The 55,661-nt window shown below is 60.0% G+C and carries 57 protein-coding genes and 3 tRNA genes (1 of these 60 running past the window's edge); 24 read left to right on the top strand and 36 right to left on the bottom strand.

Going from position 1 to position 55,661, the window contains the following annotated elements:
• Positions 1-684: 684 nt before the first annotated feature.
• Positions 685-1,380, top strand: coding sequence for a hypothetical protein (locus tag AC1DDS_RS19050; RefSeq protein ID WP_477480307.1), 696 nt, complete (start codon positions 685-687; stop codon positions 1,378-1,380).
• Positions 1,381-1,595: 215 nt separating this feature from the next.
• On the opposite strand, the gene AC1DDS_RS19045 is transcribed toward AC1DDS_RS19050, so the two are convergent.
• On the bottom strand, positions 1,596-2,351 hold the full coding sequence (locus AC1DDS_RS19045; protein ID WP_477480306.1) for a nucleotidyl transferase AbiEii/AbiGii toxin family protein: 756 nt from the start codon (positions 2,349-2,351) through the stop codon (positions 1,596-1,598).
• Positions 2,352-2,603: 252 nt separating this feature from the next.
• Positions 2,604-2,870, bottom strand: coding sequence for a hypothetical protein (locus AC1DDS_RS19040; protein ID WP_477480305.1), 267 nt, complete (start codon positions 2,868-2,870; stop codon positions 2,604-2,606).
• 154 nt (positions 2,871-3,024) lie between these two features.
• Between AC1DDS_RS19040 and AC1DDS_RS19035 the strand changes: the two genes are divergently transcribed.
• Together AC1DDS_RS19035 and AC1DDS_RS19030 are read left to right on the top strand one after the other, a co-directional pair.
• Complete coding sequence (locus AC1DDS_RS19035; protein ID WP_477480409.1) at positions 3,025-3,213, top strand: hypothetical protein; 189 nt, start codon at positions 3,025-3,027, stop codon at positions 3,211-3,213.
• Positions 3,214-3,546: 333 nt separating this feature from the next.
• A complete protein-coding gene (locus AC1DDS_RS19030; protein ID WP_477480304.1) occupies positions 3,547-4,320 on the top strand; it encodes a hypothetical protein in 774 nt (257 codons plus the stop codon).
• A gap of 45 nt (positions 4,321-4,365) precedes the next feature.
• Here the strand turns inward: AC1DDS_RS19030 and AC1DDS_RS19025 are convergent, their stop codons facing one another.
• The 9 genes from AC1DDS_RS19025 to AC1DDS_RS18985 form a co-directional block, all read right to left on the bottom strand.
• Positions 4,366-4,578, bottom strand: a complete 213-nt coding sequence (locus tag AC1DDS_RS19025) for a hypothetical protein (RefSeq protein WP_477480303.1) — start codon at positions 4,576-4,578, stop codon at positions 4,366-4,368.
• 798 nt (positions 4,579-5,376) lie between these two features.
• A complete protein-coding gene (locus AC1DDS_RS19020) occupies positions 5,377-6,270 on the bottom strand; it encodes a nucleotidyltransferase domain-containing protein (RefSeq protein ID WP_477480302.1) in 894 nt (297 codons plus the stop codon).
• Between the two features lie 11 nt (positions 6,271-6,281).
• Complete coding sequence (locus AC1DDS_RS19015; RefSeq protein WP_477480301.1) at positions 6,282-7,223, bottom strand: patatin-like phospholipase family protein; 942 nt, start codon at positions 7,221-7,223, stop codon at positions 6,282-6,284.
• A 25-nt stretch (positions 7,224-7,248) separates the two neighbouring features.
• Positions 7,249-8,187 carry a pPIWI-associating nuclease domain-containing protein gene (locus AC1DDS_RS19010; protein ID WP_477480300.1) on the bottom strand — a complete coding sequence of 313 codons (939 nt, stop codon included), beginning with the start codon at positions 8,185-8,187 and terminating at the stop codon, positions 7,249-7,251.
• Between the two features lie 314 nt (positions 8,188-8,501).
• Positions 8,502-8,651: a hypothetical protein gene (locus tag AC1DDS_RS19005; protein ID WP_477480299.1), complete on the bottom strand. Its 150-nt coding sequence runs from the start codon at positions 8,649-8,651 to the stop codon at positions 8,502-8,504.
• Between the two features lie 637 nt (positions 8,652-9,288).
• Positions 9,289-9,525, bottom strand: a complete 237-nt coding sequence (locus AC1DDS_RS19000; RefSeq protein ID WP_477480298.1) for a DUF1488 family protein — start codon at positions 9,523-9,525, stop codon at positions 9,289-9,291.
• Between the two features lie 123 nt (positions 9,526-9,648).
• Positions 9,649-9,930, bottom strand: coding sequence for a hypothetical protein (locus AC1DDS_RS18995; protein WP_477480297.1), 282 nt, complete (start codon positions 9,928-9,930; stop codon positions 9,649-9,651).
• 127 nt (positions 9,931-10,057) lie between these two features.
• Entirely contained in the window at positions 10,058-10,510 is a 453-nt protein-coding gene (locus tag AC1DDS_RS18990) for a hypothetical protein (protein WP_477480296.1), read from the bottom strand.
• 407 nt (positions 10,511-10,917) lie between these two features.
• Positions 10,918-11,055: a hypothetical protein gene (locus AC1DDS_RS18985; RefSeq protein ID WP_310424114.1), complete on the bottom strand. Its 138-nt coding sequence runs from the start codon at positions 11,053-11,055 to the stop codon at positions 10,918-10,920.
• Between the two features lie 857 nt (positions 11,056-11,912).
• Here AC1DDS_RS18985 and AC1DDS_RS18980 point away from each other — a divergent pair.
• Both AC1DDS_RS18980 and AC1DDS_RS18975 read left to right on the top strand, forming a co-directional pair.
• Entirely contained in the window at positions 11,913-12,188 is a 276-nt protein-coding gene (locus AC1DDS_RS18980; RefSeq protein WP_310424128.1) for a hypothetical protein, read from the top strand.
• 486 nt (positions 12,189-12,674) lie between these two features.
• A complete protein-coding gene (locus tag AC1DDS_RS18975) occupies positions 12,675-12,944 on the top strand; it encodes a hypothetical protein (protein WP_477480295.1) in 270 nt (89 codons plus the stop codon).
• 313 nt (positions 12,945-13,257) lie between these two features.
• Here the strand turns inward: AC1DDS_RS18975 and AC1DDS_RS18970 are convergent, their stop codons facing one another.
• Positions 13,258-13,779, bottom strand: coding sequence for a DUF6428 family protein (locus AC1DDS_RS18970; RefSeq protein ID WP_477480294.1), 522 nt, complete (start codon positions 13,777-13,779; stop codon positions 13,258-13,260).
• A gap of 43 nt (positions 13,780-13,822) precedes the next feature.
• On the opposite strand from AC1DDS_RS18970, the gene AC1DDS_RS18965 reads away from it, so the two are divergent.
• Entirely contained in the window at positions 13,823-14,164 is a 342-nt protein-coding gene (locus AC1DDS_RS18965; protein WP_477480293.1) for an ArsR/SmtB family transcription factor, read from the top strand.
• An 18-nt stretch (positions 14,165-14,182) separates the two neighbouring features.
• Entirely contained in the window at positions 14,183-15,385 is a 1,203-nt protein-coding gene (gene arsK, locus AC1DDS_RS18960; RefSeq protein WP_477480292.1) for an arsenite efflux MFS transporter ArsK, read from the top strand.
• 175 nt (positions 15,386-15,560) lie between these two features.
• Here arsK and AC1DDS_RS18955 read toward each other — a convergent pair whose 3' ends face one another.
• Positions 15,561-15,989, bottom strand: coding sequence for an ArsR/SmtB family transcription factor (locus AC1DDS_RS18955; protein ID WP_477480291.1), 429 nt, complete (start codon positions 15,987-15,989; stop codon positions 15,561-15,563).
• Between the two features lie 223 nt (positions 15,990-16,212).
• Here AC1DDS_RS18955 and AC1DDS_RS18950 point away from each other — a divergent pair, with 223 nt between their 5' ends.
• Positions 16,213-16,737, top strand: coding sequence for an arsenate reductase (azurin) small subunit (locus AC1DDS_RS18950; protein WP_477480290.1), 525 nt, complete (start codon positions 16,213-16,215; stop codon positions 16,735-16,737).
• 12 nt (positions 16,738-16,749) lie between these two features.
• Positions 16,750-19,374: an arsenate reductase (azurin) large subunit gene (locus AC1DDS_RS18945; protein WP_477480289.1), complete on the top strand. Its 2,625-nt coding sequence runs from the start codon at positions 16,750-16,752 to the stop codon at positions 19,372-19,374.
• A 263-nt stretch (positions 19,375-19,637) separates the two neighbouring features.
• Here the strand turns inward: AC1DDS_RS18945 and arsH are convergent, their stop codons facing one another.
• The 9 genes from arsH to AC1DDS_RS18900 form a co-directional block, all read right to left on the bottom strand.
• Positions 19,638-20,366 carry an arsenical resistance protein ArsH gene (arsH, locus tag AC1DDS_RS18940; RefSeq protein ID WP_477480406.1) on the bottom strand — a complete coding sequence of 243 codons (729 nt, stop codon included), beginning with the start codon at positions 20,364-20,366 and terminating at the stop codon, positions 19,638-19,640.
• Positions 20,341-20,763 carry an arsenate reductase (glutaredoxin) gene (gene arsC / locus AC1DDS_RS18935; RefSeq protein ID WP_477480288.1) on the bottom strand — a complete coding sequence of 141 codons (423 nt, stop codon included), beginning with the start codon at positions 20,761-20,763 and terminating at the stop codon, positions 20,341-20,343. Before arsC ends, arsH begins: the two co-directional genes overlap by 26 nt.
• 2 nt (positions 20,764-20,765) lie before the next feature.
• Positions 20,766-21,824, bottom strand: coding sequence for an ACR3 family arsenite efflux transporter (gene arsB, locus AC1DDS_RS18930; RefSeq protein ID WP_477480287.1), 1,059 nt, complete (start codon positions 21,822-21,824; stop codon positions 20,766-20,768).
• Complete coding sequence (locus AC1DDS_RS18925; protein WP_477480286.1) at positions 21,824-22,351, bottom strand: arsenate reductase ArsC; 528 nt, start codon at positions 22,349-22,351, stop codon at positions 21,824-21,826. Before AC1DDS_RS18925 ends, arsB begins: the two co-directional genes overlap by 1 nt.
• Before the next feature lie 15 nt (positions 22,352-22,366).
• Complete coding sequence (gene arsN2, locus AC1DDS_RS18920; RefSeq protein ID WP_477480285.1) at positions 22,367-22,807, bottom strand: arsenic resistance N-acetyltransferase ArsN2; 441 nt, start codon at positions 22,805-22,807, stop codon at positions 22,367-22,369.
• Positions 22,804-23,157 carry an ArsR/SmtB family transcription factor gene (locus tag AC1DDS_RS18915; RefSeq protein ID WP_477480284.1) on the bottom strand — a complete coding sequence of 118 codons (354 nt, stop codon included), beginning with the start codon at positions 23,155-23,157 and terminating at the stop codon, positions 22,804-22,806. The genes arsN2 and AC1DDS_RS18915 overlap by 4 nt, the downstream gene beginning before the upstream one ends.
• Before the next feature lie 499 nt (positions 23,158-23,656).
• Positions 23,657-24,592: a HEPN domain-containing protein gene (locus AC1DDS_RS18910; RefSeq protein WP_477480283.1), complete on the bottom strand. Its 936-nt coding sequence runs from the start codon at positions 24,590-24,592 to the stop codon at positions 23,657-23,659.
• Between the two features lie 635 nt (positions 24,593-25,227).
• Positions 25,228-26,805 carry a type IV secretory system conjugative DNA transfer family protein gene (locus AC1DDS_RS18905; protein ID WP_477480282.1) on the bottom strand — a complete coding sequence of 526 codons (1,578 nt, stop codon included), beginning with the start codon at positions 26,803-26,805 and terminating at the stop codon, positions 25,228-25,230.
• Positions 26,802-27,095, bottom strand: a complete 294-nt coding sequence (locus AC1DDS_RS18900) for a mobilization protein (protein WP_477480281.1) — start codon at positions 27,093-27,095, stop codon at positions 26,802-26,804. The genes AC1DDS_RS18905 and AC1DDS_RS18900 overlap by 4 nt, the downstream gene beginning before the upstream one ends.
• 225 nt (positions 27,096-27,320) lie before the next feature.
• On the opposite strand from AC1DDS_RS18900, the gene traA reads away from it, so the two are divergent.
• A complete protein-coding gene (traA, locus tag AC1DDS_RS18895) occupies positions 27,321-30,584 on the top strand; it encodes a Ti-type conjugative transfer relaxase TraA (RefSeq protein ID WP_477480280.1) in 3,264 nt (1,087 codons plus the stop codon).
• A 787-nt stretch (positions 30,585-31,371) separates the two neighbouring features.
• Here traA and AC1DDS_RS18890 read toward each other — a convergent pair.
• Complete coding sequence (locus AC1DDS_RS18890; RefSeq protein WP_477480279.1) at positions 31,372-31,800, bottom strand: DUF2569 domain-containing protein; 429 nt, start codon at positions 31,798-31,800, stop codon at positions 31,372-31,374.
• Between the two features lie 619 nt (positions 31,801-32,419).
• On the opposite strand from AC1DDS_RS18890, the gene AC1DDS_RS18885 reads away from it, so the two are divergent.
• The gene (locus AC1DDS_RS18885; protein WP_477480278.1) at positions 32,420-32,656 is read left to right on the top strand and encodes a hypothetical protein; all 237 of its coding nucleotides are present in this window, start codon (positions 32,420-32,422) and stop codon (positions 32,654-32,656) included.
• Positions 32,656-33,744, top strand: a complete 1,089-nt coding sequence (locus tag AC1DDS_RS18880; RefSeq protein WP_477480277.1) for a tyrosine-type recombinase/integrase — start codon at positions 32,656-32,658, stop codon at positions 33,742-33,744. The genes AC1DDS_RS18885 and AC1DDS_RS18880 overlap by 1 nt, the downstream gene beginning before the upstream one ends.
• Positions 33,745-33,813: 69 nt before the next feature.
• Here the strand turns inward: AC1DDS_RS18880 and AC1DDS_RS18875 are convergent.
• The 10 genes from AC1DDS_RS18875 to AC1DDS_RS18830 all read right to left on the bottom strand — a co-directional run bounded on the left by AC1DDS_RS18875 (position 33,814) and on the right by AC1DDS_RS18830 (position 40,183).
• A tRNA-Phe gene (locus AC1DDS_RS18875) sits at positions 33,814-33,889 on the bottom strand.
• A gap of 173 nt (positions 33,890-34,062) precedes the next feature.
• Positions 34,063-34,263 carry a DNA gyrase inhibitor YacG gene (gene yacG / locus AC1DDS_RS18870; protein ID WP_477480276.1) on the bottom strand — a complete coding sequence of 67 codons (201 nt, stop codon included), beginning with the start codon at positions 34,261-34,263 and terminating at the stop codon, positions 34,063-34,065.
• Positions 34,264-34,273: 10 nt separating this feature from the next.
• Positions 34,274-34,894 carry a Maf-like protein gene (locus AC1DDS_RS18865; RefSeq protein WP_477480275.1) on the bottom strand — a complete coding sequence of 207 codons (621 nt, stop codon included), beginning with the start codon at positions 34,892-34,894 and terminating at the stop codon, positions 34,274-34,276.
• Between the two features lie 52 nt (positions 34,895-34,946).
• Positions 34,947-35,165: a translation initiation factor IF-1 gene (gene infA / locus AC1DDS_RS18860; protein ID WP_004435948.1), complete on the bottom strand. Its 219-nt coding sequence runs from the start codon at positions 35,163-35,165 to the stop codon at positions 34,947-34,949.
• 139 nt (positions 35,166-35,304) lie between these two features.
• A complete protein-coding gene (locus AC1DDS_RS18855; RefSeq protein ID WP_310411176.1) occupies positions 35,305-35,778 on the bottom strand; it encodes an arsenate-mycothiol transferase ArsC in 474 nt (157 codons plus the stop codon).
• Between the two features lie 5 nt (positions 35,779-35,783).
• On the bottom strand, positions 35,784-36,251 hold the full coding sequence (locus tag AC1DDS_RS18850; RefSeq protein ID WP_310411173.1) for a UPF0262 family protein: 468 nt from the start codon (positions 36,249-36,251) through the stop codon (positions 35,784-35,786).
• Between the two features lie 17 nt (positions 36,252-36,268).
• Positions 36,269-37,567 carry a histidinol dehydrogenase gene (gene hisD, locus AC1DDS_RS18845; protein ID WP_477480274.1) on the bottom strand — a complete coding sequence of 433 codons (1,299 nt, stop codon included), beginning with the start codon at positions 37,565-37,567 and terminating at the stop codon, positions 36,269-36,271.
• A 103-nt stretch (positions 37,568-37,670) separates the two neighbouring features.
• The gene (locus tag AC1DDS_RS18840; protein ID WP_477480273.1) at positions 37,671-38,108 is read right to left on the bottom strand and encodes a DUF2948 family protein; all 438 of its coding nucleotides are present in this window, start codon (positions 38,106-38,108) and stop codon (positions 37,671-37,673) included.
• Between the two features lie 207 nt (positions 38,109-38,315).
• The gene (gene murA / locus AC1DDS_RS18835; RefSeq protein ID WP_477480272.1) at positions 38,316-39,608 is read right to left on the bottom strand and encodes a UDP-N-acetylglucosamine 1-carboxyvinyltransferase; all 1,293 of its coding nucleotides are present in this window, start codon (positions 39,606-39,608) and stop codon (positions 38,316-38,318) included.
• 338 nt (positions 39,609-39,946) lie between these two features.
• Positions 39,947-40,183, bottom strand: a complete 237-nt coding sequence (locus AC1DDS_RS18830; RefSeq protein ID WP_477480271.1) for a hypothetical protein — start codon at positions 40,181-40,183, stop codon at positions 39,947-39,949.
• Positions 40,184-40,339: 156 nt separating this feature from the next.
• Between AC1DDS_RS18830 and AC1DDS_RS18825 the strand changes: the two genes are divergently transcribed.
• From AC1DDS_RS18825 to AC1DDS_RS18810, 4 genes are all read left to right on the top strand, one after another.
• Positions 40,340-40,414: transfer RNA gene (locus AC1DDS_RS18825), tRNA-Thr, on the top strand.
• Positions 40,415-40,490: 76 nt separating this feature from the next.
• On the top strand, positions 40,491-40,853 hold the full coding sequence (locus tag AC1DDS_RS18820) for a DUF6538 domain-containing protein (protein WP_477480270.1): 363 nt from the start codon (positions 40,491-40,493) through the stop codon (positions 40,851-40,853).
• A gap of 608 nt (positions 40,854-41,461) precedes the next feature.
• On the top strand, positions 41,462-41,863 hold the full coding sequence (locus tag AC1DDS_RS18815; RefSeq protein WP_477480269.1) for a hypothetical protein: 402 nt from the start codon (positions 41,462-41,464) through the stop codon (positions 41,861-41,863).
• Positions 41,864-42,218: 355 nt separating this feature from the next.
• A tRNA-Ala gene (locus tag AC1DDS_RS18810) sits at positions 42,219-42,294 on the top strand.
• 133 nt (positions 42,295-42,427) lie between these two features.
• Here the strand turns inward: AC1DDS_RS18810 and AC1DDS_RS18805 are convergent.
• From AC1DDS_RS18805 to AC1DDS_RS18795, 3 genes are all read right to left on the bottom strand, one after another.
• On the bottom strand, positions 42,428-43,525 hold the full coding sequence (locus tag AC1DDS_RS18805; protein ID WP_477480268.1) for an acyltransferase family protein: 1,098 nt from the start codon (positions 43,523-43,525) through the stop codon (positions 42,428-42,430).
• A 539-nt stretch (positions 43,526-44,064) separates the two neighbouring features.
• Positions 44,065-46,359, bottom strand: a complete 2,295-nt coding sequence (locus AC1DDS_RS18800) for a methyl-accepting chemotaxis protein (RefSeq protein ID WP_477480267.1) — start codon at positions 46,357-46,359, stop codon at positions 44,065-44,067.
• A gap of 204 nt (positions 46,360-46,563) precedes the next feature.
• Positions 46,564-46,818, bottom strand: a complete 255-nt coding sequence (locus AC1DDS_RS18795; protein ID WP_477480266.1) for a GlsB/YeaQ/YmgE family stress response membrane protein — start codon at positions 46,816-46,818, stop codon at positions 46,564-46,566.
• Between the two features lie 241 nt (positions 46,819-47,059).
• Between AC1DDS_RS18795 and pncB the strand changes: the two genes are divergently transcribed.
• The 8 genes from pncB to cheB all read left to right on the top strand — a co-directional run.
• Positions 47,060-48,364 (top strand): nicotinate phosphoribosyltransferase, encoded by a 1,305-nt coding sequence (gene pncB, locus AC1DDS_RS18790; protein ID WP_477480265.1) that lies wholly within the window; start codon positions 47,060-47,062, stop codon positions 48,362-48,364.
• A gap of 708 nt (positions 48,365-49,072) precedes the next feature.
• Entirely contained in the window at positions 49,073-50,656 is a 1,584-nt protein-coding gene (locus AC1DDS_RS18785; protein ID WP_477480264.1) for a globin-coupled sensor protein, read from the top strand.
• Between the two features lie 116 nt (positions 50,657-50,772).
• The gene (locus AC1DDS_RS18780; protein WP_477480263.1) at positions 50,773-51,072 is read left to right on the top strand and encodes an STAS domain-containing protein; all 300 of its coding nucleotides are present in this window, start codon (positions 50,773-50,775) and stop codon (positions 51,070-51,072) included.
• Positions 51,069-51,434, top strand: a complete 366-nt coding sequence (gene cheY1 / locus AC1DDS_RS18775) for a chemotaxis response regulator CheY1 (RefSeq protein ID WP_310411144.1) — start codon at positions 51,069-51,071, stop codon at positions 51,432-51,434. The genes AC1DDS_RS18780 and cheY1 overlap by 4 nt, the downstream gene beginning before the upstream one ends.
• Before the next feature lie 16 nt (positions 51,435-51,450).
• Entirely contained in the window at positions 51,451-53,745 is a 2,295-nt protein-coding gene (locus AC1DDS_RS18770; protein ID WP_477480262.1) for a chemotaxis protein CheA, read from the top strand.
• A gap of 4 nt (positions 53,746-53,749) precedes the next feature.
• Entirely contained in the window at positions 53,750-54,214 is a 465-nt protein-coding gene (locus AC1DDS_RS18765) for a chemotaxis protein CheW (protein ID WP_477480261.1), read from the top strand.
• Positions 54,211-55,113 carry a protein-glutamate O-methyltransferase CheR gene (gene cheR, locus AC1DDS_RS18760; protein ID WP_477480260.1) on the top strand — a complete coding sequence of 301 codons (903 nt, stop codon included), beginning with the start codon at positions 54,211-54,213 and terminating at the stop codon, positions 55,111-55,113. The genes AC1DDS_RS18765 and cheR overlap by 4 nt, the downstream gene beginning before the upstream one ends.
• Positions 55,110-55,661 carry the 5' portion of a protein-glutamate O-methylesterase CheB gene (gene cheB, locus AC1DDS_RS18755; protein WP_477480259.1) on the top strand. 501 nt of this gene lie beyond the right edge of the window, so 552 of the gene's 1,053 nt are visible here — the first part of the coding sequence; its start codon is at positions 55,110-55,112; its stop codon lies beyond the right edge, outside the window. The genes cheR and cheB overlap by 4 nt, the downstream gene beginning before the upstream one ends.

The following is a 55,661-nucleotide window of genomic DNA, read 5'->3' as shown; positions in this document are numbered from 1 at the left end:
CTGCAGCAAGTTGGATCGCGAAGCGTGGTCATCTGGGCAGTAAGAAAGGGAACCAGTATCTCATCGTGCCACGCTTCCGTCCGCAGTCCTTGAATCTCGCTCGAAGCAGATGTTGGGTTATCCGACCACCTTTTATAAGAGTCGCAGAAATCGATCCAACGCTCCTTCTGCTAAGAGTAACGTCTAGCGCTCCCAGCGTGTCTCTGTAGCGAGATACTCCCATATGACAGTCTTCACCGTCACGGCGTCGGACCAGTCCATCGAATAGCGTTAGCGACCGGGCTCGACCGTAATCCAGCCGCCAACCATCGCGCCGGCAGACGATAACCTGTGGCAGATAGTCCATTTCATCCCCCGCGCCGCTGTCATAGTCGGCGCCCCGTTCTCGAAGTGTCTTCGTCAGGAGCGACTTGGTCGGAACATGGTCGCGATTGCTTTCGATGTTGGCAATCACGGCGCCACAGTGGATGCACCAGGCCTTCAGCCGATCGTCAGTGAAATCCTCAATTTCTCGCACCCGCCGAAGCCTTCGCTAGTGTTGCCTGTCTTCGCAGTGGGCGATCATTTAAACGAAGATAAGGAATCTACGCGACAGTGGCTGAATTGCGTAAAATCGCAAGCGAGATGTATCAGTTGTTAAATTCCTTTCTGTATGTGGTTTCGGCGCAGAAGGAATTCTAAGCCATGTCCAAATTAAAAGATGCAGTGGTTGAACTTTGTGCGTTCAAGGATGTGCTTGATCAGCATATATCAATCCGCAATGCGGTCGCGTTAAATGACGTGCAGTTGGAGGTAGTTCCAGTCGTCACGGGCCGCATCCTCAGACTTCCCAGAGTAGCTATCGAGCCTAGGTATTTCTTGCAAATGGCGCTGCCTTTCAGCAATCCGAGTTTCTCACCACGAGCGATCCAGCCGGACAAACTGAGCCCAAGGTGCGTAATTTCTGGAACATATGGGCGGTACGGCCTGCACGATCCGGGACTGGTGATGGACAACTCCGATGAGCTCGTAGTCGCAAATCGTTTTGAAGATCCTCAAGCTCCCAAAATGATAAAAATCGGCAGCATGCCATTGTTTGTCGCTTATGAGGGCAAAAATAGAATCGAGCTGTTCAAGAAGTTCCGGCCCAGCATGCGTGCGTTTGTCTCCTCGTCAGCTTTCCCAACGCCAGAGAAGCTGAAACTCGTGAAATTTTCCATGACGGCACACTGGGGCGTCGAATTTAATGGCGAGGTTCGTGTGCTGCCCTATCCTGAGCCTATAGTCCGCCTTCTTCGAGCTTATGGAGTTGCCGCTGAGAAAGTGATACTCGATCTCAAGGTAGGCGGAAGGGTCCGCCGTATGAGAAATGACATCCTTGCGAGGAAGATGAACGGCTAGCATGTAGGCTGGCTGCTCGCCGCTTGCCTGAGACGACAGAAGTGCGCTAAGCAGATCTGTCATCGACGACCCATTCATCTTTTGATTTTCGGCTGAAGCCTGCGAGAGGCTTTTGCCCGTTCTTTTCAATAAACTTGGTTCTAGTTCGTGGACGGAAGGTTCGAATTTCAACATGGCGTCCGAGCACGATCAAAACTGATGCCCCCGCGCAATGCTCAGGTGCAGCGGACAGAGGCGACCATGTTGGAATTGAGAAAATGCTCGAGTTCCACGATGCTTGCCATGACAGCATCGAACGCGGGCGGTGTTCCGAAAATCATGGCGGACATTCGGGAATAGTCGGCTTCGAGCTTCTTCCTCATATCGGCGGTCGGCACTAGTCGGAAGGTGCCGGGGACAGCTCGGTCGTAACGACGATCGGGCGCACGGAACATCAATTCCTTGTGCCTCCGGCAGGCTTCGGCGAGTTCAAGCATAGAGAAGTAGGGCATGATTTCCCGTGGTTCGGCGGGAACGGGGTCTGGTCGCGCACCCCCTTCAATGCGGACCGCCGCTTCGACGTAGCCGCCGCTGCCGTCGAACACGCTTTGGTAGCGGAGAATGAGGATATCGAGCGCCTCCTTCTTTCGGTAGGCGTCGTAGCCGAAATCGAGCGTGAAATGCCCGCTTTGTTCGACTTTCTGTTCGACGGCGGCAATCTCCTTGCTCAGCAAGTCCCTGAGAGGGCCGGCAATATATTGCCGTGACGCCTCATCTACCTGCTCGGCAAGTGCCTTCTGCTGCTGATTCACCGAAGGAAGAGCAGCGATGTCAGCCTCAAGGGGCACCTTCAGGTCGGCCTTGTAGACGCCAATGTCGATATCTTCGGAGAAGCGTTGAATCAGCCCGTAGGCCTTGCTGAGGCTGGTGCCACCCTTGAAATATAGCCAAACGGGATCCTCCGGTCGCCGATTGAACAGGAAGTCGAGCACTCCCGGTAGGGCGCAGAGCCGGTCATGGGTCGGACGGGGGAAAATCGGAAGGTTTGGCGCGGAGCGTTGAAAGCCAATTTTTTAACGGCCGACAACACAGCGCGGTATAGAACAGGCGAACCAGCTTGGCCGTGCCCTCAAGGTCGATATGACGGACTGGTTTGAAACGACTGCCGACAGCTATTTGAGCCGCCCTTGCTGTTTCAGCTGCATCCAAGAAAGTCGAGGCCGTCCTGATCGCGGAGCGGCGGATCAGGGGTTCGGGCTGGCTTCCGGCCCATCCGGATCGCAGCCAATCTGAACGCGGAAGCCGAGGCCGACGCGCAGTCCTCCCCGATGGCAGCGGAATAGATCGCTGCCGCCGCCAGCCGGTCGCGCTTCTCCCGCGTGGCCGGTTCCTCCCTTCCAGACGAGAAAAATCCGATGTTCGACCAAACCCCAGACCCGACCTTGGCCGCCGAAGCCTGCTGCAAGCTCATCAGCGCGTACCTTGCCGGTGGGTTCGTCCTTCTCTTCCAAAACAGCCTTCCGGCCACCTTCCTGCCTTCATGCTGTTGTTTCGGCGTGCAAATTTGACCCCGGTGGCGGGGTAATCGGCGTCCAATTTTGCCCCCCCTCAGATTTCATCTGACCATCCGACCTTTTGCGGCGGATGGAGCGGGAGTTGAAGCGAGTGGATACTATTGCGCGTGTTCGACGGGCCTTCCATGTGCAGGGCTGGTCGGTGAAGAAGATCGTCCGGGAACTGCATGTGTCGCGCAACAACAACCACATCAATCGTCGCGGGATCGAACAGACCGTTCTGGAAGCGCAGGGGCCGGAATTCTGCCACAGCCGGATGATGTTCGCCCGGGGGGCATAGGCCGCGGAGCAACGGACTGGCAGCTTTCAGGACTTTGAACTAGGAGGTCCAACGACCGATTTGCGGGCGCAAAGCTGCCAGACCTTCAACGATGAGCAAATGTCTGCTTAAGGGCCGATTCCGGACAGACCGGTTTGTAAAATGGCCAAGCGATAGCTGCCGTTCTTGCCCCCGAGCTGAGCCGGCCGTAGATCCCTCCACGTCACGCCAACCGATTTTGTCCCGTCTAGAATGGGTAGAGAAGAGGCCGTGACGCGGCGATGGCCTTCGATCTTTTCGATCTGCGAGGATATCGCGTCTATGGCAGGCTCGCGGCAATACAGGAGAATCGATATGACGGAGACTAGCGAGGCGTTCGATCCCAGCTATGTTCTTTCGGCCATGCGCGCACCGGGGACGACATTGGCCTTCGTGGATGACACCGATTTTCATGGCGACAGCGTGAGCGGTCTGGCACCCGACCTACGCGTGCTAGCGGCAGTCAAGCTTGATTCAGGCCGATATGCCGAGATAGAGGCGGCCCTCGATGATCGGCTGCGCGATCTTGGCCAAGTTGAATTTCACGGCGCGGAGGTCTTCAATCCGCAGAAGACGTCACGTTGGCGTGATGTCAGTGTCCCCGACAGGATCGCGATGTTCGACTTCATGAGCTTATTAATCGGGCGGTCAGGTGCCTCCATGCTCTACGGATACATTTCCGATGGTCAGTACGAACAGATGCGACGAGACTGGCATCAGCAAGGAAACGCTGACTTCGGCCTCAATCGCAATGCCGCTCTCAAGCGCGTAATGTTGAGGTCACTTCAGGAAGAACTGTACGTCGAAAGTCAGCCAGCTATGATCATGATCGATCAGGACCGGGTGAGGAGCGGCGTCGAACGCGATGCAAGTGAGGACGCTCGATGGCTGGTGGGCGGCGGGGTTCTGACTGCTCCGTCCAGCCAGGTGGCAGGGCTGCAGCTCGCCGACGCCTTGTCATTTGGCATTGGCAGGCGTTTTCGCCGGGCCGAGCAGTTTGAAAATGATACAGCCACCGCGCTGGATCGTGCAGCGATCGGACCGATAGCTGCTTTGGGTGGGCGCTCGCGCATGGTGCTGAGCGACTGACCACCGGGACGTAGTTGGCCTTTGCGAAGCGAGGTCAATCCTCCTCTACAGTGAGTTCCCCCCAGCGGCCTGCATCGACATCGACGTGCGGCCCATCGCGGCGAAGGCAGGATCGCCCTTGGTGTGGATGGCAAGAACTGCGGACGGTGGCAGGGCTTGATTGGCATAAAGATCAAATGCGCCTTTTGCCGGGATCGCTCCAACGGATTGGCCAATCCTTTCGCCCAAGGCAATCTTCACATGGAAGCCATGAATCAAAACCACTTTCCACTGTCAACCTTTGTCCACGAGCGCTAAAAGAACTGGCTAAAAAGATCAATTTTCTGGGCCGGCCAAAGCTGGGTGGTTATTTCATGCGTTATGTGTCGAGATTCCCATGGAGCAACTGAAACGCGCCGAAAGGTACCTCGCGAGGATTCGAGCAGTTTACGCCGGCACCTTCGCCCAGTCTCATGATCGAGGCGTCTACGAAGACGATCTGCTTTCGTTCTTCATGCATTGCTATCACATACGAGACTGGATCATTCGGCTAAACAGAGTTGGTTTAACGGCAAGGGACGTCGATAACTTTATAAACGCCAATCGATGTCTTCAACTCTGTGCTGATTTGTGTAATGGAACAAAGCATTGCAAACTCGATCGAGCAGCCAGAAGCGGAAGTCAACCTCACGTCTCTGGCAAGACATACGAGGCGTCAACCTGGCTTACCGGTTCCGGGGGTGGTGAGGTACTCCGGGCGAAGTACTCGATCGTCACTTCCAATGGTTCTGTAGATGCTCTTCAGCTTGCTGAAGACTGCATGGAATGCTGGTCCAAATTTGTCGTTGAATTAGAAACGAAATTCAATCAGCAATCTGGAGGTGATCGTGCGAGTGACGCCTGAATGGTCTGCTCCCCGCGAAAAAGCCGCTTCGGCTAAGTGGTATCACGTCTTCTGCTACTCGCTCAAAGAGGACACGGAAGCGTTTATGGGGCAGTTCGGCGGGAAGTAGTTCGATCCTCGGGAGCGGGGAAAAGGGCCGAACTGTATTAGATGGCACAAGGGCGGGAAACTTCCTAAAACTCATTCCAGAACTTTTTGAACGCTTCCATGAATGTGTTGTGGTTGTCAGGCGACCAACACACGGAATGCCCATGGCGGAGCAGCCAATGGATACCGTTTGCGCAGGTTAACTGCGACTTATCCTGCATGTTATAGATGTGATTGAAGCAGTTGATGACAGTCTGTTGATAGCTGGTTCCGAAAAGGTTATACGGCACATTCCAAAGCATCCCCTCTAGGAAGTATGACGGAGCAACACCCTCCTGCAGTCTGCCGTCTGCGATCATGCGGTTACGGATGTTCTTGAAGATGCGAACGGTCGGCTTGAAATAGCTGTTTGTATGCTGGTGCTTCGTCGTGCAATTGGCGGAATGCTGTTTGGGATAGTTGACGATCTTCGTGCCGTCCTTGGTCCAGAACACGATACCTTCACGATAAATCGGTTGGCCGTAGGTCGGATAGCTCGTGTAGTGGCGATGTTCGGCACAAGCGAGGACATCAGCATCCCGGCGGTTTGCATTGCCAGGTACGTAGATGGCCTTTCCGCTTCCATCAACTCCATTTCCATAATTCTTTGTAAGCCAGTCTGTCACCTCCTCCTTGAAGTTGGTGAGGGAGTACTCCGCCTTCGTCCAGCCCTTATCGAAGTTGGCCTTATCATTCATTGAAAGCTCGCTGGTATCGAAATAGTAGACCGAACTCAGGCGAATGACGATGTCCACGTCACTATCAGCCCATACATTCGTATCGTTGCCATACGAGCCCTGGAGGAATGTGTCGAAATTCTTTGGGTAGTAGGGAGACCCGGAATCGTTCAGGATGCCACTGATACTCTTGTAGGTGGCCGCTGACTGCTGGACGCTGCCCTGCGCCGACCACGTTTCCAATTGTGCTTCACCAACGGCCATTATCGCATCCGTTATAGGAGGAAATCTTTCAGGGTGGCTTCGACTTTCGCGAACGATTCTCGTCCGCGCTGTCGTAAAATATTGAGCTTCTGCAAATTGTGTTCGAATAGATCAGTAGCCATTTCCGGCTGCTCGAAGGTATCGCTGATCCGCACTGTAGGCACGTCCTTGAACAGGATCACGCGAAGCTGGTCCATGGATTGCGTATTGATTTCGAGCGTCTTCTGGAGAAGCTGGACGCTTTGAAGATACTTTGCCCAGTACATCATGCTGAACATTGATTTCTTCGGGCTGGGATAAACGCCGACGCCGATGCTGACCACCCTCAAATCCTTGTGCGCACGGTTCAGGGCGCGGGACGCGTCCGCAATGGCATAAAGGGTAGGGTTATTGGCGCAGTAGCCCCCATCAACAAGCTTCACCTCATCCCCAGCGGCGGTGGTTACGGTAGTCGGCTCAAAGAACGGAAATGCAGAGCAGGACGCCTGCACGGCATCCCCGATTTTTACGCCGAACCCAGGCTTGAACGTGCCCTTACGGCCATGAGCCTGCTCGATGCTCCCTTTGAAAATCATGGGCCGCTCAATCACCCATTTCGTAGTGACGACGCCAACGGCGGTTTTCACGTCATCGAACATGGCGTCCTTGAAGATTTCTGCTGCCAGTTCGGCCAGCTTGGCGGACTTCTGAGACGGTTTCTTCAGCCGCATGACATCTGGCACGAACTTCTTATACAGGTCGTGAATTTCGCCGATCGACATGCCGAGAGCGATCATTGAACCGATGATGGAGCCAGTACTTGTGCCGAAGATAAGGTCAAACCGCTCGTGGAGGCGGCAACCGATCATGCCTTCGATCTCTTCGAGGACGCCAAGGGTATAGAAGCCTTTTGCGCCGCCGCCATCAAGGCTGAGAATGCGATATGGCTTGGTCTGCTCTTCCCGTTCGGTCACGGCTTAGCTCCCTCGCTCTATGTGTTTAGAGGGCGATTGCCGCAAGGAACATGATACCACCCTCTACACGCTGGCGGATGCTCTGGAGCTTTGCAAAGCCATGCTTCCCGGCCGCGCCGTGGGTAGCCTCGTTGAACACGTGGAATAGCTGAAGGATGTCATCGATATCCTTTTCCACAAAGCCCAGCATCTCGGGAGAGTCCGCGCCCTTGCGTTTCAAGAGATAACGGATTTTCGCACGGCGGCTCGGTGTTCCGTTGGGAGTCTTGTCGTAATTGCGGTCCGCTGCGATCACGTCGGCATTATCCGCCCACTTCTCGAGAATTTCGGTGAAAATCTCCCTGACGCTGGTGCAAAAGTGACGAGCGGCGTCTGTATTCATGGGGTTAAGGGCGTAGAGCGCGCCCTTCCAGCGGTCGCAGAGGTCTTCAGAAAAACCAGAAAGGTATTCGAGGATGCCGCTATCATCCATCTGCTCTGGAGTCAGCGGCGCTTCCGATGTGAGTGCTTCGGCCACGTTGGCGCTGTTGCTGGCTTCCTTCTCGGTCAACTCCAGAAGGTCAGAAACACCCGGCGAATATTGTGCTGACTGTTCGACGCGCTCGAAGCTGTCATAGATATCGTAGGCGGAGTTCCGCACCTCAACATAGCGGGCGGTTGTCGACGCCTGGCTCTTCAGCGAGGCGATTTGCCGAGCGAGAGCCTGCCGGTTCTGACGGATCTTTGCATTATGGGAATTGACCGCCTGGTTGTATTTCCTGACGGCTGCTTCGTTCTTCTGGTTTTGCTGCCGTACAGCGCGATTGTAGTCATTGACGACCTGCTGATTGCGCCGATTGACACGATCAATCTCTCGGTTCACTTCGCGGACATATTTTTCGGCAGCTTGGCGATTAACTCGATTAACGCGGTCGACCTCGGCATTGTAGCGTCGGACCCAAGCATTATACTGCTGCGGTGTCATTCGCCGCGTCATCGCCCCCCCCCAAAAAAAAAGAGACACATCCACTACCTAGAATTTAGTCATGGCAATGCTCCGTTACAATGGATGGTTGCTTAAGGTTCGACGATATCCAGAGCTATTTGCGGCCTGTTTGAAAGTGGCGAGCGCAGCGCTCATCCAATGCCTTCCCCCGTTTCTTGCGCGGTTTCAGCTCCTTTGGATGTATGCGGATAGATCTCTCAATCTGAGCTCTTTCTTGTAGAGTTCGGTCGACCGGCGGGTGAGGCGGATTTGCTCCGCCTCGATCTCCGCCAGTCGCTGCTCTTTGTAACCCATCAGGCGGCCTCCGGCTCGGGGCCAACCACCTTCAGGCGCTCGTTGATGCTGTCGGCTTTGCTGTTCGCCGCGTCGCACGCGGCGGCGGCCTGGTCAAAGTTGTAGTTGTCGGCGGCATCAAGGTCGTGGGTAGCTGCCAACGCGGGCAACTTGAGCGCCCTTCCTGAACGCAATCACGTTAAGACGGAGTTGGCGATCCATGCAGAATTTCTAAGAGAAAGGGGCCTCGTATGCGCGATGCTCTGAGCGTCGACAGATAACATGGCCCAGCGGAAAACTTTTCCGTGACGGCTGCCGGAGGGTGCTAAGGCAAACACCTCCGCGTGAGGAAAAGTTGGCTACTTGGCGATCGCCTGAGAGGCTCATCTTCGGCGGCTTCAGGCGTGACACCACGGACAAAGCTAAAGGGCAGCTTTCAGGCACGTCAGCCAATCAAGCGAACGGCCTGAATGGGGCGCTTTGCTGACCGGCAGTTCATACCAAGTACGGTCCATCGGCTTCGGGGCCGACTGGCGACCGTCCGTTAATGGGGTGTGCAACGAGAAAGGAGACCCACCGAATGGCCAGAGGCCGAAATTGGGCCCAAAGCGGACGACGCCCGACTGCCACATTTGGCCCAAGGTGTGCCGGCGCGGGTTAATAGTATGTGACACTGGCCAGAACAACAGTAAACATGGCGGTGGCCGTGACAGTGCACATGATGAGTAATAGTCCAGTCCAAAAATTCATGGTTTGTAGAAGTTTCATGACCCATGCCCCTCTCGGTCAGAATCTATCTGAAATCTTTCACATAGAGAGGTCCGGGCCACGCGCATATACTTTTGTCGCAACTTCGAGAATCGTACCGCGTGCCGCATCGAAAGCCACCAAACATTCAGAAGCTATGATCTCCGAAGAGCCTGACATGAGTGCGGCAGCCTCGATGAAGAACGACACCTTGAACATTCCGTCGTAACCCAGAAAGCGGACGGCGTTTCTCGCATCGTCGTAGCTGCGGCTGCGGTTTGGAAAGATAAGAGTCATGGATTGAGCCTTGCAGGCCGATTGGAGGCAGTCGGCCTGCCCGGCTGCCCGAGATTGATCGAGGTCGGGTTGGGACGTGACGGGAGATGGTCTCTCCATCTTTACAACATCAGACCCGTTCTCCTATTTCGTGGGCCAGCCCATCGCCAATTCGGCGTCGTTTCGAAGTGCACTCGCGATCTCCGCCGCGGACACCGGCAAAAACTGACGTGTGCCCGCTTCCACCGAAATTGCAGGGATTTCAAGATGGGTCGCCACACGCCTGTAGGCCGCAAAACTGAGCCCTTCGATGAGTTCTTCGTCAACGACGAGTCGATAGGTCCCAGCTTGCAAAAGGTCCACTAGGTTGCCGAGTACAAACGGGTGCGCGAAAGTAATCTCACTGTTTGTCGTTCTCTCTGTCATGGTATCTCGCCTTTTCTATGCGACGATGTTGGCTCACCCAGTACCGCCAAACCATTTTGGTGGTTTCCGGGTTCTGGGCGGAATGCCCAAACCATCGCGATTGATAACAGCACTAGCAAAGCAGCCATCAGTGATCGGCTAGACATTGCCGGTCATCTTTCATGGACAGTACAATTTCTGACGGCAACGGAGAGCGAGCACGGGTATGACCTATCGCACCGCCTTCGTTCTCCCAAGACTGTTCGTCCGCTTCTACGGATCGGGCATGCCCCCTGGTGAAGACCCGACCGAGTTCTCTCAGGTTGCGGGGCAGCCCTTGAATGGCATAGCGTGGAAATGGTGACTTGTAGGGAGCCGTGTTCACACTCGCCTTCCCGAAGTTGTACTCCAATTGCGCCGAGAGAGCATCCGGAGACGTCTCACCCGCCAGAAACAGCTTCATCACAAGGAGCGCGGCCGCGTTGAATTGTCTCTGATCATCCATCAGGAAATCGGCGTCATAACCCGCATTATCCAAGATAGATTGGATCATTTCCATTTCGGTAGGGGAGATGACGGTGTAGCTGGGATCGGAAGACATTTCGTCCTCCTCTCGTTGGGGCCAGGGTAACTAGCCCTCAAACGGTAGTGCCCGTGACATTGCTACCGACAGTTCCACGATGCGCTTTAGCAACACCTAAAGCAAGCGAGTGCAGGTTTCATTCGGGCCTGCTGTGGCAGCCCAACACCTGGGGCTGTGTCCAAGTTCACTCCTCCATGCTGTCGCATGGCTAATGGGCCTGCCGCTTGCGTTTTGGCAAAGTCCGATATCGCCGCTGTCGAGCCAAGATGCTCAGACACGAACCGGAGCCTTGCAGCGGCCAAGTCGGGGGTCCCGGCGAGGGAGTCACCTTCAACTCCCAGAGTTTCGGGCGCTAGGGGGGGCTGGTCCAACTGAGATACCGCCGGCATTTGCGCCGACGGCTCGCCCCTGGCTCAGGAATTGGGTCAAAACGCGAGCACGACCCACACGACGAACACCAGCGACCCAATCAGCGCGGTCTGCGCGATTGCCTCATTGGTGACAAGGGAAGCGAAGAACGAAAAGGCGTTTAAGTATGTAAGGCGGAGTGTTTCGGAGAACATTTCGTTCTCCTTTCTGGTCGGGGCCGGGGTTGCCAACCTCGAACAGCAGCGCCCTTATGATAAGCTGCTGGAGTTTAGACGGTGGGCGCTTTCCCGCCCGAAGGCAAACAGTTAATTCCGGAACGACAACTTGTTTTGAACACAAAGGCCGCTTATACGGACGCCATCGGTATCGCTGATGAGCGCTGGAACGCTTCTGCCGCTCGCGAATGCCGCAATCGCAGTCTGACTTTGACCACGGATGTACTGGCACTGGGTGGAATAGCGATTGGTGAGGAAGGTCGGTGCGTTTTCGCCCCGGCCTTTTTTATTGCGCGTGTGGCGTTGTTGGCGCGCAGCGCTGCTAGACTTCGTTTGAACGATGTTGAGGGATACCCGTCGCCTTCACGGAGATGGCTATGGCGGCCTCTACGATACGATATGCGGTTCGCTGCGAGGCCGATCAGTCATGGACGGTCTATGACGTTTTCACAGGCGATCCGGCGAGACCTACGAGCTGGAATTTGGTGGCCCTAACATTTGACGAGTCGGCCACGTACTGCGCCATCCTCAACGCCAAAGACCTGAACCGCAGGAATAAGCTCGGCATCTAGGTGACGGCCAGGATCACCAGGTCATGTTGTCCAGCACTACGTAGATCATAAAGCAAAAAACCCCGCTGAGGGTCAGGATTGACAACCACCACGTGATGTTGAGAGCGCTTTTCATCCCCCAACATGCGCGTGTATCGGTGGTAAGTCGAGCGAATTCGGTGGCGCGACGTTTTTGAGCGTTGCCGATGCGCTCTTGTTTCAGCCCGAACCAAAAGCGCCGCGTATTCCGCTGCCAAAGTCCCATCATACCGAAAGGAACCTTTCATGGCAGAGCAAACCGGTGAGCTCCAAGCGATCAACACAGCGTGGCAGATCGCGATTCAGGAAATACTGCGAATGGTGATCCGCGACATGTATCGCGGGGCGGGAGAACCCGCCTTTTTGGCCAACATCAAACGCATCGAAGAGGCCGCGGTGGACAGCATTTACAGCGATCTGCGTCTGCGCGGGACAGATGAATGGACGGAAGTGCTTGTCAAAGATAAGGCGAGTAATTTCGTTACCGCACTGCTGACATCCTTCACCTATGATCGCACTTGAATACGATTTTTACGAAGAAGTCTTGCCTGTTGTTCCATCCCATTCCGTCTTGCCCAGCGCTACGGCTACCGTCATTGAAGAGCGGGCTTGAACCGCATTTGCCTTACGGCAAGCGCGCCAAGGTCAAAGCCGTCATCCTATCGTCGGCCGCGAGTCGAACGCTTATCCCCTGATCGCATCGTCTCTTTAGGGGTTGCTTGCTGAAGTACGAAGTTGCGTTCGATGTGGTTTCTTCAGCAGCCAATTATCAGGGCGTTGCTGCTTCAGGGGCTTTACACCCTAGCCCCCAATGCGAAAGGAGAGCACGATGTCCTGCAATATCCAGCACGTTGATTTTCGGACGAGCGACATCCGTATTATGCGAGAAATGCTCGTGAAGGCAGGATACGTCACAGCCAGGCTGATGCCTTTGACAGGCCCCCTCCAGCATGCGTCAAAGTCCGTGGTTCGCCGCTTCATAACCGGAACCATGCAGGACTCGAATAAATGATCGGCGCGGTGGACGCTTTTCCGTATGCGCATCGCCCCGACCAGGACGGTACGTGGACTGTCTTCCACACTCGTTCCGGCGTCACCGCGGCACCGGGCTTTCTTCCGGTGATGGATGCCGAAGGGGTGGCCGCGATCCTCAACCGGAACACCGTCGGCCCGGCATCCCGTTTGCACCGGTACGCGAAAGCGCTAAACCGCCCATCCAGCTTCTTTGCCTCGCAGGGCCGGCTGGCCTGGATCGCGGCGGATCCACGTATTCGCTGAACGTCTCGGCAAAAATGAACGACATCGACCCAGCCGAAATCATAGTCTCCGCGGCCATAGTCACAAAATCAAAAAGAGCAACTTGCGCGGCACCTCGATAAAAGCGCAAGAACAGCGACCACCGACCCCTTGATCCGCGAAACGGCTCATCCTGACCCTGCGGCATGACGGCTTTTGGCGCTTTCCGGACTTAACCGCGCGAACAACAGGCTGACGGCTTTCAGGAACTTCATCGGGTGGTGCGAACGACCGAAACGGCGGCGCAAAGCGGATAACGCGGGACGCCTGCCTTTAGCGGGCATGTCATCATCCACTAAGCACAGCATTTCTCGTCGGCCGAAGAGTCACAACACTGATTTTCGTTGATCATTTGCTTGGCCAGCCAGCGGTCCCGAGGCTTGCAGCTCGCGGAGCGTGGCGTCAACGTCACGCGGAGAGTGCCGTCTTCCTCGACAGGATCGTTCGCACAGAACAACTGCATCGGGCGGACACCATCGCTCACCTCGAAGGTCAGCTTGGCGGAGCCGTCGAGACGGACGTGTTCGGAGACTTTGCGGACTATGGCCGAGAACTTCCCCGCCGTCATATGGGTCCGCTCGCCTTCCTCGATGTCCCACAGTTGCACGAAGATTTCCGACCACGCTTCCGTATTAGCCCCGCAATCGAGCGCGGAGAACTGGCCAGCCTTGACCTCAGTCACGTGATAGCCGGGCTTCACGGGCTTTCCTTCGTATATGAAGACCAACGGCAGTTCCGGTGCCTCGGCAGTTCTGTCGAGCAACTCCCCGAGTGAAATGTCGGTTCTGTTGAAATGGCTATTGTCGATCCTGTCCATTTGCGTCTATCCTGATTTTCAATTATTCAAGGATTATTGAAATATGGACGATCGTCAAGCCCTCTCTTCCTTCGCTGCGCTTGCTCAAGAGACCCGGCTCTCCATCGTGAGAACTTTGGTCGTGGCTGGTCCTGAAGGTCTGGCCGCCGGCGCGATTGCCGAACGCATGGGAGTCTCCCCGTCGAACGTCTCGTTCCACCTCAAGGAACTCGAGCGCTCGCGTCTCATCTCCCAGCGCCGTGAGTCGCGGTCGATCGTCTACAGCGCAAGCTACGACACGCTGGCCGACCTGGTGACGTTCCTGATGGAAGACTGCTGCGCGGGACATCCGGGCATTCGCGGCTCGGTCGAGCGTTCCACAGGTTGCTGCCTGAGCGAAGCATAAGTCACCGAGGAACCGTCATTGCATACGATCAAGGTTCCGGCGGGCATCGTCTCCGCTCTCGGTGTCACGCAGATCATCGGCTATGGCACTCTCTACTACTCCTTCAGCATCCTCGCGCCAGGCATGGCCAAGGACCTCGGCATCAGCCTGGAACAGGTCTTCGCGGTCTTTTCGGTCTCGCTGTTTATCGGCGGCCTGTCGGCTCCGTTCATCGGCAGACACATGGACAGGATCGGCGCGGCGGCGGTCATGACGATCGGCTCCGCTCTCGCCGCCGCCACGTTGGCGCTCTGTGCCTGGTCGCCGTCCGTGGCAATCTTCGCGCTCGCGATTGTCCTGCTCGAAATCTCCTCGGGTATGGTCCAGTATCAGGCCGCCTTCGCGACGTTGGTCGAAAGCGAGCCCCGCTCGGCCTCGCGTAGCATCACGTATTTGACCCTGATCGGCGGTTTTGCGTCCACCATCTTCTGGCCGATCGCCGCGGTATTGACCGGATACCTGTCGTGGCGGGAAATCTATCTGGTGTTTGCAGGCCTGAATCTTCTTGTCTGCTTGCCGCTGCACTGCTGGATCATGCGATCCGGAACGGCGGATTCCCAGATGGCGGGCGCGAGAACCCGCGAGCTTGTCGTCGGCGCGCTGGAGCCGCAGGCACGTCGTCGCGGCATGCTCATGGTCTCGTCCGCCTTCTCGCTTTCGGGCTTCACCCTGGCCGCGATCCTTGCGCACATGGTGCCGATGCTCGGCGCGATCGGGCTTGGCAGCGCGGCGGTGGTGATCGGGTCGCTGTTCGGTCCGGCGCAGGTGATGAGCCGCCTGATCAACATGGTCTTCGGCAAGAGCCTGTCGCCGCCCGCCCTTGCGATCGTTTCCGCGAGCCTCATGGTCCTCGGTGTCGTCATCCTCGGGGTATCGGGCAGCTGGTTGCCTGGCGCGGTGGCGTTCGCCGTCTTTGTCGGCCTCGGGTCCGGCATCAACAGCATCGCCCAAGGTAGCTTGCCGCTCTATCTATTCGGCTCCGCGGGTTACGGGGCGATTACGGGCAAGATGGCGGCCGCGAGGCTGGCGGTCGGTGCGGCCGCCCCGTTTGTGTTCGCCACGGCGATGGAAAATCTCGGCATCGCCATGGCTCTTTTCGTCAATGCTTTGCTTGGCACGCTCGGGATTGCTGCCTTCATCGCGGTGGCCGCGTCTACGCGGAGCCGCGCGAAGGGTGACTAGATCGACCTCAACGACACCCGCTTTTCAACTTCGGCCGCGTGTTCCTTTCGTTCGCTGTAGCGATCTCATAAGGGATCAGGATGCGCGGCGGGTGGGTCGAGAAAGGCGGCCGTAGCGTATCGATATCGGGCGGCGAGAACCCTCTGCCCGAGCTGCGGCGTCAGGAGTGAATGGACTAGCCGCAGCTGCCGGCCTTTTCGCCGGACGCACATCCGCATGAGGATCGCTGAATCACCGCCTGGAGATCGCACAGCTCGGGGTGGCCGTTGCAGCAGTCGTTGACCAGAAAACCGATGAGCAGGCGGACGCCATCGACGTTCGCGCGATAGATGATCGAACGGCCCGCCCGAGTTGCGGTGACGAGCCCCGCGCGAGCAAGGATGCCAAGATTCGTGGAGAGTGTGTTGTGCGGGCAGCCGATGGCTTCAGCGATAGCGCCGGCCGCAAGTCCCGTCGGCTCGGCCCTCAGCAGTGTTCGGAAAATCTCGATGCGCGTCGGCTGCCCAAGGGCGGAAAGCGCGACGAGGCCATGGGCGTTCGACATTGCGTCGCCGCTTCCTTCGGGTCCCGCGTGTCCGACAACAGCTAGCGTCGCGTTCTTCATGGAATCTCCTGCAAGCCCTCGACTCTTCAGTTGCCGCGCGGCGGTGACAAGTCAACATATTTCGATTATCTTTTATGTCGTCAATTCCAGACATAACGAATTATAGACAGAGTGTCTGATATCCGTGTGACACTTTGGTCAGCGACGGAAATTGGGATTGAGTCGCTGATTCACAAAGATGTCTCTCCGGCCCGTCAGACCAAGTCAGCGGGAGGAGAGATCGATGCACAGATGCAAAGCGATGGTCGATATCGGCCGCCGCCAATTCCTGCGCGGAAGCGCTCTGGTAGCCGCCAGCGCAACAGTTGCCGCTGCCGGAGCCGCGCCTCGGGCGCAGGCGGCGACGTCCCCTGCGAGGGTCGAGTATCCGTCGAACCGTCTTGCCAATGTCTCCGAGCTCAAGCTGAACGAGCCATTGGAGGTAACCTATCCGGACGCGGGCGCTCCGGGAGTCCTTCTCAAGTTCGGCACACGCGTTGAGGGCGGGGCCGGTCCCGACGGCGACATCGTCGGCTTTTCGACGATCTGTCCGCACAAGGGTTTCCCCCTTACCTATTCGGCCGACAGCAAGACCTTCAACTGTCCCGGACACTACTCCGTGTTCGATCCCGAGAAAGGAGGCCAGCAGGTCTGGGGCCAGGCCACGCAGAACCTGCCGCAGTACGCCCTCCGGATTGCCGACAATGGCGACATCTTCGCCGAGGGCGTGGACGAACTGATCTACGGCCGCCTGTCGAACGTGCTCTGAGGGAGGATGACGATGGCCTACAAACGCAACATCGACCGTCTGCCGATCATTCCCGCGGACGCAAAGCAACACAACGTCACCTGCCAGTTCTGCATCGTCGGTTGCGGCTATCACGCCTATACCTGGCCCGTGAACAAGCAGGGCGGCACGGAGCCGGACAGGAACATCTTCGGCGTCGACCTCTCGAAGCAGCAGCAGGCAGAAACCGTCGCCTGGTATGCGCCCGCGATGTACAACATCGTCAAGCAGAACGGCGAGGACGTCCACATCGTCATCAAGCCAGATCGCGAATGCAGCGTGAACTCCGGATTGGGCTCGGTCCGCGGCGCGCGCATGGCGGAGATGAGCTACTCGGAAGCCCGGAACACCCAGCAGCAGCGGCTCACCGATCCGCTCGTGTGGCGCTATGGCCAGATGCAGCCGACCAGCTGGGAGGATGCGCTCGATCTCGTCGCCCGCGTGACCGCAGCCGTCATCAAAGAAAAGGGCGAGGACGCGCTCTACGTCTCGGCCTACGACCACGGCGGCGCTGGCGGCGGCTACGAGAACACCTGGGGTACGGGCAAGCTCTATTTCGGGGCGATGAAGATCAAGAACATCCGCATCCACAATCGTCCAGCCTACAACTCCGAGGTCCACGCCACCCGAGACATGGGCGTCGGCGAACTCAACAACTGCTATGAGGATGCGGAGCTTGCCGACACGATCTTCTGCGTCGGTGCCAATCCGCTCGAAACCCAGACGAACTACTTCCTGAACCACTGGGTTCCGAACATGCGCGGCACCACGGCCGGCAAGAAGAGCGAGCAGTTGCCGGGCGAGGAACATCCTCCCGTGAGGATCGTCTTCGTCGATCCGCGGCGCACCGTCAGCATAAATGCATGCGAGGCGGAAGTCGGCCCGGACAACGTGCTGCACCTCGCGATCAACTCGGGCACGGACCTCGCGCTGTTCAACGCGATCTTCACGCACGTTGTCGAAAAGGGCTGGACCGACAAGGCCTTCATCGACGCCAGCACGACAGGATTCGAGGGCGCCGTCAAAGGCAACAGGATGACGCTTGAAGAGGCGTCGAACATCTGCGGGGTGCCCGCGGCTGACATCGAAAAGGCGGCTCAATGGATCGCCGAACCGAAGTCGGACGGGAAGCGCCGCCGGACGATGATGCCCTACGAGAAGGGTCTGATCTGGGGCAACGACAACTACCGCACCAACGCGGCGCTTGTGAACATAGCGTTGGCGACCGGAAACATCGGCCGTCCGGGCGGTGGCTGCGTGCGCCTCGGCGGCCATCAGGAAGGCTATGCGCGCCCGTCCGACGCGCATGTCGGCAAGCCTGCCGCCTATGTCGACCAGTTGCTGATCGGCGGACAGGGGGCTGTGCATCACATCTGGGGATGCGACCACTACAAGACGACCCTGAACGCCCTCGAGTTCAAGAAAGTCTACAAGAAGCGGACGGACATCGTGAAGGACGCGATGAGCGCCGCCCCCTACGGCGACCGGGACGCGATGGTCAACGCGATCGTCGATGGGATCAACCAAGGTGGTCTTTTCGCGGTCAATGTGGACATCATCCCAACCAAGATCGGCCAGGCCTGCCACGTCATCCTTCCCGCCGCGACGTCGGGCGAAATGAACCTGACGTCGATGAATGGCGAACGTCGGATGCGCCTCACCGAGCGCTACATGGACCCGCCCGGCCAAGCGATGCCGGACTGCCTGATCGCGGCGAGGCTCGCGAACCACATGGAGCGCGTGCTGCGCGACATGGGCGACGCGGACTACGCCGACAAGTTCAAGGGCTTCGACTGGAAGACCGAGGAAGACGCCTTCATGGACGGATACCACCAGCACGAGAAAGGCGGCGAGTATGTCACATACCCCCGGCTTCGCGCGATGGGCAACAACGGCTTTCAGGAGCCCGCCGTGGGCATCGAGGGCGGTCCGGTCGCCGAGGGCAGTTCGCGGGGTGAGACCACGACGGGCGCACAGCCGGGTATGATCGTGCAGGGCCAAGCCATAGAGGGCGCACGCGGGAAGGAACCCGTGCAGCAGGCTGCCCCGAATGCCGCGGCCGCTCCGGTGCCCGACGTGGGTGTCGAACGCATTCTGGGCACCAAGCGACTCTACGCCGACGGAAAGTTCAACACCCCTGACGGCAGAGCTCGTTTTATGCAGGCTGCCTGGCGCGGCCTGCAAGCTCCGGGAAAGCAGGAGCAGAAAGACAAGTACAAGTACCTGATCAACAATGGTCGCACGAACCACGTCTGGCAGTCGGCCTATCTCGACCAGGAGAACGACTTCGTCATGGACCGTTGGCCCTACCCGTTCATCCAGATGAACCCGCAGGACATGACCGATGCTGGTTTGAAGGAGGGCGACCTTGTCGAAATCTTCAATGATGCCGGCGCGACGCAGGCGATGGTCTATCCGACGCCGACGGCGCGCCCCGGCGAGACCTTCATGATGTTCGGCTATCCGACGGGCGTGCAGGGCAACGTCGTCAATGCAGGCACGAACGAGCTGATCTTGCCTAATTACAAGCAGACATGGGCCGACATCCGCAAGATCGCGGATGCCCCGCGAAGCGTCGCCCATCTCACCTTCAAGTCTCAGGAATACAAGTCAGCTTGACCTCGGGGGCGGCTCGGCCGCCCTCCTATCCTTCCACGCAACCCTGTTGCCTCTTCAGGCGCGCTCCAAACAAGCGTTTCCCGCGTTTTGAGAAGCGGGTTAAGTGGCTGTGGTTCCCGCGAACCTACCCGCTGCTGGCGCGTGGGCTTTGGCAGACCGGAGACATAATAGCGGCCATTGAATTCAAGAGGACCGCTACTGGAACATTGCGGACGGACCTGGTCGTTCAGCCAGCAGTTGGCGACCAGAAGCCCGAGGCGTGACTAAACCGACCTCAGGGACACCCGCTTTTCGAGTTCGGCCGCTTGTTCCTTCCGCTCGCTATAGCGGTCTGTTAGGTAGGCGGACGCATCACGTGTCAGCAGCGTGAACTTCACAAGCTCCTCGCAGACGTCCACGACACGGTCGTAGTAGGAAGACGGCTTCATCCTGCCGTCGGCGTCGAACTCCTGGTACGCCTTGGCGACGGACGACTGGTTGGGGATCGTAATCATCCGCATCCAGCGGCCGAGCACGCGCATCTGGTTCAGGGCGTTGAAGGATTGACTGCCACCGGAGACCTCCATGATCGCCAGCGTCTTGCCTTGCGTCGGCCGGATCGACCCGAGCGACAAGGGAATCCAGTCGATCTGGGCCTTCATGATGCCCGTCATCGCGCCGTGGCGCTCGGGGCTAACCCAGACCTGGCCCTCCGACCACTGCGACAAGTCGCGCAGTTCCCGCACTTTCGGATGGCTGGCAGGGGCCTCGTCGGGTAACGGCAATCCTTTCGGATCGAACATACGCACCTCGCATCCCAAACGTTCGAGAAGACGTCGGGCTTCGTGCGCGAGCAGCCGGCTATAAGACACCTCCCGGAGCGAGCCGTAGAGGATCAGGATGCGCGGCTTGTGCGTCGAAAATGCCGGGCGCAACGCGTCAAGGTCAGGCTGGCGAAGATGCCGTTCCTGCAAGGCGGGAAAGGTCTCAGACAATGCGCTTTCCCTCCTGATCGAGAACCTGCTCGCCGTCTTCCTTGAAGAAGGCTCCATTGAAGGTGGCTGACAGAATGTCGAGCACGGCCTCGGAGGGGCGCGCGAGCCTAGTACCGAGGGGGGTGACGACGAACGGACGGTTGATGAGGATCGGGTCCTTCAGCATCGCGTCGAGCAATTGGTCATCCGTCAGGTTCGGGTCGTCGAGACCCAGTTCCGCATAGGATGTGCCTTTCTCGCGGATCGCCTGCCTTACGGTCAGGCCTGCGTCAGAGATCATCCTTGCCAGCTCCTCGCGCGACGGCGGGGAATGGAGATACTCGATTACGGTCGGCTCGATCCCGGCGGCGCGGATCATCTCAAGCGTGTTGCGGGACGTGCCGCAGGCCGGGTTGTGATAGATGGTGACGTCCATGGTCATGTCCTTTCGGTAATCGTGTTCCGGGAAACCGCGGGTGCTGCCTCGTACCAGCCCTTGGTGCGGTTCACGGCCCAGACGACCGTGAGCATCACGGGAACCTCGATGAGGACACCGACGACGGTCGCCAGCGCCGCGCCGGACTGGAAGCCGAAGAGGCTGATGGCGGCTGCCACCGCGAGTTCGAAGAAGTTGCTGGCCCCAATAAGTGCCGAGGGCCCGGCGACGCAATGGCGCTCGCCCGACATCCGGTTCAGGAGATAGGCCAGCCCCGAGTTGAGGTAGACCTGGATCAGGATCGGAACGGCCAGCAGCGCGATGATCGTCGGCTGCGCGATGATCTGCTCGCCCTGGAAGCCGAAGAGGAGGACGAGCGTCGCCAGCAGCGCGACGAGCGAAAGCGGCTGCAGTTTCGCCAGCATGGCGTCCAGCGCCCTTGTTGTGCCGTCGGCGGTCAGCCGCCCTCTCAAAACCTGCGCGATGACGACGGGAACCACGATGTAGAGGACGACCGACAGAACGAGTGTGTTCCAGGGTACGATGATGGCCGACAGCCCGAGCAGCAGCCCGACGATCGGCGCGAAGGCAACGACCATGATCGCATCGTTGAGGGCGACCTGGGAGAGCGTGAACAGTGGCTCGCCGCGCGTGAGATTGCTCCAGACGAACACCATCGCGGTACAGGGCGCTGCCGCAAGGATGATCAGGCCTGCGATGTAGGAATCGATCTGGTCGGCCGGAAGATACGGACGGAACAGCCACCCGATGAACAGCCACCCGAGCAGAGCCATGGAGAAGGGTTTGATCGCCCAGTTGATGAACAGGGTGACGCCGATTCCGCGCCAATAGGTGCTCACCTGCGCCAGCGAGCGGAAGTCGATCTTGATGAGCATCGGAATGATCATCAGCCAGATCAAGATGGCGACGGGCAGGTTCACCTTCGCTACCTCTGCCGCGCCAATGACCTGAAAGACGCCGGGCATAAGGTGGCCAAGGGCGACGCCTACGACGATGCAGAGGAAGACCCAGATGGTGAGATAACGCTCAAAGGTAGACATCAGGCGGACTTTCCCTGGATTGCCGTCGAACCTTCCATCGCGCCGATTTGGCGGAGCTTCGTTTCGAGCGCCAGACGGTCGATCGAAGCCAGGGGAAGACTGACGAAAGCCATGATGCGGTTCTTGAGGAAACGGGCGGCCGCCGCGAAGGCGCGCTGAATTTCGACCTCGGAGCCGACGACGGTAGCCGGGTCCTCGACACCCCAGTGAGCGGTCATCGGATGCCCGATCCATACGGGACAGGCTTCGCCGTGCGCGCTGTCGCAAACGGTGAAAATGAAATCCATTTCAGGCGCGCCCGGTTCGGCAAAGACGTCCCAGCTCTTGGAGGAGAAGCCGGTCGTGGGATAGCCGAGGGCGTCCAGCTCCTTCAGCGCATGCGGGTTGACTTCGCCCTTCGGTTGGCTGCCCGCCGAGTACGCCTTGAACCGCCCGCCGCCTTCCTTGTTGAGGATGGATTCGGCGAGAATGGAACGTGCGGAGTTGCCCGTGCACAAGAAAAGCACGTTGTAGGTCTTGTCGGTCATGGTCGTTGTCCGTGGTTAGATCGGAGGTCTGTTGAGTTTCATGATCGTGGCCGATGCCGGGCAGATGCCCGAAAGCTGACGGGTTGCCAGAACGGCAGACGGCACATTGCCTCGCTCGACTACGACGAAGCCGAGCTTCTCGAAAAACGGAGCGGCGGTTGTCGTCGCCAGAAAGACCTCCAAGCTTCCGTCGATGGTTTTCAGCGTTTCGTTGGCCAGCGATCTTCCAAGTGCCTTGCCGCGATGTTCGGGCAAGATGACCATCGACCTGAGCAGGGCCGCGTCGCCGCACGCCTCGATGCCAGCATAGCCAACCGTGCCGCCATCGGAGGAAACCGCCCTGAAGAACGAGCGCCCAGGGTCTTCGAGGTCCTCGGTCGGCATACCGCAACTTGACAGCGCCAGCTTCAGTCCGCCATCGCTTCCCGGGACTGGCTCCAATCGGATGCGACTCATGACGGCTTCACCTCGGGTGCACAACAAGGCGTGAGTTCGGCGATCAGCGGCGAACAGAGTTCGGTCGACCCACCGCAGCAGTCCTTCAACAGGAAGAGCGTCAGGTCGCGCAGTCCCTGCAGGTCTGCCCGGTAGATAATCGAGCGGCTCTGCCGTTCGCTTGTCACGAGGCCCGCGCGCGACAGTGTCGCCAAGTGCGCCGACATGGTGTTCTGCGGGACATCGAGAAGGCGGGCGAGTTCACCAGCGGGCACGCCACCGGGCTCGTGGCGGACGAGAAGCCGATACGTCTCGAGCCTGGTGGTCTGAGCGAGCGCGGCAAGCGCGGCGATTGCTGCATTATTATCCATAGATCCAGACTAATGGATATAAATAGGCAACGCAAGACACTACTGAACCGACAGTCAACTTCAGATGCAGTCTTCCCGATTTTGGATCGGATCAGACACAGCATGTCCTCTTTTGCCGCGTTCCGGATGTGGCTACGTCAGCGAAGCGGACGGGCGGCTTTCGCAGCGTGAGAAATCTCGTGGTGAGAAACCCAACCCGAGATCGCCTTCGCCCGTGCACGCAACGACGCTTCTGGATGCAGACACTCCCAAGCAGACGGTCGGCTCTCAAGAGTTCAACAGAGTGCTCTGCACGACCGAAATGGGGCGCAATACTGCCGTTCACAGACGTCGCCTTAGAGGCGGACAGAAACGCGCTCCCACGAGCCTTGCACGGCTTGCTGCTGTGATGTTCACTTTTTGGGCCACGAAGATCGCATAATGGATCGACGGGTACTGCCGGTGCCGGTGAGCAACGAAGAATAAGAATTGGTAGGCGACGCGACTATTCCCGCAACAATTACAAGGAAAGCCGTTCCCGGCAGATCGTCTCCACTAGGCTCTGCAAAATTTTCACCCTTCCAACGAGCCAGATGAGCTCTTCGTCGCTGATCGCATACTTCGACGAGTAACGCGCTTCCACATAGGCTCGTGACAGCAGCTCAAAACAGCGACGTGAAAACCGGCTGTCGCGTGGCCAGGCGGCAATGAGCCGATTGTCGATCCCTTCGGCCTGGGAGCGAAGAACCTTGATCCTGTGAGACTTGGGACTGTGGAGCGTCAATGTCAGCAGCGCACAATGATAGAACCGTTCGGTCGCCTGGTGGAGATCAAACGCGGCTTCCAGTCCCAAACCTCGTTCGAATGCAGTAGCCGCAATCTCAAGCCTGTGACTTGCGGGCAAAAACCAGCGATCGAAATGCTTCCGTGCCTCCCGCAGTTCGTCCTCTGCTGTCAGCGGCTTTGGCTGGGCGAGGGGGTGTCCGGGCTCCTCGTAGAGACAGATGCCATCCCTGGCGATGTCGGCAAAGAAGGGACGGCCACGCGAAAGCTGGTCGTTGACGTCCTGTAAGGTGTGCACGATCGGGACCACCGGTGTCTCGATGCGGTGGGCGATCTGCTCCTTCAGCAGTCGTTCCTCGATGCCTTCCCAGAGATCGCTCTCGTCGGCAAAGGACTTGGTGTTGACCACGATCAGAAGGTCATAGTCCGAACGATAGCCGCTCAAGCGGTCCTCAACCCAATCGCCACGGGCGTAGGAGCCGTAGAGGATCACCTTCAGGATCTTGCCGCCGCTTCTCTTGCCGGACAGCTTGGTGGCCTGGAACTGCTCAACCTCGGCAAACAGGATTTCGACAATGCGGGCGAGTTCGCGGCGCTTCCTGTCCGGTAGATGCTCAATATGATCGGTCAGGGTCAAAGCAACGTCGAAGCCTTCGGTGTGAATCGCATCCATCGTAGCGTTTCCGGCGTGATTGCGCACCTGAAGCTTTTACGCGAGAAGAGTGATGTCCACAATTGTAGGGTTATGCAGTCCAACTTGGTCTGCTAGAGAGATTCCGCTTAGTACCTATCCGTTGGCGCCGTGCTTCATGTGCCCAATGGAGCGGATGGCGATGGGTTTTCTCGTTTTCATTATGCGTCCAGCCCCGTGGAAGGGGCGGTGGGAATTCGAGAAGCCGTCTAATCCCCGAACCCATCCGTTATATCGCTAACAGAGACGTAGAACCGCACATTGCCGAACACCGGCGAGGTCTTCAATGGCACCTTGGTCGAGCGGATGATCAGGGAAGGCACACATCCTTAAGCACGGTCGACCAATACACTGGGAATTCTGGGGGTATGTGGAACGTCCCATGCGGGGCCAGTCGGATCCGCCTCCCCTGCGGGCGCTATGCTGAGGCTCCAGCGGCTGGCCTTTTAACCGCCCGTGACGTGTCGAGAACGCCCGAAATCCCGCCTTTGCGGCGCTATGCTGATTTCTCCGGTGCTCTTCATTTTGAGCGTTGGTCGCGCTTTCCCGAGACGCGATGGCTTGTGGATAACCGAGCTATGTCGCCCCGTGTGACAGCAAGCGACATTCGAAGCAGGTCAGGACGATCGCGAGAACAAGCCGACGAACTCCTTGTCTTCGAAGTACCGGATCTTGGAGACGACGGCCGGCGCTTGTCCGTGTCGCAGCAGGATCATTTGGGAGCTCGACAGACGCAGGATCTCATCGGCATTGATGAGGTCGCGCGCCGAGATGTGCTCGGCCCTTGACGTATCGCCCTTGCTCCAGGAGCGGGTGGTATAACTGACATCCGTCTTGCCGATCGTGCGGGCGATGAGCTCCGCCGTCTCGATGTCATTGATGCCGAAGACCTGAAGCACAGCCGCGTTCGACAGGAAGGTGCCGGCACGCCGGCCATAGGTGGCACGCAGCTGATGGATGTCCTGCAGGATTGGCCAGAGCTGCACGCCATAGCCAGCCATCAAACCCATAGCGCGTTCGACCGGAGCCAGATGCCCGAGGGATGCGAACTCGTCGAGGAGATAGAGCACAGGACTGGCTGGCTTTGCGGCCTCTCGCGCCATCTCGGTGAGGCTCTGGGTGATCAAAAGTCGCAGCCATCGCGAATAGGCCGACAGCCGGTCGGGCGGCAGGACAAGGAACACCGTGGCGTTGTGCTGCTTCAGATCACCGAAGCGAAACTCCGAGCGGCCGAGCACCGCGGTCATGCGTGGGCTATCGAGGAAATGGGTATGGCGTTGCGCGGCCGAAAGCACACCGGCGGCTTCGCGGTCCGATTTGCCGAGGTGGCGATTGGCGGCGCGGGCAATCAGACCATTCGCCGCGTCCATCACCTGCATGCGCGCCATCAGGGCGAGGAAGCGCTCCGGCGCCAAGGTGAGATATTCGCGCAGTGTTGTAAGGTTCCGGCGTCCTGGGGATTCCGCGGCAATGATTTTGAGGATGAGGCCGGCAATAAGTGCTTTCGCCTCTTCGTTCCAATGCGCCTCGCCGGACATGCCCGGTTCGTCGACGACGAGCGCGTCAGCCAGCACTCCAGAGTCCTCCGCGGCATCGAGACCATCCGCATCGAGCAAATCGAGAGGATTGAATGCGGAGGATCGTCTGCCGGTGACGCCGAAGGGATCGAGGATGTGAACCGGTCCGATCTGCTCGCGGGCAGGGCCTGCGATGATGGCGTTTTCACCCTTCGGATCGACGCAGATCACCGAGCGATCAACGGTGAGCAGGTTGGGTATGATCGTGCCGACACCCTTGCCGGTTCTGGTCGGTGCCATGGTCAGCAGATGGGCTGGTCCGTCATAGCGCAGCAGTTGGCTGGTTGCCGGATCGCGACCGATCATCAGACCGGCATCTGTGGCGGAGAGCTTCTGCAGTTCTTTGTTGTCTGCCCAGCGGGCGGTGCCAAACACGGGGGAGAGGGGAGCATCCGTCATGAACGCCGAGAGGAAGCCTCCGACACCGAACACGAGCGGCAGATACTTGGCGAGCGCCTGGACGAGCTGACTGATCTGCCCGTGCTCAAGACCGCCGATCAGATGGATGAGAAAATTGGCCAGGAGCACCAACGCGGAAACCAGGAAACCGAATACGACACAGACAATCGCGAAGAAGGGTGCCTTGACCACCGACTTGAGGATTGCTGTGAGGCTCATTTTGCTGGTTCGCCGTTCACTGCGGTATCGACCGGGTTGAGCACGTCGTCGAGCAGGGCTTTGTCGCCGTCGCGCACGAGGGAGCCTGGTAGTTCCCTGCGCAGCCACTCCCGCAGGCGATAAGGGAAGTCCGGATCGTCAGACTGTTCCAGCCGGTGCAGCACCAGCGCGCCGAGCAGGATCTTGCGACGGGTGTCTTGAGCACGTTCCTGTTTTCCAAGCCGAGCCTTCAGCGCTTTCTTGCGCTCCTCCAGTTCGGCGAGGCGCTGTGTGATGGATTTGCGTGCCACGAGACCCTCCTCATGCGTGCGGCGGTAGAGAGATTCTGCAATTCGCGTTATCGCTGAAAGGTAGTTCGGCGCGTGAGTTTACACAACTCTGAATTGATATTGGTGCGGTGCTTCTTGCCTGATCCCGAACGGAGGGAGCGAAGCGAGTAAAGTTATAAGGGCGCACTTACGAGTTGCAACGCAACTCAGTGCCTGATATGGTTGTACGGCTCGGGAGAGTGTCGCTTGGCCATCTACCATTGCAGCTTGAAGCCGATCGCTCGAAGTGGTGGCCGAAGCGCCGTCGCGGCGATTGCCTATCGAACGGCGACCAAGCTCCTCAACGAGCGCGATGGCATCGTGCACGACTTCACAAAGAAACAAGGCGTTGAGCATTCGGAGATCGTTCTCCCCGATGGGGTGAATGCGGCGTGGGCGCTCGATCGTTCGACGCTCTGGAACGCAGTTGAGCGGGCGGAGACACGCAAGGATGCCCGCGTGGCGCGCGAGTTCGAGATCGCCCTTCCGCATGAGATCAGTGCAAGCGATCGCCTGGCGCTGACACGTGACTTTGCGCGAGAGCTTGCGAACCGTTATGGCGCGGCCGTCGACTTCTCCATCCACCAGCCACAGGTCGAAAGCGACATCCGTAACGTCCACGCGCATGTGGTGATGACGACGCGGGTGCTGACGGAACAGGGGCTTGGCGCGAAGACGCTGATCGAGCGCGAGAACAAATGGCTGCTGAACCACGACCAGCCAACCTCGCACATGCAGCTTCGCGATATCCGCCAACTCTGGGAGCATCAAGCCAACCGTCATCTGGCAAGGCTCGGACTGGACGTCCGCATTGATCATCGCTCGCATCAGGAGCGCGGCCTTGAGATCGAGCCGACGGAGCATATGGGTGTGCACGCCTCGCAGATGCACCGGCGGGGCTTTAGCGTGTCGCGCGGGCGGATTGACGAACAGGCGGCGCGGTACAACGCCGAACTGATCCGCAGAAAACCCGAGCAGGTGCTCTCGATCATTACCGGTGAAAAGAGCGTGTTTGATCGCCATGACGTGGCACGCGCTCTGCATCGCTACATCGATGATCCAGACCGCTTCCAAAACGCCTTTGCCGCGGTCATGACGTCGCCGGCGCTCGTCGAATTGAAGCCTGAAACCGCAACGGAGTTGGCGCGCTACTCGACGCGCGAGATGGTCGAACTCGAACACGCGATGGCCTCATGTGCAGACCGGATGAGCCGATCCCCAAGCCACGCTGTCCATCGTTCACACGTCGACCGGGCGCTGGACATCAAGGACCAGGCCCTTCGCGCAAGCGCTTTCTCTTCGCGTCCTGGGAGATTCAATCGCGCTGGGCAGTCACCGGTCGATCGCGAGGATAAATCTGTGGTCCCAGGCCTGAGCGACGAGCAGCGCGCGGCCGTACGCCACATCACCGGACCTGAGCAGATCGCGGCCGTCATTGGCTTTGCCGGCGCCGGCAAGTCCACCATGCTGGCGGCGGCGCGCGCGGCCTGGGTTGCTGCAGGATATCGCGTGCAAGGTGCGGCTCTTGCCGGCAAGGCGGCCGAAGGATTGGAGGAATCGTCCGGGATTGCGGCGCGCACTTTGGCCTCCTGGGAATATGGCTGGCAGAACGAGAAGGGGCTGCTCGGAAAGGGCGATATCCTCGTCATCGATGAGGCTGGCATGATCGGAAGCCGCCAGCTTGCGCGCTTTGTCAAAGAGGTCGAAGCAAGGGGTGCCAAACTCGTTCTCGTCGGTGATCACGAGCAGCTGCAGGCGATCGGCGCCGGGTCGCCGTTCCGTGCGATTGCGGAACGGGTCGGTGCCGTCGAACTCTCCGAAATTCGCCGTCAGAAGGAAGCCTGGCAGAGGGAGGCATCGATCGCCTTTGCGACCCATCGCACGGGGGAGGGGCTGGCGATTTATGCCGAGCGTGGCGCGGTGCAGTTCCTGGACAATCGCGACGACGCCCGCGCGTCTTTGGTGCGCGACTATCTCTCGGACAGCGACGGTCGCCCTTCCGGCTCACGCATCGCGTTTGCCCATCGCCGCGCAGATGTCCGTGCGATCAACGCCGATATCCGGTTGGGTCTTCAGGAGCGTCGCCGATTGGCGCGCGGAGACGAGGAGGATGCGGCACTTGGGCGTGAACGCATTTACCGCACCAACGATGGCGAGCGGTCCTTTGCCCGCGGTGACCGCATCGTGCTTCTCCAAAACAACCGGGATTTCGGCGTGAAGAACGGCATGCTTGGCACCGTTGAGGCCGTCGAGCCGGACGCACTACAGATACGCCTTGACGGCGGTGCGGGCGCAGGCAAGCGCACCCGCTCGATCTCCATACCGGTCAACAGTTACCAATCCTTTGACCATGGCTACGCGACGACCATCCATAAGTCTCAAGGGGCGACCGTTGATCGCGCCTTTGTCATGGCATCCACCACCATGGACCGGCATCTTGCCTATGTCGCCATGACTCGCCACCGCGAGGATGTGCATCTTTATACTGGCCGGAACGAGCTGAAAGACATCACGGCGCTGAGCGCCAGCATGGGGCGATCGGGAGCAAAGGAAACGACGCTCGACTACACCAGCACCTTTGCCGCGCGCCGGGGACTTGCTGAAGAGTTCGGCATCCGAAGTGAGATTGCCATCGCTGCCTCGCCCGACGCGGCCAGGTCGAGTGCTGTCCTCGAAACGCGCGCCGGACCTGAGGCGGGTGAGGGAGAGCGGGAAAAAATCGAACCGCTCATCCCGGCGATCACGACATATGCACGCAGCATCGAGGACGTTGCTCGCGAAAAGGCAAGGCCGGACTTCGATCATGCGATGGAAGCGGTGCGGTCGGTGGGCCGGCATGTCTATGTCGACCCGGAACGTGCTGCGACCGAGATTGGATCGGCGATCGTTGAGACGGGAGCAGATGGGCAGACGCTGGCGAGCTCAGTTGCCGAACATCCGGAACGGTTTGGGGAGTTGCGCGGCAAGGCAGGGCTGTTCGGCGACAGCAAGGACCGCAAAGCGGCGCGTCACTTCGCCAAAGCACTCGGTCATCACGTGGGATCGGCGGCCAAAACCTGGGCGCGCCGGCTTGAAGCGGAACGCCAATCTGAAACCTGGCAGCGCGACAACAGAGACGTGGTCGAAGTTTCCGATCTCACAAAGCGCAGCGAAGATATCCTCAAGCAGTTCGACGTACTGCCGCAGGCCGAGAAGCCAAAGTTCCTCGCGGCGCTCTCCGGCACACCAGAAGGGCAGCAGGTGCTTCAGGAGACCAAGGCCATCGCCCATGCCCTTGAGCAGCGCTTCGGCAGTTCTGATCCGCGTGACTTCAGCAAGGAACTGCTCGATCGGCTGGGCTTGATGGACGGGGCAATGATCGAGCGGGTCAAAGACGTCGCTCGTCTTGTCGATCGAGCCCAGGGAGCGGAGCTTAGCCTAAAGTACGAGCTGACACGAGGATTGAAGAAGGGGCTCGGGCTCGGCATTTGAGTGAACTGGGCTGCGGCCTCGGCCTCCAAAGCGGGCACGGGCGCGATTCGCGCCAGACCTCAGCCAAGCAAGGCACGCTAGAGATCGAGGTGGCAATGGAAGTCTACGCCACAAATTGACGACGTCCCACTCATCCGGGCCGCGTCCTGACGCCTCTCAGGAGCACGCCGACCTCCTCAAGTCCGCGGCGGTAGACTTCCGCGAGCGCGGCTTGGCGCTGGGGAGATTCGTCGAAGAGCGGCCCAGGCTTATGGATCAAGATCGGCGCCAACCCCGGCCGCACGCGAAGGCGCTCAATGGCGAGCTGGAAGGAACGAACCTGTACACCTTTCGACTGGCGGGTGTCGAGCGCGAGCGGTGAGATCGGGCACGGTGTAAACGGTCGCGTCCGTATCTGGGCAGAGACCTTTGAGCAGTGCGTGCTGCTGTCCAGTTTGGACGGGTAATTGATCGGCAGCGCTCTGAACTCTGCTCCAGCGGTATGCATCAACTGCGTCAATGACTGTTATACCTTCTGGCAGCACGGAGTGAAGATCCGCAATAGCCGATATCGCCACGCCAGAGAGCCGCAATGTGCATGTGAGGCGGAACTGGGCGCCCGCGCTGCCTGCTGGAGCTTCTGAATGTCGGCCCCTACCAACTCGCCGCCTGGGAGGACCGTGACGAAGGCAAATATGGGCGAAAGCTCCGCGTTGTCATCCGTGGCCGCCGATCGATCGGAGACCAGCTGGTTTCAGAGGTCTGGCGCAAACGTAGGCCGGCCGGCGCGAGCCGGTAGCCGACCCCCTCAATGGACAAATGTGTTGCGAACGCGCTTTGACACCAACATGTAGGGTATCCAAATAGCCGCACTCGTCACGCGCGAAACAATGCCTTTCATCGCGCCCAGGTCGGCGGACACACCCAGACCTGAAAGCCACACCGTGAATAGCACCGTTTGAACGGCCGCCAAAAAGGTCAGCATGTTGAACCATGCCGGGTATTCCTTCTTTTTTTGCCAAAGAAGGTACAGCGCCCAGGCCCAGCCAACCGTCATCGTTGCCGATGATACTGTATCGACCATCAATATTGGGTTGAAGCGGGCAGGGAGGTCGGACTGCAAATTCTTTACAACAGCCGATGCCAACATGACGGGGGCCACGGCCGTTTGCAGAGTGGGTAAGAACAGCCAACCGCCGATGCCCTCAACCTGGTCAATCGCTGTGTTGTCCGCCACGGGGGAAGGCTTTCATCTGAAAAGTTAAAATGCGAGTACATCAGTGCTGATTCTCTCATTCCTTGCAACGATGGCGTGGCAGCGAGATGGGGCGAATTTAGGGGGTGGGAGACGCGGAATTCGCGAAGCCTTCAAGGCGTCTAGCGAGCCCCCGAAGGTGGACAAATAGGTGGATTGGAATATCGCAATCCAGCGTCAACGCGCTGGTTTACGGGAAAATTCTAGAAACTATGGTGCCGCAGGTGGGCCTACTTCTGAGCGCTCACCGATTTCGCTCAGGACCCCTTAATCCCCGATGGCGCCGTGTACTTTTCAGCTATGACAATGGTGTGAAGCGCTGCGTTCTCAACCTTTCTCAGCTTCGCACGCCGTGCCTAGGCGAGCCGTTCACACTTCGTTCGCTGTTGGATTCAACACTGTGCGAACGCAAGGAATCGCACTTCAATGAACCACATGAGAACCTTCGGAGAATTGCGGCCAATAGTCGTTTGTCGTTAGCAGCGTCAAATTTAGAGAGAGCCGCCGTCGTGGCGGCTACTTTCAGCCTATGAACAGCAAGAATTGAGCTGCGATTTGCGCCTACGAAACGAAATTTTGCGTTCAGCAGCGGGAGCAGAAAATGGCGAATGCAATGTTGAATATTCGCATCGTTCAGCCGCGGATGATGTCGATGAAGCAGGCAGCGGACTATGTCGGCCTGCCACTGAGGCGATTTCCACGTATCTGCTCCGTCAGACCCATCGCTCTGCCCGAAAGCGAGGAGCGCTATGACATCCGCGACCTCGACCGGTGGGTTGATCAGATCAAGGCCGGCAATGCAGACACGGACACGGATATCCTGGAGCGGCTAGGTTGATGACGCAGAGAATCAGACGCCAGAACAAGTACAAGGGCTGGCAGATTTTCAGGGACCATGACGGAGATTGGCGCTGCTATCACCGCAAGACTCGTGAGAAAATCGATTGCCGGAAGTTTGAGCCGTTCACGATCGCTTTCGACTTGGAGATCCACCGTATCAACGGACTTGTGAACGAAAAGGAAATGAAGCCCGGTACGCTAGGAATGCTGATCACGAAGTACCGTGGAAGTGCTAGGTTCCGCAGCGAGCTCGCGCCGCGTACGCGTTCCGACTACCAGAAATGCTTCGACTACCTGCAGGCGATCGAAGACACGCCCCTGGACCGCTTCACGCCCCCGCTAATCGCAAAGATCCGGGACAAGGCTCTGGAGAAGAGAAAATTCCGCTTTGCCAACTATGTGCGCTCCGTGCTCTCGGTCATTCTCGATTGGGGCATAGAGTACGGGTATACGCGAGACAATCCCGCCGCGAAGGTGAAACCCGCTCGGCGGCCCAAAGCCTTACCCGATGCCAACCGGCCATGGACGGACGCCGAGCGCGATACCGTGCTGGCAGCGCTGCCGGCGCATATGGAGCTGCCGATAGCACTCATGATGTTCTATGCGCTGGATCCGCAGGACGCGCTGGCACTGCCCCGGTCGGCCATTACACAGGCCGGACTGGACACCCGACGCAACAAGACCGGCCGTCCTATCTATCTGCCGCTGTTCGAACCTGTCGCTGCGGCCGTGTCGCGGGCACCAAAACATGACGCCCTTACCCTCTGCGCCAACAGTAGGGGTCGTCCCTGGACCTACAACGGATTCAGCACGAACTGGAGCAAGCTGAAAAGCAAGCTTGAAACTGAAGGTGTAATCCAGCCCGGCCTCACGTTGAAGGGTCTCCGGCACACCGTCGCGACCATTCTGGCGGAGATGGGCAAGGATAACGGAACGATCGCGCTAGTGCTCGGTCATGCCACCGAAGCGATGGCGAAACACTATTCGAGACGAGCCAACATGACGGCACGAGCGACTTCGGCTGTCACCGATTTTGAGGCCGAACTGAACAAACGGAAAACGAAAGATGTCAAACCCGCAGTTTGAAAGTGTCAAACTCGGAGAAGCAGGGATTTACAATAGTATTGAAAACGCTAGGCGCAATAAGGCTTAGAGTGGTGCCCGGAGGCGGATTTGAACCACCGACACGCGGATTTTCAATCCGCTGCTCTACCAACTGAGCTATCCGGGCATCCTTGCTGACTTCCTTCGGAAGCCGTGGGGCGGTTGGTTTCGCCCCGGAAGCGAGCGGGGTTATAGCATCTTGCTCGACGGTGTCCAGCCCCCCTGGCTGATTTTCATTGGAAAAAACGGGCGAAAGCAAGCTGTGGAAATAATTGAGTTTTCCGCCCGGTTATCCAGCGCTTACGCGTCCTCGTCAGGCTTTCTCTCGTCTTCGCTGGCGGGAATGGCATAGGAGCCCGACAGCCAGCGGTTCAGGTCGATGCTGCGGCACCGGTCCGAGCAGAACGGATAGTGTTCCCGCGTCGACGCCCGGCCGCATTCGGGGCAGGGGCGGCTCTTGCGCAATGGCGCGACCTTGGTGGTCGGCTTTTCCTTGTTCACCGGCATTCTCTCAGGCCTCGAACCAGCGCCTGTGGATGTCGTAGCCCTCGCCCGAAAGAAGCGACAGCGTCTCCTGCAGCGGCAAGCCGACAACGTTGGTATAGGAGCCGACCAGCTTGACGACGAAGCTGCCGGCGATCCCCTGGATGGCGTACCCGCCCGCCTTGCCACGCCACTGGCCGGAGGCGAGATAGTTCTCGATATCGAGCCCCGAGAGGCGCTTGAAGCGAACCTTCGTATCGACGATGCGCTGGCGGACTTTCCTGTCCGGCGTGACCAGGCAGATGCCGGTGAAGACGCGGTGGCTGCGGCCGGAAAGCAGATGCAGCGCGCTCGACGCCTCGTCGACCATCTCGGTCTTGGGCAGGATGCGCCGCCCGACCGCCACGACCGTATCGGCTGCCAGGATATAGCTGCCCTCCGCACCCGGATCGCCCTTGATGGCGGCCAGTGCCGCTTCGGCCTTGCCGGTGCTCAGGCGCCGTGCCAGGGAACGCGGATGCTCGGATTTCTTCGGCGTCTCGTCGAGGTCCATCGGCATCAGACGCGCAGGTTCGATGCCGACCTGCGCCAGAAGCTCGACGCGGCGCGGCGAACCGGATGCCAGGATGAGCTTTTCGTCCAATGCCATGAAACCTCGAAGGAGCCTGACCCCCACGCCGGTGGCGCCGGGAGCGATGTGCTTATTTGAAACGGTAGGTGATGCGGCCCTTGGTGAGGTCGTAGGGGGTCATTTCGACAAGGACCTTGTCGCCGGCAAGCACGCGGATGCGGTTCTTGCGCATGCGGCCGGCCGTGTGCGCGATGATCTCGTGCTCGTTCTCGAGCTTGACGCGGAAAGTGGCGTTCGGCAGCAGTTCCGTCACGACGCCGGGAAATTCTAGGACTTCTTCTTTGGCCATACTGTGGTGATGATCCTTCGTTGATGGGCCGCACGATGCAGCCCCTCGGAATTTTGCCGGAAACTACACAATCGGTGGTCCTTTGTGAACACCAATGATTCGGCTTTCTGCAATTGCGGGCGCAACAGGCCATCTTTGCCTATGAAGGTGTGGCCATGCCGTTGCCCAGATGACGTCCAATCAATGATGCCAGGTGATTCCGAACGTCCCGATAGGCCGTCAGGATCTGGTCGCGCGTACCCGTCACCACGGTGGGATCGGGGGTCGGCCAGTAAACCACCTCTACCGCATTGGACCGGGTCAGTTCCAGCGCGGCGTGATGGGCTTCCGGTGCCAGTGTGACGATCAGATCGAAATAGTCGTCCTCAAGTTCTTCGAGCGCGCGGGGCGCGTGGCGCTCGATCGAAAGCCCGATCTCGTCGAGGACGGCATCGACGAACGGATCGCGCTCGCCCGGCCGGATGCCGGCCGATGCCACGTAGGTGCCCAACGGCAGGACGCTGCGGGCAATCGCCTCGGCCATTGGCGAGCGCACGGCGTTCATGCGGCACATGAAAAGGAGCGACCTGGGGCTGCGCGTCACGTCCTGTCCCTGCGCGGTGCCGCCGATCATCTTGCCTACCCGCGCCAATAGAGCACGCAGACGAGCGTAAACAGCCGCCGCGCCGTGTCGAAATCCAGTTTTATCTTGCCGGAAAGGCGATCCATCAGCGTCTGCGATCCGTCGTTGTGGATGCCGCGACGGCCCATGTCGATCGCCTCGATCTGGCTCGGGGTGGCTGAACGGATCGCCTGATAGTAACTCTCGCAGATCAGGAAGTAGTCCTTGACGATCCGCCGGAAGGGGGTGAGGGAGAGGATGTGCGTCGCGACCCTCCCGCCGTCCTCGGTGGTGATGGCAAAGATAAGCTTCGAATCCATCAGCGACAATTGCAGCCGGTACGGCCCGCCCGAATGGCCGACGGGCTCGAAAGCATTCTCCTCGATCAGATCGAAGATCGCCACCGCCCGTTCATGCTCGACGTCCGGTGTGGCACGGCCGATCGTCTCGTCCAGCACCACATCGCACAGGCGGAATACGGGCATTTTCGTCATCCCCGGCGTCAACCTCCCGGATTGAGGCGGATGGCGACGGACCGTGCATGCGCGCCAAGCCCTTCTGCCTCGGCCAGCGTGATGGCGGCGGGGCCGAGCGTGCGGAGCTGGTCCGGGCCGAGCCGGAGGATCGAGGTGCGCTTCATGTAGTCGAGCACCGTAAGCCCGGAGGAGAAGCGAGCCGAGCGTGCGGTCGGCAATACGTGGTTCGAGCCGCCGACATAGTCGCCGATGACTTCGGGGGTATGGCGGCCGACGAAGATTGCGCCCGCATTGCGGATTTTCGGCACAAAGGCCTCGGCGTCCTCCGTGGCGATCTCCAGGTGTTCGGCAGCGATCCGGTTTGCCAAAGGTATGGCCTTTTCCAGATCGGGCACAAGGATGATGGCACCGAAGTCGCGCCAGCTCGCCTCGGCGGTCTCGGCGCGCGGGAGCGTTTTCAACTGGCGCGCCACCGCGGCCTCGACCGCGTCGGCGAGATCCGCGCTATCGGTAACCAGAATCGACTGGGCGCCGCGATCGTGTTCGGCCTGGGCCAGAAGGTCTGCGGCCAGCCAGTCGGGATCGTTCTCGCCATCGGCAATCACCAGGACCTCCGAGGGGCCGGCAATCATGTCGATGCCGACCGTGCCGAACACCTGGCGCTTGGCGGCGGCGACGAAGGCGTTGCCGGGGCCGGTGATCTTGGCGACCGGTTCGATCGTCTCGGTGCCGTAGGCGAGCGCCGCCACGGCCTGCGCCCCGCCGATGCGATAGATCTCGTCGATGCCGGCAATGCGGGCGGCCGCCAGCACCACCGGATTGATCGCGCCCTCCTTCGCCGGGACGACCATGACGATGCGCGGCACGCCGGCCACTTTGGCCGGAACCGCGTTCATCAGCACCGAGCTCGGATAGCTCGCCGTGCCGCCCGGAACGTACAGGCCCACCGCATCGATCGCCGTCCAGCGCGAGCCGAGGCCGACGCCGATCTCGTCCTCGTAGATATCGTCCTTCGGCAGTTGCCGGGCGTGGTGCTTCTCGATGCGGGCGGCGGCCAGTTCGAGTGCCGCCACGAGCTCGGCCGGCGTCTGGCGGTAGGCCTTTTCGATCTCATCGGCGCTGACGCGCATCGGGGTGACGTTGAAATCGAGGCCATCGAAGCGCAGCGAATAGGCGGCGAGCGCCTTGTCGCCGTTGTCGCGCACATCCTCGATGATGGTGCGGACAGTGGCGTTCACGTCTTCCGAAACTTCGCGCTTGGTGGTCAAAAAGGCGGCAAACCGCGCTTCAAAGTCACCGTCGCCATAATCAAGCCTGATCGCCACTTTCCAATTTCCCTGTCCTTGCGGGCTCAGCCCGTTGAGCGTGCCCCGCGGCCTTTGCGGGCGGGTCGCATCGTCGTCAGCAACGTCGCGAGCCTTTTTTGCTCTAGCCCGCCGGATGGCGCGGTTTCAAGCTGGTTTCCCACGCCCCGCCGGTATCCGCAAGCTGACTTTCTATGCATTCCACCTCGAGTACGATGGAGGCGTCGCCGGACATCAGGAATTCAACCGTGCCTTCGGGACCGTCTGCCGACGGCGCAAAGCGGATCGCCAGCAGGGACAGCACCGCATCGCGATCGTTGCGGTCGATGCCGATCGATCGGACCGCCCGCACCCGCTTGAACGCGACCAGCGCGCGCCGGCGCTGAAAACCCTTGCGCCGCTCGCCGGCCTTTTCCCAGACGAAGCGGTTGACGGCGAGGGAGAAAACGCCGTGGCCGGCATCCCAGCTGATGTCGCCCGTCTTGAATACGGCGTCCTGCAGGTGTGCCGAAACGACGGCGAGATCCTCCGCATCCAGTGCCAGCAACTTCAAACTGTCCATAGCGTTCCTTCCAGGCGGCCGCGTTGCATAACCGCTGCTTTGGGGCGGCTTCCGCCTCGCTCCCGAAGCCGGCCGCGATGGTGGCGGCTTGTTCAGGGAAAGGCGAGGGCCCGTCCTATTTTCCTGTTCAGGAAATAGGACGGGCGGCAGGCAAGCGCAACCGCCGACCCGCTGAATGACGCTCGGGTCGGCGTCGAAACGTGATGATCAGTCGCTGACGCGCTCGACGGAGGCGCCGCACCGGCGGAGCTTTTCCTCCAGTCGCTCGAAGCCGCGGTCGAGATGGTAGACGCGCGAAACCATCGTCTCGCCCTCGGCGGCAAGGCCGGCGATTACCAGCGAGACCGAGGCGCGCAGGTCCGTCGCCATGACGGGAGCGCCGCGCAGCCGCTCGACGCCCTCGATTTTCGCGGTCTGTCCGGAAAGCGATATCTTCGCGCCGAGGCGGGCCAGTTCCTGCACGTGCATGAAGCGGTTCTCGAAGATCGTCTCGGTAATGTGCGAGACGCCGGTCGATTTCGTCATCAGCCCCATGAACTGGGCCTGCAGGTCGGTCGGGAAGCCCGGATAGGGATCGGTGACGATGTCGACCGGCTTGATGCCGCCGCCGTTGCGCACGACGCGGATGCCGCTTTCGGTCGAGGTGATTTCGGCGCCGGTGCGGCGGATTGCTTCCAGTGCCGTCGAAAGCAGTCCTGCCTCGGTGCCTTCCAGCAAAACGTCGCCGCCGGTCATGGCGACGGCCATGGCATAGGTGCCGGTTTCGATGCGGTCGGGCAGCACGCGATGGCGTGCACCGGAGAGGGCTGTGACCCCTTCGACGGTGATCGTGCTGGTGCCGGCGCCGGTGATCTTCGCACCCATTGCATTCAGGCACTTGGCAAGATCTTGCACTTCGGGTTCGCGCGCGGCGTTGCCGATCACGGTCGTGCCGCGGGCAAGGGTTGCCGCCATCAGCATCACGTGCGTCGCGCCGACGGAAACCTTGGGGAAGGTGTAATGCGCGCCGATCAGCCCGCCGTCCGGCGCGGTGGCGTCGACATAGCCGCCGTCGATCTCGATCCTGGCGCCGAGCGCGGCCAGCGCTTCGATGAAGAGGTCGACCGGGCGCGTGCCGATCGCACAGCCGCCGGGCAGGGAAACGCGTGCGTGGCCTTCCCGCGCCAGAAGCGGACCGATAACCCAGAAGCTCGCCCGCATCCGCGAGACCAGCTCGTAGGGGGCGGTCGTGTCGACGATCTGGCGGGAGGTGAAGTGGATGGTGCGCGAATAGCCTTCGCTCTGGCGCTCGCGGCGGCCATTGACGGAAATGTCGGCGCCGTGATTGCCGAGAATGCGGATCAGCTGCTCGACGTCGGCCAGGTGCGGGACGTTTTCCAGCGTCAGCGTATCGTCCGTCAGGAGCGAGGCGATCATCAGCGGGAGGGCCGCGTTCTTGGCGCCCGAAATCGGGATCACGCCCTTGAGCTCGTTGCCGCCTACAATCCTGATACGATCCATGTGTCCCTACGGGCCCGCGCCCGCCTTTCTCAAACTAGCGGCTCTTGGAGGAAGGCGCCTCTTTAGAGCATCGTCGCAAAAAAATGAAGTCCACCGCATTCGCGCGGGCGTGGAAGCATTGATGCTCGACCGGTCCTGTCTCCAGGGAGGCGTTGCCGCGGCCGGATCCCGATGCCGCACGCAGCAAACCAGCTCGAAAATCGATAACGTCCCCTGGGGCCAGGATCGGCGCTGTTCAGCCTTAAGCGCGTCGCGAGCTTTCAGCTTCGCTTGCCACGCTTTAGGTCCTGTTCCTTCGCTTTGTCCCCAAACTGGTTCCCGCTTTCGGCAGATAATGCTTAGTCCTCTGATTCGTCCGTTTTTGCGGCAGGCAGGCCTTCGGTCTCGTCAGCGGCGCCTTCGCGCCGGGCGCGGGCCTGCTGCTTGCGGCGCGAGAGATTGTCGCGCAATGTCTTTGCCAGCCGCGCCTTGCGCTCCTCGGCGCGTGCCCGCACCGCTTCGCTTTCCGGCGCCTGGGGCTTTGCCTTGCGCCCGCCGCCGGTCCTGCCGCCTTTTGTGTTGTCTTCGCTTTGCATGGACTACCGATAGCGCGAATCCACTCCTTGCAAAAGCACGGCTGCGTTTTCCAGAATTTGTTGTCCCGATTATGCGTTTGCGCCTTGCATAGGGGGTAAGACTGTGGCAATAGGCGCCTCGCTTGACGCGAACGCAGCCACACTGCTTCGCCGGATGCTGCTATAGCTCAGGGGTAGAGCACTCCCTTGGTAAGGGAGAGGCCGAGAGTTCAAATCTCTCTAGCAGCACCATTCTTTTGGCCATGATTTCAGAAAGTTACGGTTTTTCAGGCTATTGAGATGCCCCCGTTGTACAAAGGGCATGTACATGGTGCTTCCTCTGGCCAATCCCGCAAAGTCCAAAGACGGCGTCTACTACTTCATCCAGCGCGTCCCCGCCGATCTTGTGCAGAAGGTTGGCAAGACCCGTTACTCGTTCTCGCTCGGCACCAAAGACCCGAAGATTGCACGAGAGCTATGCCTTGATGCGAGGACGTTGGAAGGAGAAGGAGCACGCCGCCCGCCCTTCGTGCAGTTCCCGCGCCAATCCCGGATTGGCGTCTACAAGGGGCGTCCTGAGGACACCGAGCGGAACGCTGCCATCGTCCAGATGCTGGCCAGTGCCCAGAGCTGGAACAGTGGCGACCCGCTGCTCACGCTCGACGCTTTCACGGCTGGCCAAGAGGATTGAGCAGGGCGCATAAGAGGTGGAATAGTTTATGCGTTCCCGTGAGGGGAGTGATTATGCGTTTTATCGCCCCCAGTATCGCATAGGGCGCGACGACAAGGCGCGCCCAAAGAGCGCCCGTCATTACCTGATCGCTAACCACGACGGAAACATTTCCGGACCGAGTTGTTCCGCGCTAACCACCTCGAATAGTGGTTGCAGTAGCTTTTGCATGAAGGTGCGCTGTCTCTTGGCGGAGGTTGATTTGGAGAGGGTTGCCGTAATCTTGATCGGAGCGATGTTAGCTGTCGCCGGTGTGCTGTTCCGTCCGCTGTGGCAATCCGAGTGGGGGCCATACGTTTTCATCTTCCTCCTATGGCTTTCAACGTCGATTGCCTGCGGTTGGGGCGGCAAAGGAAAGCCGTACTCCCTGAGGTTCGGTTTGGTTGTTGGGACTGCTGTTGCCATTGTGATGCTGGTTACTCTTTTCACAAACCCCTACATCGCCCTCGTTGTGGGAGCTGGCCTAGTTCATATCGGGTTCAAGTCAGGGTTCTTTGACCGTCGAGCCGAACAGCTAAAGTCCAATCAGGACTAACAGATTACGTGGCTGCACCCGCCTGAGTGATAGAATGTGGAAATTTTTCTTTGTTTTGACCATCGTGATGACATTCTACGGCGGGAGCTTGACGAACGACGAACCCGTAACGTTCGAGAAAATTGTTGGGAACAGCATGGCGTTGTTGTCGTGCTATGTAATTTTTGGATACGCCTTTAAGAAGAAGGTATTGCCAAGGAAAACGGCAAAGACATTTGCTTGGTTGTTTAGTGGCTACCTGATCGTAGCGAACTTGGTGTTCATAGCCAGATTGTATGAGAAGTACTCCATCGCAGATACTCCACTGTGGGCCGCAGTGGTGGCATTCGTGATTGGCGCCGGCATTAACTACATCGAATGGTTGGCTGTTTGGCGCTACGGTAATGACGAGATCGATACCTCAGCACAGGTTGCTTGGGACCGCCCCCGGCCATGAGCGCCAGCAGCGGCAGCTTCACGGCCTCCGCGTACCTGCGCTTCTGATCTTCCGATGGCCCGCCAGAGTAGACCTTGAGCGTGATCTTGCGGCAGCACCATTCTCCTCAATTCTCCTCGACAGAACTCAACTGGTTAGAGACGCTCTGCTGCGCGACATCCTGAAGGATCGCCGGGGCACCGGTTGCCCCGGTTTTTCCATGACGTTCATCCTGCAGTGACATCCGTGGTACCTCGGCTGCGGACAACGCTTGATCGACATGATCAACGCGCTTCTGCGTTTCGAGTTCCAGTTGCCATTAGACTTTCCGCCGCATTGTCACGGGCGTGTTCTGGTGCTCTACTGCAGAAGTCGTGGGGCCGTAGCTCAGCTGGGAGAGCGCCGCAATCGCACTGCGGAGGTCGGCGGTTCGATCCCGCTCGGCTCCACCAAGACGGCGTAGCGCGATGGTTGGCGCAAAGGCGCGATGCGGGGAACTGCGCGGTTTGACTTAAGACTGCGCGGAAGACGGCCCGAAACGCCCGGGTGATGCGCGCAAAACACGCACATTCTTTCTTCTCTGCCTCATGGCGAGCGCTGCAGGCTGCCCGCTTGGGGAGCCGACAGTCTGCCATGGCTGCCGCGCCGAAACGAGGTCTCTACAAAGACGTAGGATGCGATCGAGACGCAAAACGACAGAAGCGACGCCAGCACGACGCTCCACCAGTGATCAAGGCCCAAATGCACATCCACCAAGTAGAAAATGGGAAAATGCCAGAGGTAGAGCCCGTAGGAAATCATGCCAACACCGACCAAGGCCGGTCGCGTCAAGCACCATCGAACCAAGCCGGTGGAATGAATGGAAATAATGATCAGAAGTGATGTGGACACGATAATGGTGAGCCACGCAGCCTGGAGAGAGAGAGACTTTGGATCGGCGGCGGAGACGATCGCCAGCGCAATGAGGGCGACAAGAGCTGCTATGTCGGCCATGGGTTGAGGGGCGGAAGGCATTTGCAGCGTGCCCTTGAGGCGGATGAGGGCGAGCAAGGCGCCGCATATCAGCATTTCGAACCCTCCGAGGCTTGCGAGCAAATTCTCGCCTTGCGGCGACGGCTCGCGGCGAAGGGTGACTACGATGCCAAAGACCAAGATCAAGATGAGGGCACCGGCCGCTCTGCCGGCAAGTTGCGGGGCCAGACCGGGCCGCCGGCTGGCAATCCACAGCAGTAGCGCTGGCCAGAAGAGGTAGAATTGCTCTTCGATCGACAGCGTCCAGGTATGATGCAGCATGCCAAGGCCCTTGTCCGGGTTCAGGACCAGCATCCAGTTCGTAAAATAGAACACACTGGCAAGCGCACCGCGTAGCGTGCCCCAGCCCGGGACAAAAAAAAGTGCGATCGAGCAAAAGGCCAGCGCAAGCACATAAGCTGGCAGCAGGCGTCGCACACGCCGGATGTAAAAGTTCCGCAGCGAGAAGCGCCCCGTATTCCCGATCTCCGTCATGATCAAAGTGGTGATCAAGAAACCGCTGAGTACAAAAAAGACGCCCACCCCCACGATGCCTGTCCGGAAGCCGTCAACTCGCCCATGAAACAGCAAAACCTGCAGGACCGCTAATCCGCGTAGGCCGTCCAGCGCAGGCTGATAGCCCAAGGGCCTGACAATTTGGGCGGTTTGCATGAATTTTCCCGTCAGCGTGAGGGTGCGCTAGTCGCTCAGGGAGTGTCAGTCGTACATGCTGCAATGGTCAATTACGACAAAAGACGGACGCCAACGTCTTCGTTCTCGCAAAGCGTTCAAAATACCTATGTCGATGCATTTCTCCGGCTTTATTCCAAGGCATTCGCCCAGCTACTGCGTCTCCGAGACATTGGACTTCCGGTGCTCGGGGGGCCGCGTCAAGCATGGACATCGGGTTGGCTGCGCGGCTTCATCGGAACCTTCGCTGTCGACGCCGACCATACACAGCGCCGGCCGTTCTGATCACCGAAGCGGTCAAGAGCATGCCGGAGGACTGGGAGGCCCGCCTCGATCGCATCGATCAGATGGCCAGGTTTCTATCAAGTTCGGCCGGGTCGCACCTCAGGCTCCCGGTCATCCCCGCGCAGTTAAACGCTTGGGGTGCGGCCTCGCGCAACAGGCTTCAGGTCACGACGCATGCAGGCCGCCCCGAACGCCGCCTGCATGATCAGAGATGCGAGCCGAGCACCGGGATGGGCTCAGAACCGCTCCCAGCTTTCCTGGCGTGCGGCCAGGGCCAAATTGCCGTGGCTGGCATAGGCAACCGCTGTTTGCCGCTTCAGCGCTGGCTGTGGCGGGGAGGCAAGCGTGTTCGAGCTTGCATGCGCACCGTCCCCCCACCTTGTTGGCTGGCTTGTTGGCTGGTCGTCGAGGCGGAAGTTGGCGAGGAGTGTCGAGAGGTTTTCGCTTTCCCTGGCGAGCGCCACGCCGGCTGCGCTCATCTCCTCGACCATGGCGGCGTTCTGCTGTGTCGTCTGGTCCATCTGGTTGACGGCCGTATTGACCTGCTCGAGCCCGAGAGATTGCTCCTGCGCGGCCAGCGCTATTCCGTCCATATGCGCGTTGACGACCTGCACGAGTTGCGCAATCGCGTCGAGCCCTTCGCCCGTGTCGCTGACCAGGCGAACGCCCTCGCTGACCGCTGTCGCCGAATTGCCGATCAGCCGCTTGATTTCCTTTGCAGCATTTGCCGAGCGTTGCGCGAGTTCCCGCACCTCCTGGGCGACGACGGCAAAGCCCTTGCCCGCTTCGCCGGCGCGGGCGGCCTCGACCCCCGCGTTCAACGCCAGCAGGTTGGTCTGGAAGGCAATCTCGTCGATCACCCCGATGATCTGGCTGATCTGGTTGGAGGACGCTTCGATCTTTTCCATGGCGACGATCGCATCGCGCACGATGTCGCTCGAATGATCGGCCTTTTCCCGGGCATCGCGCACGACGTCGCGTGCTTCCGTCGCCCGTTTCGAGGTCGCCGCGACATTGGCCGTTATCTGCTCAAGTGCTGCCGCCGTCTCTTCCAGGGATGCGGCCTGCTGCTCGGTCCGGTACGACAGGTCGTCGGCGGCAGTGGATGCTTCCCGGGACCCGTCGGTCACCGTCGATACCGAGTGCCCAACGCTTTGCAGCGCGTCCCGCAACTGCCTGACAGCGCTGTTGAAGTCCATCCGCAGGGATTCGAATTGCGATGCCAGCGGCTCATGCAACTCGCAAAGCACATCGCCTGCCGCCAGGCGCTTCATGCTTGCCGCGAAGGTGCTTGTCGCTTGAACCAGGTGCGCCTCTGCCTCGGCCTCGGCGGCACGCTGAATTTCCGCCCTTTCGCCTTCCGCCCGCGCTCGGGCCGATGCCTCGGCCGCTTCCAGTTCACGGTTACGGATGGCGGCTTGCCGGAACACCTCGACGGCGCGCTCCATGTCGCCGACCTCGTCCTTGCGCCCGGAAACAGCCGGATCAACATCGATCTCGCCGCTCGCAAGCCGGGTCATGGCCTCAACCAATCGGCCGATCGGGCGCACGACGCTCATGGCGATCAGCGCGGAAAATGCGAGCATCGCGGCACCGCCGACAATGCCGGCACCGGCGATAATGATCAGGTCCCGGAACGCGCTTTCGGCGTTGCGGTCTGCAAGGGCGCGGGTTTCCGCCAGGCTTTCATTTTCGATCTGTTTCAGCGTGTCGATGCGCTTGGTTGCCGCAGCAAACCAACGGCTGCTGTCGAGACCGTCCAGATCGGCGTTCTCGCCGTTGGCAATGATGCGAGAACGCATCTCGGCAACGTCTTTCGAGACTGGAGACAACATGGCCTGGAATTGGGTGCGCTCGTCTTCGGCGATGGCGGAATAAAACACATCGATGAGCGCATCCTGGCGGCCCTGCATGGATGCAAACTGGCCAAATCGCTCCGCATCGACGCGTCGGGCGGTGATGAAGCTGTTGCCCAGTGCGCGTTCCTGGCCGGCGTATTCCTTGGCCTGCATCAACTGGACATAACCGGCCATGCGCCGCGAAAGCTCGCCGTCCGCCCCGATGTTCGTCGCAGCTTTCGTCAGCCCGATCGTCGTTTCGATCACCCCGCTATAGGTCTTTATGGCCAGACTTCCGCTTGCCGTGAACCCGTCGACGGAGCGCCGCAGGTCGGCGATCTGGCTCAGGCGCTCGCCGATCTCACTGGCCGCCGACGCTTCCAGACCAGCTGCTGCGTCGCCAAAGGGCTCGATTGCGTTATCGGTTGCGATGCGGGCGTTCCGAAGCTCGGAGGCGTTTTTTGCGCCCTTGGAACCAATGAAGCCGGCGGTGAGCCCGCGCTCGACCTGCAGGGCATGCACGAGGTCGCTCATCTGCGTCAGTTGTTCGCTGACCACGACGATCTGGTGCATGTCGTGGTAGGCGTTCCACCTGTCGGACACCTGAACTGCGGCAAGATAACCCGCGGCAGCCAGCGGCAGCATGACGGCGGCCAACAGCCGCTTGCTGATGGAAACATCGACCAGTCTCATAGGAATACTCCGGAACTCTGGCCTCATGCCGTCAGCAAATGTGCGGATCATGCACAGCGATATTCTGGATGATCCGCGGGCTGCTTTCTTTGTCGGATGTCAAACATCTCCGTTGTTTCGCGCGGCAGGAGGTCAGCGGCGGCGACCCGGCTCGCCGCCGACATATGTTGTCGACTGTGGCTCGCTATGCCGGCGCTGGCCCCGTCAGGCCTGCTTCACGATCCTGATCAGCACGAGGAAAATCACAGCGCCAATCGTGGCGTGGACGATCGCCCAGAGGGTGCCGCCACCGACCGCAAGCCCGAGCTTTGGAAACAGGTAGCCGGCAATGAAGGCGCCGATAATGCCGATGACCATGTTGCCGACGAGGCCGAAACCATAGCCGGAGACGACGAGGCCGGCCAACCATCCTGCGATCGCGCCGACGATGAGAAAGACGATGATGCTTTCGATACCCATGAATGCGCCTCCGGAGAGAGATTGATCAGCATCGCCAGCATTGATTGAGATTGGAGTGATTACAAGAGCGGGTCTTTTTATGGTTCAGCCCGCGTTATACTTGCCCAGGTCGCATTCAGCAGTCTTGCGGGAGTCCCAAAAGGCGTGCCATGAGTGCGTTGCAGCGGTAGGCGCAACCGCCGGCAGGTTCGATCAGCTGCGATAGATCGATACTGGAAAGAGTGCAGCGAGGTTCGATTTCATGACCAAGACGGATATTGCCCGTCGCGTGTACGACAATGCCTGGAAGCTCGACCCGATCGTGCGCAGCCTGCTGGACACGGACTTCTACAAGCTGCTGATGCTGCAGATGATCTGGAAACTTTATCCGGACGTCGACGCGACCTTTTCGCTGATCAACCGGACGAAGACCGTACGCCTTGCCGACGAGATCGATGAGCAGGAACTGCGCGATCAGCTCGACTACGCCCGAACCATCCGCTTCACCAAGAAGGAAATGATCTGGCTTGCCGGCAATACCTTCTATGGCAAGAAGCAGATCTTTTCGCCGGAGTTTCTCGCCTGGCTCGCCGATTTCCAGCTTCCGGAATACCAGCTGTCGCGGAAGGACGGCCAATATGAGCTGACTTTTGCGGGGCGCTGGTCGCACACGACCATGTGGGAGATCCCGGCGCTCGCGATCATCAACGAGCTGCGTTCGCGCACCGCGATGAGGGGCATGGGCCCGTTTGCGCTCGACGTGCTCTATGCGCGGGCGAAGGCGAAGATGTGGTCGAAGGTCGAGCAGCTTCGCGCCCACCCGGATCTGCGCATCTCCGATTTCGGCACCCGCCGCCGACATTCCTTCCTGTGGCAACGCTGGTGTGTCGAATCGCTCAAGGAGGGGATCGGCTCGTCCTTCTCCGGCACGAGCAACGTGCTCCTGGCGATGGACACCGATGTGGAGGCACTCGGCACGAATGCGCACGAACTGCCGATGGTGGCGGCGGCATTGACGAAGACCGACGCGGAACTGGCCGAGGCACCCTACAAGGTGCTGCAGGACTGGAACCGGCTCTATGGCGGCAATCTGCTGATCGTCTTGCCCGATTCCTTCGGCACGGCGGCGTTCCTGAAGAACGCGCCGGACTGGGTCGCCGACTGGACGGGGTTCCGGCCTGACAGTGCGCCGCCGATCGAGGGCGGCGAGAAGATCATCGCCTGGTGGAAGGCGAAAGGGCGCGATCCGCGCGAAAAGCTCTTGATCTTCTCCGATGGGCTGGATGTCGACACGATCATCAAGACCTACGAACACTTCAAGGGACGCGTGCGCATGAGCTTTGGCTGGGGCACCAACCTCACCAACGACTTTGTCGGCTGCGCGCCGCAGCCGTTCCGCGGCCTCGATCCGATCTCGGTCGTTTGCAAGGTTCGCGACGCCAACGGCCGGCCGGCGGTGAAGCTGTCGGACAATCCGAAGAAGGCGACCGGCGATCCGGCGGAGGTGCAGCGCTACCTGAAGTTCTTCGGAACGGAGGATTTCGTCGAACAGACTGTAAGGGTCTGAACGCCCTCGCTTGAGGGATCGCTGAACCGAGCCCTGTCTGAGCCTGACCGGCCATACACAGATCGTCTGTTGGTCGCAGAAATCAGAATATTGCGGCTGTCCGAGCGGGCTGCCGGCCGTCGATATCGATAAGCGCCGCTACGGCTGCGAGGGTTGCGATAGTCAGAAACACGGCACTCAACAATAGAACAATCATTGCTCGTTCCCAGGGACGTCATCGTCTCGAATCTGCTTATAGCAAGGGAACCTTGCTTATACATTGATGTTTCGAAGCTTGTGCCGCCAGCCCTAGCGAAATTTCGCGAAATCGTGGCCCGTTGGCCGCAACAGCAACTATTTTGGACGTGCCAACCGGCCCAATTCGCGATGCATCGGCATTTGTACGGTATGGAACATAGCTATGGAGCCGTCCATTAACCTTCAGGCAAGGAATTAACCATAAACATGAACCACGCGTCGGAATGGGAAATTGGACCATTTCCCACTCAGGCATGATGCCGTACCGCCCGCACCGGTTTCGACCCGGTATCAAGCTTCACCGAATTTCACCATCGACCGGCAAACGACTGGCATCAGGCTCGCTTGCCGGAGCAATGCGGCTTACGGCATCGCACAATCATTGCCGGTCCGCATGGGCGAAATTCATCGGCTTGGCTCGGGAAACCGGCCGGCGAACTGCATTGCGCATGGGGACAGGAAGTGCAGGAGATGCCAGCAGAACAGGCTCAGACGGCGCAGGCGACCAGCCTTCGCGACCGCCTGAGATTCGCTGGCCTGGAGGCTTCCCAGGGCGAAATCCTGCGCGCCCATCGCCAGACGCTCGAACGTCATGTCGAGATGGCGCTCCGCGATCTCTTCCAGCGTTTCCAGACCTTTCCCGATGCCGCCCGCCATTTCCAGAGCGAGCGTGCGATCGATCGCCTGCATGACCTTCACGCCTCCCACTGGAGTGTCCTCACCGACGCACGGTTCGACAGTCTCTATGCCGAGCGGGTGAAGGTCCTGGCCGATGTGGAAAGCCAAATGGGCCTGGACCCGCGGTGGCGGATGTCCGGCCACGCGGTCGTGCTCGAACACGTCATCGACGGGCTGGTTGCAGAATATTGGCCGAAGTCCATCCTGCCCGGCGCAAAGGCTAGCCGACGGCAGGAACTGACCGAACTTCTGACGGCCTTTATCCGCACCGCGCTGGTCGATGCGGAGATCGGCGTGTCGCTGCGCTTCAACGAACTGCGCCACAATCACAACCGCGCGATGGGAGAACAGCGGCAGGCTGACCATGGTGCGCTCGAGGGCGCCTTTGGCGATGTCATCCGCAGCCTCGCCAATCTCGACTTCACCCACAGGGCAGGCGAACAGATGCCGGATGCCTGGCGCGATCTGGGCGGGATGCTGAACACCGCGCTTGAGGATGCCCAGCGCCACCTCGGCAGCGCGTTCGAACGCGCCGAGACCACCGATGCGCTGGTCCAGACGATTTCCGCGCAGACGGAGCGGCTCGCCGAGCGATCGGCATCGCAATCGGCCGAACTTGTCGAAACGGTCGGCTCACTTGCAGCAATCATCGATCGGCTGAAAGCAACCCTTGCCGAAACACGCAAGGCCGAAACAGCCGTTCAGGCCACGCGGGTGGCGGCCGAGCAAAGCGGCCGCATCGTCGGCGAGGCGAAGTCGGCGATGACCGATATCGAGGCCTCGGCCGAAAAGATCGGCCAGATCATCGGCGTCATCGACGAGATCGCGTTCCAGACCAACCTGCTTGCGCTCAACGCCGGAATCGAAGCGGCACGGGCCGGCGACAGCGGCAGGGGCTTTGCCGTGGTCGCGCAGGAGGTGCGCGCCCTGGCGCAGCGCTCGGCGGATGCGGCACGTGAAATCAAGCAACTCGTGACGGGCACGAAAGCGCAGGTCGAGGCCGGCGTTGACCGTGTCAACCGAACCCAGAACGCGATCGGTGGCATCGTGCACCAGGTCGTCGAAATCAATGACGCCGTCACAGGCATTGCCATGCAGAGCGGCGAGGATGTCACATCGCTCGGCGGTGTGGCCGGTGAACTTGGCAGGATTGGCGCGCAGGCGCGCGCCGATGCCGAGTTTGCCACCGGTGTCGGCCAGAACGGCGCCGATTTGCACGCCGTCATTCTCGAACTCGGTCAGACGATCCGACAGTTCCACATTGGCCGACAGTCGGCAGCGGGCAGCACTGCGCGGGTCGTCGATGCGGCGAAGGAAGTGCGTCCCGTGCCGTTACCACCGGTTCCGGCCCTCCGCGCTGCCGGGCGCGGAGGTTGAGCATGTGTGGGGATCGCCATTGTCCGCCGAGCATGGCCGGCGTCGGTCGGTGTCCGGCCAGAACGGCCACTCCAGCAAACATTCAATGCGGTCAGCCGCAGACAAGGAACGACGTGATGGCGAGAAAGAAGGCCACTCAGAAAAGCCTGAGCCTGGCACCGGTGCTGGATCTCAACGAGGCGACTGCGCTTCGCGACAAGCTGATGGCGCTGAAGGGTAGCGACCTGACGATCGACGCATCCGCTGTCGAACGCATCGGCGCACTTTGCGCCCAGGTGCTGATGGCAGGGGCGAAGACCTGGGAAGCCGACAGCCGTGCCTACACTTTCACCAAGGCGTCGGAGCCGTTCCTGAAGACGATGCAGTTGATCGGCCTCGACATTGAACACCTGCTGGCCAAGGAGACTCAGCAATGAAAAAGAAGGTCCTGACCGTGGATGATTCACGGACGATCCGGAACATGCTTCTGGTGACGCTCAACAATGCCGGATTCGAGACAATCCAGGCGGAGGACGGCGTCGAGGGGCTTGAAGTTCTGGATCAGGCCAATCCCGATGTGATCGTTACCGACATCAACATGCCGCGTCTCGACGGTTTCGGCTTCATCGAGGGCGTTCGCCGCAACGAGAAATACCGCGCCATTCCGATCCTCGTCCTGACAACGGAAAGCGATGCCGAAAAGAAGAACCGTGCCCGCCAGGCCGGTGCCACCGGCTGGATCGTCAAGCCGTTCGACCCCACCAAGTTGATCGACGCAATCGAGCGCGTAACCGCCTAAATCGAGGTCCTTCCCGATGGATATGAACGAAATCAAGGAGATTTTCTTCCAGGAGTGCGAGGAGCAGCTCGCCGAACTGGAATCCGGTCTCTTGAAGCTGAACGACGGCGATCGCGATCCGGAGACGGTCAATGCCGTTTTCCGCGCGGTGCATTCGATCAAGGGCGGCGCCGGTGCGTTCGGCCTGGATGATCTCGTGTCGTTCGCCCACGTGTTCGAAACCACGCTCGATTGCGTTCGATCCAACAAGCTCGATCCGAACCAGGACGTGCTGAAGGTCATGCTGAAGTCGGCCGACGTGCTGGCCGACCTGGTCAGCGCTTCGCGCGATGGTGGCGGCGTCGATGCGGCCAGGAGCAAGCAACTGATCGGCGAACTGGAAGCGCTGGCAAAGGGCGAAACGCCCGCGGCGAGCGAAGCCCCGGCAGCGAAGCCGGCGCCGACCCCAACGGTTGCGCCCGCACCGGTCGCCGCAGCACCCGTCAACGACGAAGGTTTCCAGCCGATCCCGTTCTCCTTCGACGACTTCGACGATGAAGAGATGCCGGTCGAGCCTTACGTTCCGACCTGCGAGGTCACTTTCCGCCCGAAACGCGAGCTCTACGCAAAGGGCAACGAGGCAGCCCTGCTTCTGCGTGACCTCTCCCGCCTGGGTGAGATGAGCATCCATTGCGATATGGAGAGCCTCCCGCTTCTGCAGGACATGAACCCGGAAGAGGCCTATTTCTCGTGGACGATCTCGATCTCGACCGAAAAGGGCGAGGACGGCGTTCGTTCCGTCTTCGAGTTCGCCGAATGGGATTGCGACCTCGAGGTCCGCACCATCGAGGACGAGGGCGAGGCAGCCGGGGATGACGATGAGCTGCCGATGCAGCCTGTTCCGTTCGATCTCTCGATCCTGGACGATGGCGTCGAGACCGAAGCCGGACTGTCCGACGACGAGCCGGCCTTGTCCTCGGCATCGGACGTTGCTGCTGTTGAAACTGCGAGCAATATCCTCCAACTGGCAAGCGCTCGCGTCGACGCCGCCAAGGAGGAGCCGCGTGCGGCGACGCAACAGAATGCGAGCCAGGCAGCAGCTGCCTCCGCATCGTCGGCCGCTGCCGCTCCCACCATCCGCGTCGACCTCGACCGCGTCGATCGCCTCATCAACCTTGTCGGCGAGCTCGTCATCAACCAGGCGATGCTGTCCCAGAGCGTGATCGAGAACGACAACACCGGCGTTTCCTCGATCAACATGGGCCTTGAGGAACTGCAGCAACTGACGCGTGAGATCCAGGACTCGGTGATGGCGATCCGAGCGCAGCCGGTGAAGCCGGTGTTCCAGCGCATGTCTCGGATCGTCCGCGAAATCGCTGACGTTACCGGCAAGTCGGTTCGCCTCATCACCGAGGGTGAAAACACCGAGGTGGACAAGACCGTCATCGACAAGCTCGCCGAGCCGCTGACGCACATGATCCGCAACGCCGTCGACCATGGACTGGAAACGCCCGAGAAGCGCATTGCCGCCGGCAAGAACCCGGAAGGCACGGTGCGCCTTACCGCCAAGCATCGCTCGGGGCGCATTGTCATCGAGCTGGCCGACGACGGTGGCGGCATCAACCGCGAAAGGGTGCGCCAGAAGGCGATCGACAACGACCTGATTGCGGCAGACGCCAACCTGTCGGACGAAGAGATCGACAACCTGATCTTCCACGCCGGCTTTTCGACGGCCGACAAGATCTCCGACATTTCCGGCCGCGGTGTCGGCATGGATGTGGTCAAGCGCTCGATCCAGGCGCTCGGCGGCCGCATCTCGATTTCGTCCAAGCCGGGACACGGCTCCGTCTTCACGATGAGCCTGCCGCTGACACTGGCAGTCCTCGACGGGATGGTCGTCACGGTCGCCGGACAGACGCTGGTGGTGCCGCTGACGGCGATCGTCGAGACGCTGCAACCGGAGGCCTCCGCCATCCATTCGTTCGGCGCCAGCCAGCGGCTGATCTCGATCCGCAACTCGTTCTGCCCACTGGTGGACGTCGGCCGGATCCTGAACTTCCGCTCCGCTCGCGCAAACCCGGTCGAAGGCGTCGCCCTTCTGGTCGAGTCGGAAGGGGGCGGGCAGCGGGCGCTCATGGTCGATGCCATCCAGGGCCAGCGCCAGGTCGTCATCAAGAGCCTGGAGGCCAACTACTCGCATGTGCCGGGCATCGCCGCGGCGACCATTCTCGGCGACGGGCGCGTGGCGCTCATCCTCGACGTGGACGCCGTCGTTGCAGCATCGCGGGGGCAATCCATGAGCCAGGAAATGTCGCTTGCAGCAGCCGGGTAACGAAATGACGTATGCAGCCAAGGCATTGACGCAGGGCCGGGAACTCATTGCCTTCCGGATCGGTGATCAGGAGTTCTGCGTGAACATCATGTCGGTGCGAGAGATTCGCGGCTGGACGCCCGTGACCCCGATGCCGCATGCGCCGCATTACGTGCTCGGCATCATCAACCTGCGCGGTGCGGTGCTGCCGATCATCGACCTGTCGCTCCGGCTCGGCATGAAGCCGGTGGAACCCACTGTCCGTCACGTCATCATCGTCGCCCAGGTCGGCGCAAAGGTCGTCGGCCTGCTGGTCGAAGCCGTTTCCGACATCCTCACGGTGACGGACGAGAACGTCCAGCCGACGCCGGACATCGCCAGTGAGCTGGAGAAGAACTACGCCCGCGGCATTCTCGCGATCGAAGGCCGGATGATTTGCATGATCGAGCTGGAATCGCTGTTTCCGCAGATTGAAAGTGAAGCCGCATGAAAATGTCGACTGCGTTCGAGCCCAGACTCTCGCCGGACGAATGCCTGGCCAGCGGCGAATACCCGCTGACGCGCCGAGACCTGTCCGAAATCGCCGCGATGATCTACGCGGACGCCGGCATCTACCTGAATGAATCGAAGGCATCGCTCGTCTATTCGCGGCTGTCGAAGCACATCCGCAATCTCGGGCTGAAGGGTTTCCGGGAATATTGCGACCTGGTGTCGTCGCCGGCGGGTGCCGCGGTACGGCGCGAGATGCTGTCGCATCTGACGACGAACTTTACCCGCTTCTTCCGCGAGAACCACCATTTCGAACATCTGAAGAGCGAGGTCCTGCCGGAACTGATCGCTCGCGCCAAAGCTGGTGGCCGCGTGCGGATCTGGTCGGCCGCCTGTTCGGACGGGCAGGAGCCTTATTCCATCGCCCTGACCGTGCTGTCGCTGCTGCCGAACGCCACGGACTACAATTTCCGGATTCTCGCCACCGACATCGACCCGAAGATCCTGGCCCAGGCGCGCATCGGCGCCTACGACGCGACGGCGCTGGAGACGGTGAACCCGGCGATGCGCAAGCAATACTTCCGCGAGGTCGAGATCGACGGCCGCCAGAAGTGGCAGATCGACGACCGGGTCAAGAAGCTGATCACCTACAACGAGCTCAACCTGATGGCCCAATGGCCGTTCAAGGGGCCGTTCGACGTGATCTTCTGCCGCAACGTCGTGATCTATTTCGACGAGCCGACGCAAATGAAGATCTGGGCGCGATTCTCAGGGATGCTGGCCGAGGGCGGCCATCTCTATATCGGCCACTCCGAGCGCGTGTCTGGTGAGGCCAAGGGCCTGTACGACAACATCGGCATCACCACCTACCGATACATCGGCAAGGGAGCACGCGCATGACCGCATCAGCCCGCGTGCTTGTCGTCGACGACTCCCCCACCATGCGTGGTCTCATCACGGCCGTTCTGAGCGCGGATCCGGCGATCACCGTCGTCGGCCAGGCCGGCGACGCGATGGAGGCGCGGAACGCCATCAAGCAGCTCAATCCGGACGTGGTCACGCTCGACATCGAGATGCCGAACATGAACGGGCTGGAGTTTCTCGACAAGATCATGCGGCTTCGCCCGATGCCGGTAATCATGGTGTCGACGCTGACGCATCGCGGCGCGGACGCAAGCCTGGCGGCGCTCGAGATCGGCGCCTTCGATTGCGTCGGCAAGCCCCAGCCGGGGGATGCCCGCCCGTTTGGAGACCTGGCCGAAAAGGTGAAGGCTGCCGCCCGGTCGCAACGTCGCGACTTCAAGGCTGAGCCGCCTGTCGCGCCGCCGGCGGCGAGTACCAGCGCCGCCGCCTACCGCAATGGCCGCAAGATCGTCGCCATCGGCGCTTCCACCGGAGGTGTCGAGGCACTCATTGCCGTGCTGCAGAAGTTCCCGGTGAACTGCCCG

The sequence above is a fragment of the Mycoplana sp. 10N416 genome, from assembly GCF_056394765.1.
This window is presented reverse-complemented; position numbering and strand designations above follow the sequence as displayed.

What these genes read in the sequence shown, in the direction of transcription:
- AC1DDS_RS18830 (WP_477480271.1), bottom strand. Translation starts at nt 40,183, where the DNA reads ATGCAAAGCGAAGACAACACAAAAGGCGGCAGGACCGGCGGCGGGCGC.
- AC1DDS_RS18885 (WP_477480278.1), top strand. Translation starts at nt 32,420, where the DNA reads ATGGCGAATGCAATGTTGAATATTCGCATCGTTCAGCCGCGGATGATG.
- AC1DDS_RS18850 (WP_310411173.1), bottom strand. Translation starts at nt 36,251, where the DNA reads ATGCCCGTATTCCGCCTGTGCGATGTGGTGCTGGACGAGACGATCGGC.
- AC1DDS_RS18780 (WP_477480263.1), top strand. Translation starts at nt 50,773, where the DNA reads ATGGCGAGAAAGAAGGCCACTCAGAAAAGCCTGAGCCTGGCACCGGTG.
- cheY1 (WP_310411144.1), top strand. Translation starts at nt 51,069, where the DNA reads ATGAAAAAGAAGGTCCTGACCGTGGATGATTCACGGACGATCCGGAAC.
- murA (WP_477480272.1), bottom strand. Translation starts at nt 39,608, where the DNA reads ATGGATCGTATCAGGATTGTAGGCGGCAACGAGCTCAAGGGCGTGATC.
- cheR (WP_477480260.1), top strand. Translation starts at nt 54,211, where the DNA reads ATGAAAATGTCGACTGCGTTCGAGCCCAGACTCTCGCCGGACGAATGC.
- AC1DDS_RS19050 (WP_477480307.1), top strand. Translation starts at nt 685, where the DNA reads ATGTCCAAATTAAAAGATGCAGTGGTTGAACTTTGTGCGTTCAAGGAT.
- pncB (WP_477480265.1), top strand. Translation starts at nt 47,060, where the DNA reads ATGACCAAGACGGATATTGCCCGTCGCGTGTACGACAATGCCTGGAAG.
- AC1DDS_RS18925 (WP_477480286.1), bottom strand. Translation starts at nt 22,351, where the DNA reads ATGACCGACAAGACCTACAACGTGCTTTTCTTGTGCACGGGCAACTCC.
- AC1DDS_RS19030 (WP_477480304.1), top strand. Translation starts at nt 3,547, where the DNA reads ATGACGGAGACTAGCGAGGCGTTCGATCCCAGCTATGTTCTTTCGGCC.
- AC1DDS_RS18770 (WP_477480262.1), top strand. Translation starts at nt 51,451, where the DNA reads ATGGATATGAACGAAATCAAGGAGATTTTCTTCCAGGAGTGCGAGGAG.
- arsC (WP_477480288.1), bottom strand. Translation starts at nt 20,763, where the DNA reads ATGGACGTCACCATCTATCACAACCCGGCCTGCGGCACGTCCCGCAAC.
- AC1DDS_RS18855 (WP_310411176.1), bottom strand. Translation starts at nt 35,778, where the DNA reads ATGATCGGCGGCACCGCGCAGGGACAGGACGTGACGCGCAGCCCCAGG.
- AC1DDS_RS18955 (WP_477480291.1), bottom strand. Translation starts at nt 15,989, where the DNA reads ATGAAGAACGCGACGCTAGCTGTTGTCGGACACGCGGGACCCGAAGGA.
- AC1DDS_RS18915 (WP_477480284.1), bottom strand. Translation starts at nt 23,157, where the DNA reads ATGGATAATAATGCAGCAATCGCCGCGCTTGCCGCGCTCGCTCAGACC.
- AC1DDS_RS18795 (WP_477480266.1), bottom strand. Translation starts at nt 46,818, where the DNA reads ATGGGTATCGAAAGCATCATCGTCTTTCTCATCGTCGGCGCGATCGCA.
- AC1DDS_RS18980 (WP_310424128.1), top strand. Translation starts at nt 11,913, where the DNA reads ATGGCAGAGCAAACCGGTGAGCTCCAAGCGATCAACACAGCGTGGCAG.
- AC1DDS_RS18785 (WP_477480264.1), top strand. Translation starts at nt 49,073, where the DNA reads ATGCCAGCAGAACAGGCTCAGACGGCGCAGGCGACCAGCCTTCGCGAC.
- AC1DDS_RS18880 (WP_477480277.1), top strand. Translation starts at nt 32,656, where the DNA reads ATGACGCAGAGAATCAGACGCCAGAACAAGTACAAGGGCTGGCAGATT.
- AC1DDS_RS19000 (WP_477480298.1), bottom strand. Translation starts at nt 9,525, where the DNA reads ATGACTCTTATCTTTCCAAACCGCAGCCGCAGCTACGACGATGCGAGA.
- AC1DDS_RS18815 (WP_477480269.1), top strand. Translation starts at nt 41,462, where the DNA reads ATGTGGAAATTTTTCTTTGTTTTGACCATCGTGATGACATTCTACGGC.
- AC1DDS_RS18840 (WP_477480273.1), bottom strand. Translation starts at nt 38,108, where the DNA reads ATGGACAGTTTGAAGTTGCTGGCACTGGATGCGGAGGATCTCGCCGTC.
- AC1DDS_RS18905 (WP_477480282.1), bottom strand. Translation starts at nt 26,805, where the DNA reads ATGAGCCTCACAGCAATCCTCAAGTCGGTGGTCAAGGCACCCTTCTTC.
- AC1DDS_RS18805 (WP_477480268.1), bottom strand. Translation starts at nt 43,525, where the DNA reads ATGCAAACCGCCCAAATTGTCAGGCCCTTGGGCTATCAGCCTGCGCTG.
- AC1DDS_RS19010 (WP_477480300.1), bottom strand. Translation starts at nt 8,187, where the DNA reads ATGACACCGCAGCAGTATAATGCTTGGGTCCGACGCTACAATGCCGAG.
- AC1DDS_RS18965 (WP_477480293.1), top strand. Translation starts at nt 13,823, where the DNA reads ATGGACGATCGTCAAGCCCTCTCTTCCTTCGCTGCGCTTGCTCAAGAG.
- arsB (WP_477480287.1), bottom strand. Translation starts at nt 21,824, where the DNA reads ATGTCTACCTTTGAGCGTTATCTCACCATCTGGGTCTTCCTCTGCATC.
- AC1DDS_RS18820 (WP_477480270.1), top strand. Translation starts at nt 40,491, where the DNA reads ATGGTGCTTCCTCTGGCCAATCCCGCAAAGTCCAAAGACGGCGTCTAC.
- AC1DDS_RS18950 (WP_477480290.1), top strand. Translation starts at nt 16,213, where the DNA reads ATGCACAGATGCAAAGCGATGGTCGATATCGGCCGCCGCCAATTCCTG.
- AC1DDS_RS18910 (WP_477480283.1), bottom strand. Translation starts at nt 24,592, where the DNA reads ATGGATGCGATTCACACCGAAGGCTTCGACGTTGCTTTGACCCTGACC.
- AC1DDS_RS18765 (WP_477480261.1), top strand. Translation starts at nt 53,750, where the DNA reads ATGACGTATGCAGCCAAGGCATTGACGCAGGGCCGGGAACTCATTGCC.
- AC1DDS_RS18945 (WP_477480289.1), top strand. Translation starts at nt 16,750, where the DNA reads ATGGCCTACAAACGCAACATCGACCGTCTGCCGATCATTCCCGCGGAC.
- AC1DDS_RS18970 (WP_477480294.1), bottom strand. Translation starts at nt 13,779, where the DNA reads ATGGACAGGATCGACAATAGCCATTTCAACAGAACCGACATTTCACTC.
- AC1DDS_RS18975 (WP_477480295.1), top strand. Translation starts at nt 12,675, where the DNA reads ATGATCGGCGCGGTGGACGCTTTTCCGTATGCGCATCGCCCCGACCAG.
- AC1DDS_RS18990 (WP_477480296.1), bottom strand. Translation starts at nt 10,510, where the DNA reads ATGTCTTCCGATCCCAGCTACACCGTCATCTCCCCTACCGAAATGGAA.
- AC1DDS_RS19020 (WP_477480302.1), bottom strand. Translation starts at nt 6,270, where the DNA reads ATGGCCGTTGGTGAAGCACAATTGGAAACGTGGTCGGCGCAGGGCAGC.
- arsN2 (WP_477480285.1), bottom strand. Translation starts at nt 22,807, where the DNA reads ATGAGTCGCATCCGATTGGAGCCAGTCCCGGGAAGCGATGGCGGACTG.
- AC1DDS_RS18985 (WP_310424114.1), bottom strand. Translation starts at nt 11,055, where the DNA reads ATGTTCTCCGAAACACTCCGCCTTACATACTTAAACGCCTTTTCGTTC.
- infA (WP_004435948.1), bottom strand. Translation starts at nt 35,165, where the DNA reads ATGGCCAAAGAAGAAGTCCTAGAATTTCCCGGCGTCGTGACGGAACTG.
- AC1DDS_RS18995 (WP_477480297.1), bottom strand. Translation starts at nt 9,930, where the DNA reads ATGACAGAGAGAACGACAAACAGTGAGATTACTTTCGCGCACCCGTTT.
- AC1DDS_RS18800 (WP_477480267.1), bottom strand. Translation starts at nt 46,359, where the DNA reads ATGAGACTGGTCGATGTTTCCATCAGCAAGCGGCTGTTGGCCGCCGTC.
- AC1DDS_RS18865 (WP_477480275.1), bottom strand. Translation starts at nt 34,894, where the DNA reads ATGGCATTGGACGAAAAGCTCATCCTGGCATCCGGTTCGCCGCGCCGC.